At 61.1% G+C, this 55837-nt stretch carries 53 protein-coding genes, 1 tRNA gene and 1 pseudogene (1 of these 55 running past the window's edge); 34 read left to right on the forward strand and 21 right to left on the reverse strand.

Annotated elements, in window-relative coordinates; translation table 11 throughout:
* Nucleotides 1-482, forward strand: a 482-nt coding sequence (locus ACYVOC_RS00935) for a DUF6806 family protein (RefSeq protein ID WP_461160568.1), incomplete at its 5' end; no start/stop codon positions are given.
* A 54-nt stretch (nt 483-536) separates the two neighbouring features.
* On the forward strand, nt 537-1067 hold the full coding sequence (locus tag ACYVOC_RS00940; protein WP_461160569.1) for a M48 metallopeptidase family protein: 531 nt from the start codon (nt 537-539) through the stop codon (nt 1065-1067).
* Between the two features lie 92 nt (nt 1068-1159).
* Here ACYVOC_RS00940 and murI read toward each other — a convergent pair whose 3' ends face one another.
* Entirely contained in the window at nt 1160-2041 is an 882-nt protein-coding gene (gene murI / locus ACYVOC_RS00945; RefSeq protein ID WP_461160570.1) for a glutamate racemase, read from the reverse strand.
* A gap of 47 nt (nt 2042-2088) precedes the next feature.
* Complete coding sequence (locus ACYVOC_RS00950; protein ID WP_461160571.1) at nt 2089-3639, reverse strand: fumarate hydratase; 1551 nt, start codon at nt 3637-3639, stop codon at nt 2089-2091.
* A 120-nt stretch (nt 3640-3759) separates the two neighbouring features.
* Here ACYVOC_RS00950 and fumC point away from each other — a divergent pair, with 120 nt between their 5' ends.
* Nucleotides 3760-5163, forward strand: coding sequence for a class II fumarate hydratase (gene fumC, locus ACYVOC_RS00955; protein ID WP_461160572.1), 1404 nt, complete (start codon nt 3760-3762; stop codon nt 5161-5163).
* Nucleotides 5164-5289: 126 nt separating this feature from the next.
* Complete coding sequence (locus ACYVOC_RS00960) at nt 5290-5541, forward strand: DUF2249 domain-containing protein (RefSeq protein WP_461160573.1); 252 nt, start codon at nt 5290-5292, stop codon at nt 5539-5541.
* Nucleotides 5542-5641: 100 nt separating this feature from the next.
* On the opposite strand, the gene mnmH is transcribed toward ACYVOC_RS00960, so the two are convergent.
* Nucleotides 5642-6703, reverse strand: coding sequence for a tRNA 2-selenouridine(34) synthase MnmH (gene mnmH / locus ACYVOC_RS00965; RefSeq protein WP_461160574.1), 1062 nt, complete (start codon nt 6701-6703; stop codon nt 5642-5644).
* Between the two features lie 59 nt (nt 6704-6762).
* On the opposite strand from mnmH, the gene selD reads away from it, so the two are divergent.
* A complete protein-coding gene (gene selD, locus ACYVOC_RS00970; RefSeq protein WP_461160575.1) occupies nt 6763-7839 on the forward strand; it encodes a selenide, water dikinase SelD in 1077 nt (358 codons plus the stop codon).
* Nucleotides 7840-7848: 9 nt separating this feature from the next.
* Here the strand turns inward: selD and ACYVOC_RS00975 are convergent, their stop codons facing one another.
* From ACYVOC_RS00975 to ACYVOC_RS01020, 10 genes are all read right to left on the reverse strand, one after another.
* Entirely contained in the window at nt 7849-8478 is a 630-nt protein-coding gene (locus ACYVOC_RS00975) for a riboflavin synthase (RefSeq protein ID WP_461160576.1), read from the reverse strand.
* A 49-nt stretch (nt 8479-8527) separates the two neighbouring features.
* Nucleotides 8528-9649, reverse strand: coding sequence for a bifunctional diaminohydroxyphosphoribosylaminopyrimidine deaminase/5-amino-6-(5-phosphoribosylamino)uracil reductase RibD (gene ribD, locus ACYVOC_RS00980; RefSeq protein WP_461160577.1), 1122 nt, complete (start codon nt 9647-9649; stop codon nt 8528-8530).
* 25 nt (nt 9650-9674) lie between these two features.
* Nucleotides 9675-10100, reverse strand: coding sequence for a type IV pilin protein (locus ACYVOC_RS00985; protein WP_461160578.1), 426 nt, complete (start codon nt 10098-10100; stop codon nt 9675-9677).
* Between the two features lie 25 nt (nt 10101-10125).
* Complete coding sequence (locus ACYVOC_RS00990; RefSeq protein WP_461160579.1) at nt 10126-13710, reverse strand: pilus assembly protein; 3585 nt, start codon at nt 13708-13710, stop codon at nt 10126-10128.
* 87 nt (nt 13711-13797) lie between these two features.
* On the reverse strand, nt 13798-14598 hold the full coding sequence (locus ACYVOC_RS00995) for a pilus assembly PilX family protein (RefSeq protein WP_461160580.1): 801 nt from the start codon (nt 14596-14598) through the stop codon (nt 13798-13800).
* A gap of 21 nt (nt 14599-14619) precedes the next feature.
* Nucleotides 14620-15468, reverse strand: a complete 849-nt coding sequence (locus ACYVOC_RS01000; protein ID WP_461160581.1) for a PilW family protein — start codon at nt 15466-15468, stop codon at nt 14620-14622.
* Between the two features lie 70 nt (nt 15469-15538).
* Nucleotides 15539-16183 (reverse strand): type IV pilus modification protein PilV, encoded by a 645-nt coding sequence (gene pilV / locus ACYVOC_RS01005; RefSeq protein WP_461160601.1) that lies wholly within the window; start codon nt 16181-16183, stop codon nt 15539-15541.
* A 5-nt stretch (nt 16184-16188) separates the two neighbouring features.
* Nucleotides 16189-16773 (reverse strand): GspH/FimT family pseudopilin, encoded by a 585-nt coding sequence (locus ACYVOC_RS01010; protein ID WP_461160582.1) that lies wholly within the window; start codon nt 16771-16773, stop codon nt 16189-16191.
* 29 nt (nt 16774-16802) lie between these two features.
* Nucleotides 16803-17441, reverse strand: coding sequence for a GspH/FimT family pseudopilin (locus ACYVOC_RS01015; protein ID WP_461160583.1), 639 nt, complete (start codon nt 17439-17441; stop codon nt 16803-16805).
* Nucleotides 17442-17511: 70 nt separating this feature from the next.
* On the reverse strand, nt 17512-17790 hold the full coding sequence (locus ACYVOC_RS01020) for a hypothetical protein (protein WP_116006072.1): 279 nt from the start codon (nt 17788-17790) through the stop codon (nt 17512-17514).
* A gap of 212 nt (nt 17791-18002) precedes the next feature.
* Between ACYVOC_RS01020 and rpsO the strand changes: the two genes are divergently transcribed.
* The 22 genes from rpsO (at nt 18003) to ACYVOC_RS01130 (ending at nt 38640) form a co-directional block, all read left to right on the forward strand.
* Nucleotides 18003-18269 carry a 30S ribosomal protein S15 gene (gene rpsO / locus ACYVOC_RS01025; RefSeq protein ID WP_116004224.1) on the forward strand — a complete coding sequence of 89 codons (267 nt, stop codon included), beginning with the start codon at nt 18003-18005 and terminating at the stop codon, nt 18267-18269.
* Nucleotides 18270-18465: 196 nt separating this feature from the next.
* Nucleotides 18466-20691 carry a polyribonucleotide nucleotidyltransferase gene (gene pnp, locus ACYVOC_RS01030; RefSeq protein ID WP_116004223.1) on the forward strand — a complete coding sequence of 742 codons (2226 nt, stop codon included), beginning with the start codon at nt 18466-18468 and terminating at the stop codon, nt 20689-20691.
* A 97-nt stretch (nt 20692-20788) separates the two neighbouring features.
* A complete protein-coding gene (locus tag ACYVOC_RS01035) occupies nt 20789-21775 on the forward strand; it encodes an NAD(P)H-quinone oxidoreductase (protein WP_461160584.1) in 987 nt (328 codons plus the stop codon).
* Between the two features lie 2 nt (nt 21776-21777).
* On the forward strand, nt 21778-22524 hold the full coding sequence (tpiA, locus tag ACYVOC_RS01040; RefSeq protein WP_461160585.1) for a triose-phosphate isomerase: 747 nt from the start codon (nt 21778-21780) through the stop codon (nt 22522-22524).
* A gap of 41 nt (nt 22525-22565) precedes the next feature.
* Nucleotides 22566-22979 carry a preprotein translocase subunit SecG gene (gene secG, locus ACYVOC_RS01045; protein ID WP_461160586.1) on the forward strand — a complete coding sequence of 138 codons (414 nt, stop codon included), beginning with the start codon at nt 22566-22568 and terminating at the stop codon, nt 22977-22979.
* Nucleotides 22980-23228: 249 nt separating this feature from the next.
* Nucleotides 23229-23313: transfer RNA gene (locus ACYVOC_RS01050), tRNA-Leu, on the forward strand.
* Nucleotides 23314-23389: 76 nt separating this feature from the next.
* A complete protein-coding gene (locus tag ACYVOC_RS01055; protein WP_116004219.1) occupies nt 23390-23749 on the forward strand; it encodes an NADH-quinone oxidoreductase subunit A in 360 nt (119 codons plus the stop codon).
* Nucleotides 23750-23773: 24 nt separating this feature from the next.
* Nucleotides 23774-24253 carry a NuoB/complex I 20 kDa subunit family protein gene (locus ACYVOC_RS01060; RefSeq protein WP_005793239.1) on the forward strand — a complete coding sequence of 160 codons (480 nt, stop codon included), beginning with the start codon at nt 23774-23776 and terminating at the stop codon, nt 24251-24253.
* Between the two features lie 10 nt (nt 24254-24263).
* A complete protein-coding gene (locus ACYVOC_RS01065; RefSeq protein ID WP_461160587.1) occupies nt 24264-24872 on the forward strand; it encodes an NADH-quinone oxidoreductase subunit C in 609 nt (202 codons plus the stop codon).
* Nucleotides 24873-24898: 26 nt separating this feature from the next.
* The gene (locus tag ACYVOC_RS01070) at nt 24899-26152 is read left to right on the forward strand and encodes an NADH-quinone oxidoreductase subunit D (protein WP_116004217.1); all 1254 of its coding nucleotides are present in this window, start codon (nt 24899-24901) and stop codon (nt 26150-26152) included.
* Entirely contained in the window at nt 26149-26637 is a 489-nt protein-coding gene (gene nuoE / locus ACYVOC_RS01075; protein ID WP_461160588.1) for an NADH-quinone oxidoreductase subunit NuoE, read from the forward strand. Before ACYVOC_RS01070 ends, nuoE begins: the two co-directional genes overlap by 4 nt.
* Entirely contained in the window at nt 26637-27992 is a 1356-nt protein-coding gene (nuoF, locus tag ACYVOC_RS01080) for an NADH-quinone oxidoreductase subunit NuoF (RefSeq protein ID WP_116004215.1), read from the forward strand. The genes nuoE and nuoF overlap by 1 nt, the downstream gene beginning before the upstream one ends.
* A gap of 15 nt (nt 27993-28007) precedes the next feature.
* The gene (gene nuoG, locus ACYVOC_RS01085; protein ID WP_116004214.1) at nt 28008-30146 is read left to right on the forward strand and encodes an NADH-quinone oxidoreductase subunit NuoG; all 2139 of its coding nucleotides are present in this window, start codon (nt 28008-28010) and stop codon (nt 30144-30146) included.
* Nucleotides 30143-31219: an NADH-quinone oxidoreductase subunit NuoH gene (gene nuoH, locus ACYVOC_RS01090; RefSeq protein WP_116004213.1), complete on the forward strand. Its 1077-nt coding sequence runs from the start codon at nt 30143-30145 to the stop codon at nt 31217-31219. Before nuoG ends, nuoH begins: the two co-directional genes overlap by 4 nt.
* A 15-nt stretch (nt 31220-31234) precedes the next feature.
* The gene (gene nuoI / locus ACYVOC_RS01095; protein WP_116004212.1) at nt 31235-31744 is read left to right on the forward strand and encodes an NADH-quinone oxidoreductase subunit NuoI; all 510 of its coding nucleotides are present in this window, start codon (nt 31235-31237) and stop codon (nt 31742-31744) included.
* 44 nt (nt 31745-31788) lie between these two features.
* Nucleotides 31789-32457 (forward strand): NADH-quinone oxidoreductase subunit J, encoded by a 669-nt coding sequence (locus tag ACYVOC_RS01100; RefSeq protein WP_116004211.1) that lies wholly within the window; start codon nt 31789-31791, stop codon nt 32455-32457.
* Nucleotides 32454-32762 carry an NADH-quinone oxidoreductase subunit NuoK gene (nuoK, locus tag ACYVOC_RS01105; RefSeq protein WP_116004210.1) on the forward strand — a complete coding sequence of 103 codons (309 nt, stop codon included), beginning with the start codon at nt 32454-32456 and terminating at the stop codon, nt 32760-32762. The genes ACYVOC_RS01100 and nuoK overlap by 4 nt, the downstream gene beginning before the upstream one ends.
* A 27-nt stretch (nt 32763-32789) precedes the next feature.
* On the forward strand, nt 32790-34811 hold the full coding sequence (gene nuoL, locus ACYVOC_RS01110; protein ID WP_461160589.1) for an NADH-quinone oxidoreductase subunit L: 2022 nt from the start codon (nt 32790-32792) through the stop codon (nt 34809-34811).
* A 13-nt stretch (nt 34812-34824) separates the two neighbouring features.
* Nucleotides 34825-36300, forward strand: a complete 1476-nt coding sequence (locus ACYVOC_RS01115; protein ID WP_116004208.1) for an NADH-quinone oxidoreductase subunit M — start codon at nt 34825-34827, stop codon at nt 36298-36300.
* A gap of 24 nt (nt 36301-36324) precedes the next feature.
* Nucleotides 36325-37818: an NADH-quinone oxidoreductase subunit NuoN gene (gene nuoN / locus ACYVOC_RS01120; protein WP_116004207.1), complete on the forward strand. Its 1494-nt coding sequence runs from the start codon at nt 36325-36327 to the stop codon at nt 37816-37818.
* Between the two features lie 13 nt (nt 37819-37831).
* The gene (locus tag ACYVOC_RS01125) at nt 37832-38137 is read left to right on the forward strand and encodes a DUF2818 family protein (protein WP_116004206.1); all 306 of its coding nucleotides are present in this window, start codon (nt 37832-37834) and stop codon (nt 38135-38137) included.
* Nucleotides 38138-38172: 35 nt separating this feature from the next.
* Nucleotides 38173-38640: a DUF1178 family protein gene (locus ACYVOC_RS01130; RefSeq protein ID WP_461160590.1), complete on the forward strand. Its 468-nt coding sequence runs from the start codon at nt 38173-38175 to the stop codon at nt 38638-38640.
* 166 nt (nt 38641-38806) lie between these two features.
* Here ACYVOC_RS01130 and ACYVOC_RS01135 read toward each other — a convergent pair whose 3' ends face one another.
* Nucleotides 38807-40618 carry an ABC transporter transmembrane domain-containing protein gene (locus ACYVOC_RS01135; protein ID WP_461160591.1) on the reverse strand — a complete coding sequence of 604 codons (1812 nt, stop codon included), beginning with the start codon at nt 40616-40618 and terminating at the stop codon, nt 38807-38809.
* Nucleotides 40619-40947: 329 nt separating this feature from the next.
* Here ACYVOC_RS01135 and ACYVOC_RS01140 point away from each other — a divergent pair, with 329 nt between their 5' ends.
* From ACYVOC_RS01140 to ACYVOC_RS01160, 5 genes are all read left to right on the forward strand, one after another.
* Nucleotides 40948-41718: an ABC transporter ATP-binding protein gene (locus ACYVOC_RS01140; protein ID WP_116004204.1), complete on the forward strand. Its 771-nt coding sequence runs from the start codon at nt 40948-40950 to the stop codon at nt 41716-41718.
* A gap of 1 nt (nt 41719) precedes the next feature.
* On the forward strand, nt 41720-42445 hold the full coding sequence (locus tag ACYVOC_RS01145; protein ID WP_116004203.1) for an ABC transporter ATP-binding protein: 726 nt from the start codon (nt 41720-41722) through the stop codon (nt 42443-42445).
* A 54-nt stretch (nt 42446-42499) separates the two neighbouring features.
* On the forward strand, nt 42500-43696 hold the full coding sequence (locus tag ACYVOC_RS01150) for an ABC transporter substrate-binding protein (protein ID WP_116004202.1): 1197 nt from the start codon (nt 42500-42502) through the stop codon (nt 43694-43696).
* A gap of 130 nt (nt 43697-43826) precedes the next feature.
* Nucleotides 43827-44711 (forward strand): branched-chain amino acid ABC transporter permease, encoded by an 885-nt coding sequence (locus ACYVOC_RS01155; protein ID WP_116004201.1) that lies wholly within the window; start codon nt 43827-43829, stop codon nt 44709-44711.
* Nucleotides 44712-44723: 12 nt separating this feature from the next.
* Entirely contained in the window at nt 44724-45722 is a 999-nt protein-coding gene (locus tag ACYVOC_RS01160) for a branched-chain amino acid ABC transporter permease (protein ID WP_116004200.1), read from the forward strand.
* 62 nt (nt 45723-45784) lie between these two features.
* On the opposite strand, the gene ACYVOC_RS01165 is transcribed toward ACYVOC_RS01160, so the two are convergent.
* The 4 genes from ACYVOC_RS01165 to ACYVOC_RS01180 form a co-directional block, all read right to left on the reverse strand.
* Nucleotides 45785-46903 (reverse strand): lipocalin-like domain-containing protein, encoded by a 1119-nt coding sequence (locus tag ACYVOC_RS01165; RefSeq protein WP_461160592.1) that lies wholly within the window; start codon nt 46901-46903, stop codon nt 45785-45787.
* A 7-nt stretch (nt 46904-46910) separates the two neighbouring features.
* On the reverse strand, nt 46911-47966 hold the full coding sequence (locus ACYVOC_RS01170; RefSeq protein ID WP_461160593.1) for a PLP-dependent cysteine synthase family protein: 1056 nt from the start codon (nt 47964-47966) through the stop codon (nt 46911-46913).
* A 187-nt stretch (nt 47967-48153) separates the two neighbouring features.
* Nucleotides 48154-48717: a restriction endonuclease gene (locus ACYVOC_RS01175; RefSeq protein WP_461160594.1), complete on the reverse strand. Its 564-nt coding sequence runs from the start codon at nt 48715-48717 to the stop codon at nt 48154-48156.
* 375 nt (nt 48718-49092) lie between these two features.
* Nucleotides 49093-51699, reverse strand: a complete 2607-nt coding sequence (locus ACYVOC_RS01180; protein WP_461160595.1) for an FtsX-like permease family protein — start codon at nt 51697-51699, stop codon at nt 49093-49095.
* 115 nt (nt 51700-51814) lie between these two features.
* On the opposite strand from ACYVOC_RS01180, the gene ACYVOC_RS01185 reads away from it, so the two are divergent.
* On the forward strand, nt 51815-52243 hold the full coding sequence (locus tag ACYVOC_RS01185; RefSeq protein WP_116004195.1) for an Hsp20/alpha crystallin family protein: 429 nt from the start codon (nt 51815-51817) through the stop codon (nt 52241-52243).
* A gap of 4 nt (nt 52244-52247) precedes the next feature.
* On the opposite strand, the gene ACYVOC_RS01190 is transcribed toward ACYVOC_RS01185, so the two are convergent.
* From ACYVOC_RS01190 to ACYVOC_RS01200, 3 genes are read right to left on the reverse strand one after another with little or no spacing between them, the layout of a single operon-like run.
* Nucleotides 52248-52895 (reverse strand): ABC transporter ATP-binding protein, encoded by a 648-nt coding sequence (locus ACYVOC_RS01190; protein WP_461160596.1) that lies wholly within the window; start codon nt 52893-52895, stop codon nt 52248-52250.
* A complete protein-coding gene (gene miaA, locus ACYVOC_RS01195; RefSeq protein ID WP_461160597.1) occupies nt 52892-53890 on the reverse strand; it encodes a tRNA (adenosine(37)-N6)-dimethylallyltransferase MiaA in 999 nt (332 codons plus the stop codon). Before miaA ends, ACYVOC_RS01190 begins: the two co-directional genes overlap by 4 nt.
* Complete coding sequence (locus ACYVOC_RS01200; RefSeq protein WP_461160598.1) at nt 53877-55121, reverse strand: multidrug effflux MFS transporter; 1245 nt, start codon at nt 55119-55121, stop codon at nt 53877-53879. Before ACYVOC_RS01200 ends, miaA begins: the two co-directional genes overlap by 14 nt.
* 515 nt (nt 55122-55636) lie before the next feature.
* Here ACYVOC_RS01200 and ACYVOC_RS01205 point away from each other — a divergent pair.
* Nucleotides 55637-55837: pseudogene (locus ACYVOC_RS01205) on the forward strand (mechanosensitive ion channel family protein); its annotated part runs 552 nt beyond the window's last position; the annotation flags it as partial.

Raw genomic sequence — 55837 nt, forward strand, 5'->3', positions numbered from 1 at the left:
ACGAGGAAGAGCCAGGCATCCAATTCGACGCAAAGGGCCACATGCTTCAGATGTGCTGGACGGTGCGCGGGGATGAGGATTTTCGCCAGTCTCTGGATGAAATGTGCATGAACCTGAACGACCTCGCTGAGCAAGGTGCGGCCGTTGAGGTTACTTTTTACGATGTGGACTTTGACGAAGATGAGGCCGATGAGGGCTCGGAATCACGCGATGATTTCATCATGCTGTTTGTGGGGCCGACGCCTGCGGCCATCATGCAGGTACAGCGCGATCTGTTGGTGCAAGATGTGATTAACATGATGGAGCGTCATTTTGATGGCTCCGAACTGGGTGGTGTGGTGGCTGAGATCGACAAGCTGTTCAGCCAGCGCTTTGATGCCTTGGTGAATTCACTGGAGATCGGCAAGCCTCCGCGTGGCCCTGGTGGTTTCGGTGGCGGGCATGGCAGTGGAGGCGGCCGCCGTCCACGCCATCTGCATTAATGGTCGTTTGAACGAATCGCTCTGGCGCCACAGCCAGGGCGCGCAGCACACGCCATGCAGACTGAATTGATCTATTTGGGTGCATACCCTTCCTCGCTACAGGAGCAAGTTCGCGACTTGTTGCACGGGGATCGTGGTGCACTGACACCGCTGCTGATGCGCAAGTACCCGCAGCCGCACGCTGTGCGAACCGATAAGGCCTTGTACCAGTACGCCACTGAGATCAAGAACCGGCATTTGCGCAATGCCGATGTGGTGAACAAGGTGCTGTTTGACAGCAAGATCCATGTTGTGCGGCATGCGCTGGGTCTGCATACCAGTCTGTCCCGAGTGCAAGGGAGTCGGCTAGCGGCCAAACACGAAATTCGAATTGCCTCGATGTTCAAGCAGGTGCCGGACGAATTTTTACGGATGATCGTGGTGCACGAATTGGCCCACCTGCGCGAAAAGCAACACAACAAGGCGTTCTACCAGTTGTGCGAGCATATGGAGCCCGGCTACCACCAGTATGAGTTGGATGTGCGGCTGTACCTGACGCACCTGGAGTTGGATGGAGAGCGCTTATGGGACAGCACAAGCTTCTAAAAGACTTGGATTTGGTGCGAATCGCTCAATTGCAGCCATAGCGAATAGCTGCTTGCACCTACCAATGGGCGACGGAAGTGCATTTCAACTAGCTATTGGGCAGGCCCAGTTTTGTCCATTGGTAAATCGACAGTTGCACAGCAGCGTGGGGGGAGCTGTAGCCAGCGCTGTGCCGCGTTTTGCAATGGCGCGAGCGTGCCCGTAGTTAAAAGAATAATGGCATCAGCGGAGTCGGGCGTTTCGGCCGCCCGGGCCAGCATATCGGCTGCATCTAGCAAGTGTCGCGTGTGCCGTGCCACCGGCTCGCCGGTTGCAATCAGCTGGACTGATGGGCCGAGCAGGCTGCGCAAGTCGTCCTGCACGAAAACATAATGGGTGCAGCCCAGCACCAAGGTGTCTATTTCTCCAGGCTGGACCCCAAATTTGCCCATGGCATCTGTATAGCGCGCGCACAGTGCCAGGGTTTCCGTGGTGGTGAGTGTCTCGGGGATGGCCAAAGTGGTGCTGCGCTCAATGGCATGGGCCAGTCCGTCACAGGGTTGCACGATGAACTCAGCTTGGCCGTGCAACGACGCCAGCAATTTGGCAAATTTGGCACTGGTCAGTGTGCCGCGCGTGCCGATGACGCCGATGCGCCCGGTTTTGCTGGCCGCGACAGCAGGTTTGAGTGCAGGCTCTACGCCCACCACGGGTAGTGTGGGGTGGCGCGTGCGGGCCTCGTGGATGGCTGCGGCCGTGGCCGTGTTACAGGCCACCACCAGTGCCTTGATGTGGTGGTGCTGGAGCAAGTAGTCGGTGATGGTATGGGTGCGCGCGGCCACAAAGGCGTCGCCCCGCTCGCCGTAAGGGGCATTGCCGCTGTCGGCCAGGTACACAAAACGTTCGTGGGGGAGTTCTGCACGCAGCGCCTGGAGCACGCTCAGCCCACCGACGCCGCTGTCGAAAACACCGATAGGCTGCTGGGATGTGGGCATGTGCGTGTGCCTGCCAGCCGGCGTGGCTGGCAGGAGGGGAGTCGCCTTCAGGTGGCGGAAACTCCGATACCTTTGAATTCGCCCGTGGCGATGCGTTTTTGCCACTCGGCCGGGCCAGTGATGTGGGCACTGGTGCCACCCGCGTCCACGGCCACGGTGACGGGCATGTCCACCACATCAAATTCGTAGATGGCTTCCATGCCCAGGTCGGCAAAGCCCACGACCTTGGCGGTCTTGATGGCCTTGGAGACCAGGTAGGCCGCTCCTCCAACGGCCATCAGGTAGGCAGATTTGTGTTTCTTTATGGCTTCTATGGCCACCGGGCCGCGCTCGGCCTTGCCGATCATGGCGATCAGGCCGGTTGCGCTGAGCATCATTTCGGTGAAGCCGTCCATGCGTGTGGCGGTGGTGGGGCCGGCGGGGCCTACGGCCTCGTCATTGACGGGATCGACCGGGCCGACGTAATAGATGACGCGGTTGGTGAAGTCCACCGGCAGCTTTTCTCCCTTGGCCAGCATGTCCTGGATGCGCTTGTGCGCGGCATCGCGGCCGGTGAGCATTTTGCCGTTGAGCAGCAAGGTGTCTCCGGGCTTCCAGCTGGCCACCTCGGCGGGCGTGAGGGTGTCAAGCTGAACGCGCTTGCTCTTTTGCGTGTCGGGCGCCCAGTTCACGTTGGGCCACAGGTCCAGGCTCGGTGGGTCCATATAGACCGGGCCGCTGCCGTCCATCACGAAATGCGCGTGGCGCGTGGCGGCGCAGTTGGGGATCATGGCGACAGGCTTGCTGGCAGCGTGCGTGGGGTACATCTTGATCTTCACGTCCAGCACCGTGGTCAGGCCGCCCAGGCCTTGCGCGCCAATGCCTAGGGCGTTGACCTTGTTGAACAGTTCCAGGCGCAGCTCTTCTGTTTGGGTGAGTTTCTCGCCCTTGGCAGCCTTGGCCTGCAGTTCATACATGTCCAGGTCGTCCATCAGGCTTTCCTTGGCCATGAGGACGGCCTTCTCTGCGGTGCCGCCGATGCCGATGCCCAGCATGCCCGGCGGGCACCAGCCAGCGCCCATGGTGGGCACGGTCTTGAGCACCCAGTCCACCACGCTATCGGAGGGGTTGAGCATGACCATCTTGCTCTTGTTCTCCGAACCGCCGCCCTTGGCGGCCACGGTCACATCGACCGTGTTGCCCGGCACGATCTCAGTGAAGATCACTGCGGGGGTGTTGTCCTTGGTGTTCTTGCGGGCAAACAGCGGGTCGGCCACCACGCTGGCGCGCAGCGTATTGCCTTCGTGGTTGTAGCCGCGGCGCACGCCTTCGTTGATGGCATCGTCCAGGCTGCCGGTAAAGCCTTCCCAGCGCACGTCCATGCCGACCTTGAGGAACACGTTGACGATGCCGGTGTCCTGGCAGATGGGGCGGTGGCCCGTGGCGCTCATCTTGCTGTTGGTCAAAATCTGGGCCATTGCATCCTTGGCGGCGGGGCTTTGCTCGCGCTCGTAGGCACGGGCCAGATGCTGGATGTAGTCGGCCGGGTGGTAGTAGCTGATGTACTGCAGTGCGGCGGCAATGGATTCGATCAGGTCGGCTTGGCGGATAGTCGTCATGGCGTGGGGAAGAGCAGGTTACGCGAAGCCTCGAATTATCCTCTGCTGGGCTTGCGCGGATCTGTCACCGGGTATTCGGAAGGCGTATCCTGCGGGGGCCGCCACTGCACAGGAGATGCCATGTCTGACCCCAAGATGCCCCAAGCCGCCTTGCGTACCGAGTTCGACAGCTTTGGCCCCATCGAGGTGCCAACCGGGCGCCTATGGGGCGCGCAGACGCAGCGCTCTCTGGAGCATTTCGCCATTTCGGGCGAGCGCATGGCGCCTGAACTGCTGCGTGCGCTGGCCCAGGTCAAGCGCGCCTGTGCCTACGTGAACCACACATTGGGTTTGCTGGATGCTGCCAAAACCACGGCCATCGTGGCGGCGGCGGACGAGGTGATCGATGGGGGACTGGGCGACGAGTTTCCCTTGGTCGTTTGGCAGACCGGCTCAGGCACCCAGACGAACATGAACATGAACGAGGTGCTGGCCAACCGCGCCAGCGAGATGCTGGGTGGCGCCAGAGGCCCGGCGCGGCTCGTGCACCCTAACGACGAGGTGAACCGGAGCCAGTCGAGCAACGACGTTTTTCCTACGGCCATGCATGTGGCAGCGGTCGATGCGCTCACGCGCCAACTGCTGCCGACCCTGCATATGTTGCGCGCCACCCTGACTGGCAAAGCCGAGGCTTTCGCCGACGTAGTGAAAATTGGCCGCACGCATTTACAGGACGCCACGCCGCTGACCCTGGGGCAAGAGATTTCGGGCTGGGCCGCGCAGCTGCAGCATGCCGAGCAGCATGTGCGGGCTGTGTTGCCGCATTTGTACGAACTGGCGCTCGGGGGCACAGCCGTCGGCACGGGCCTGAATGCCCCGCCGGGCTATGCGCAGGCTGTGGCGCAGGACCTGGCCGACCTGACGGGCCTGCCTTTTGTCACCGCCCCCAACAAGTTCGAGGCCCTGGCCAGCTGCGACGCCCTGGTCCATGCCCACGGTGCACTCAAGGGGCTGGCTGCCAGCCTGATGAAGATCGCCAACGATGTGCGCTGGCTGGCCAGCGGGCCACGCAGCGGCCTGGGCGAGATTGCCATCCCCGAGAACGAACCGGGCTCCTCCATCATGCCTGGCAAGGTCAACCCTACGCAATGCGAGGCGTTGACCATGCTGTGCTGCCAGGTGATGGGCAACGACGTGGCCATCAACATGGGAGGGGCAGCTGGCAACTTTGAGCTGAACGTGTTCCGCCCCATGATTGCGCACAACTTTCTGCAAAGCGTGCGCCTGCTGGCCGATGGCATGCGCAGCTTCAACGCCCACTGTGCTGTGGGCATCGTACCGAACCGTGCGCGTATCACAGAACTGGTGGAACGCTCACTCATGCTGGTGACGGCGCTCAACCCGCATATTGGCTATGACAAGGCCGCGCAGATCGCCAAGGCAGCGCACCAGCAGGGGTTGAGCCTGCGCGAGGCCGCCATTGCCAGCGGCCATGTCACTGCCGAGCAGTTCGACGCCTGGGTGCAACCGGCCCGCATGGTGTAGCCCGCGCTTTGCGTGCCGCGTGTCGCCCTTGTGGCGACAGGGGCGATGGTGTGGATGGCAGGGCCGCGCTGTATACTTTAAATTCATTCAATATGAATCTTTAGCGCAAACCACCGCTTCATCACCATGAACCACGTCCATACCTCGCCCGACGCTATCTATCCCTTTGACGCACGCGGCGTTGCCAAACGATTCCGCCATGCGGCCATTTTTGGCGCGCTTGATTCCCTCAACCCCGGCGAGACCATGCGCTTCGTGAATGACCACGACCCGCTGCCTTTGTTGCAGCAACTGCAGATGCGCTATGGCGAGGCGGTGCACATTGAATACCGCCAGCGCGAGCTGGGCGCCATCGTCATTGACTTTGTGCGGCAGTAAGGCATGGCACAGGTGTGTGGGCCCTGTCTGAGCCCTCCCACTTGCATACTATAAAAAATATAGCTTATAGCGCTTTACAGATAAGCGCTAGAGCCACTTTTTATTCAATTTTTGCAGGCAAGGCCAGCACCTGCTCTGCCAGCGTGTCAATGCCGCTGGGCGACAAATCCGCCGCCTGCACGGTCTGCCGCTGCGGCCACTGGAACAAATGTGCGTTTTGCGACCGTGCGTAGAGTGGGTCGTAATGCAAGGCCATCAGTTCGGAAAACAGGGGTGCCAGTGCGCCCTCCATGGCCCAGGCTTGCCAGCGGTCGATGGTCTGCCTGCCATGCAACTCGCGCAGGGTACCCAGCTGTGTTGCCAGGGCCGCCGGGTCGTCGCCCAGGTTGGCATAGTCGCGCAGCAAAAACTCCAGGCGCACCGAGGGCGTCGCCTGGATTTCAATGCAGGGGCTAGCGCGCAGGCGCTGTACCAGCGCTTGCGGTACCGACACACGGCCGATGCGGCTGCTTTCGGCTTCCACAAAGATCGGGCGTTGCATGTCTAGCGGCTCCAGGGCCTGCGCGAGCAAGGTCTCGAACGCCGTTTGCGATGGTTGCGCCACGCCGGGCCATGCGCCCAGCACCGAGCCGCGGTGCCGGGCATAGGCCTCCAGGTCCAACATCTGCGCGCCGCGTGCGGCCAGGGCCTGCAGCACCCGCGTCTTGGCGCTGCCGGTGGGACCGCACAGCACGCGCAGTGGCAGTTGGGGTGCCAGGGCGTCAATGCGGTCGATCACATGGCGCCGCCAGGATTTGTAGCCCCCGGCCAGTTGCTGCGCATCCCAGCCCACCATGCGCAGCCAGGTCACCATCGAGCCGCTGCGCATGCCGCCGCGCCAGCAGTACACCAACGGCTTCCAGGCAGCGGACTTGTCGGCAAACTGCTCGCGCAGGTGGCGCGCCAGGTTGGCCGCAACCATAGCACCGCCCACACGCCGTGCCTCGAAGGCGCCTTGCTGTTTGTACAGCGTGCCCACGATGCGCCGCTCCTCGTCATCGAGCACCGGGCAATTGATGGCGCCGGGCAAGTGGTCCAGCGCGTATTCGGCCGGAGAGCGGGCGTCAATCAGTGCGTCGAACGCATGTCGGTCTTGCACGCGCGCAGGGCTGCGGTGGCTCATGGGAAAACTCCAGTGGAGAAGGGCAAGACCGTGGCATGGCTGGCACAATGACCATTACCATGAATGACTTCTCACCCGTGATCGAGGAAACCGTCAAGCTCACCCAGTTCGCCCACGGCGGAGGGTGTGGCTGCAAAATTGCGCCGGGCTTGCTGCGTGAGATTTTGGCACGCGCACCGCAGGGCCTGGTGCCGCCCGAACTGCTGGTAGGCACCGAGACCAGTGACGACGCCGCTGTATACCGCCTGAACGACCAGCAAGCACTGGTGGCAACCACGGATTTTTTTACACCCATTGTTGATGACCCGTATGACTTTGGCCGCATTGCCGCGACCAATGCGCTGTCCGACATCTACGCCATGGGTGCCACGCCCATCCTCGCACTGGCGCTTGTGGGCATGCCCATCGCCAAGCTGGCGCCCGAGATCATAGGCCGCGTACTCGAAGGCGGCGCCGCCGTATGCCGCGAGGCCGGTATCCCCATCGCAGGGGGACACAGCATCGACGTGCTTGAACCCATCTACGGCCTGGTCGCCCTGGGCCTGGTGCACCCGCAGCGCGTACTCCGCAATGCCGCTGCACGGGATGGCGATGTGCTGGTGCTGGGCAAGCCCCTGGGGGTGGGCGTGCTTTCTGCTGCCTTGAAAAAAGGAGTGCTGGACGCTGAGGGCTATGCCGAAATGCTGTGCCACACCACCCAGCTCAACCGTGTGGGCGTGGTACTGGCGCAGATTGACGGTGTGCATGCCATGACCGATGTGACCGGCTTTGGCCTGGCGGGGCATCTGCTGGAGATCTGCCGAGGTTCGCAGTTGTCTGCTCACATCGATTTGGCGAGCCTGCCGCTGATTGCCAGTGCTGTGGCTTGGGCCAAAGACGGCCTTGCCACGGGTGCATCGGGCCGCAACTGGGCCGCCTACGGTGCCGAGGTGCATTGGCCTGAGACTGCGCACGAATGGCAGCGCACCCTGCTCACCGATCCGCAAACCAGCGGCGGCCTGTTAGTGGGCTGCGCGCCGGGCGCTGTGGATGCAGTGCTGCGCGCTTTTCATGGCGATGGTTTCGCGCAAGCGGCCATCGTGGGGCGCATGCAGTTTGATATGGCGGGGCAGGGGCCACGGCTGCATTGCACCTAAAGCTGCAGGTTATTGTGCTGGGGCTGGCACATCCATCATGCGCGCCACGTAGCGTGCGATCAGATCGATTTCCAGGTTCACCTTGGAGCCAGTGCGCAGGTGGCCCAGCGCCGTGTTCTGCACGGTGTGCGGGATCAGGTTGATGCTGGCCTCGCAGCCACCGGCAAGGTCGGCGATGCGGTTCACGGTCAGGCTTACGCCGTTGATGGTGATCGAACCCTTGTAGGCCAGGTAGCGTGCAAGGTCACGCGGGGCCAGCACGCGCAGTTCCCAGCTCTCGCCCACCTGGGCGAAGTGCGTGACCTTGCCGATGCCGTCCACATGGCCCGAGACCATGTGCCCGCCCAGCCGGTCGTTGGCGCGCAGGGCCTTTTCCAGGTTGATGGGGCCGGGGGTGTCTAGCCCGGTGGTCTTGAGCAGAGACTCGGCCGAGATGTCGATGGTGAACTGCGGCGCGGCCGCGTCCATGCTGGTGACCGTCATGCAGGCGCCATTGAGCGCAATGCTGTCGCCCAAACCGACATCGTCCAGATAGCCCGCAGGAGGGGTGATGACCAGGCGTTTGCCATGCGCGGCCGTATCGCCAAGGGGTTGCACGGCAGCAATCTGCCCCATGCCGGTGATGATTCCTGTAAACATGGCGTGGATTGTGGCAGGGTTTGGGCCCAGGCCGCGTCGCACGCGGGCCTTAGAATTGGTCGTGCCCTTGCACCCGGGCGAGCACGCGCAGATCGGGGCCCACCTGTTCGATGCTATGAAAATCCAGTGCCAGCCCCTGCGCAAGGTCATTGAGCGGCGCTAGGTCGGCCATGCCCCGGCCCGGGCCCAGTAGGCGGGGGGCCAGATAGAGCAGCAACTCATCCACCAGCCCCGCACGCAGCAAGGCACCGTTCAGGCGGTGCCCCGCCTCGACATGCAGCTCGTTGATGCCGCGCTGGGCCAGGCTGTGCAGCAGGGCGGGCAAGTCCACCTGGCCGCCTGCACCGGGCAATTGCACTACTGTGGCGTCACGGGCCTCCAAAGCCGCTTTGCGGGTTGCAAAGTAAGTATCAAAATTGCCTGCAGCGTATATGGTGCAAGCGCGACCAGCTATGAAAAGTGAAGCATCTAGCGGCGTTTGTAAACGGCTGTCCACCACCACCACCTGGGGCTGGCGCGGTGTGGCAAGTTCGCGCACGTCCATGCGCGGGTTGTCTGCCAGCACGGTGCCAATGCCCGTCAGCACCGCACAGGCGCGCGCTCGCCAGGCATGGCCGTCGGCCCGGGCCGCGGGCGATGTAATCCACTGGCTGGCACCGTTGTGCAGCGCCGTGGTCCCATCGAGCGAAGCTGCCACCTTGAGCCGCACCCAGGGCGTGCCACGCACCATGCGGCTGAAAAATCCAATGTTCAGCTCCCGTGATGCAGTAGCACCCGGCCCCACCTCCACGGTCACTCCGGCTGCGCGCAGCCGGGCAAAGCCCTGGCCTGCGACCAGGGGGTTAGGGTCTTCAAGCGATGCCACCACCTTGCCAATGCCAGCAGCGACAAGCGCGTCGCAACACGGTCCCGTGCGCCCCTGGTGGGCGCAGGGCTCAAGCGTCACATAAGCGATGGCGCCACGCACATCCTGTCCGGCCGCCGCAGCGTCGCGCAGTGCCATCACTTCGGCATGCGGCCCCCCCGCTTGCTGCGTGAACCCTTGGCCCAGCACCCGGCCATCAGGCGCGGTGATGACGCATCCCACGCGGGGATTGGGGCTGGAAAGAAAAAGCGCCTGGGCGGCGAGCCCAAGCGCTTGGTCGATAGGGTGGGGCGCAGTGGTTGTCATGGCGCCCGGGATGGTAACGCAGACTTTACTTGCCCCAGCAATCAGCGACGGTCGCTCCTTGAGTGAGCGGTGATGCATCGCGTACGCCAGCCTGGGTAAGCGTGTAATTGCCGCATTTGTCGCCCACTTGCGCACCCTTGGGGGTCGCGGTGAGAATGAATGTGCTGCCATTTGCCGAGACAATGGTGATGTCGTAACGGTCTGATGGAATCTTTTTCAGCGCTGCAGGAAAAGCTGCTGCGAGGGGGTACGTGCCCGTGGCCGTCGCAGCACGCTCCAGCCACTGCGCTGCTTGCAGCAATCCTGCACGCGCCTCTGCACGATGTCCGCGTCGGATGTACTCGTTGTAACTGGGCACGGCAATGGCGGTGAGGATACCGATGATGGCCACCACGATCATCACCTCGATCAGGGTGAAGCCCTTTTGTCGCTTAGAGATATTTTTGTTCATTTCTTGTCCCTGATGGTCTTACATATCACTGGATCTGGCGCCAGCTGGGGCGCAAGGATTCTTCGGGCATGGCGGCAAGATTCTCTTTATTGTTTTTTGCATCAATGTCTACATTCTCGAACCTGTCTTTCTTGATGATGCTGTGTGGGCCCTTGGCTACCTTCGTGCGGGAGACGCCCTTGTCGCCGACCGAGTTGTAAGAGCCGTCACCATCCATGTCCACGATTTGTACGGTGGGTTTTTTGCCGTCCATGATGTTGACAAAAGTACGGTATTGGCGCTCTCCATCCACCGAGCTCGAATCGCAGCTTTCCACATTAGGGTCAACGTTGGAGCCCTTGGCGGGTACCTGAGACCACACCGTCAGTAGATTGCTGGCATCGTAGAACTCCATAGGTTTGAGCAGGCGCTCGCCCACGGCAGGCAGATCAAGGTACCAACCGTTGAAGTCTTTCCAGTTTGTCAGCTCCAGGTTGGTCACGGTATCGACGGTTGCGTAGTCGCCGCCGCTGAGTTCGGTGAATTTTTGCTGCGCCAGCTTGGCAGTTAACACTCCCGTGCCCAAGGCTGCGGGTGCGGGTACGCAATCGGCGCCACTGGGGCAAGTTCCGCCACCGGGGTGTACCTCCAGGCGCTTGCCCAGTGCCGATGTGACCTCGCGGTAGCGTGTATTGTCCAGCACCGAATACAGCGTCTGTACATCCAGGCTGGTGGGGTCGTCCTTGGTCACGTTACGGCCGGTACCAAAGGCCACCATCATGCCGCCCACCTGCACGGTTTTGGCCGTTGGCCCGCTGCCCACTTCCATCTTGCGATCGTTGGCCCGCACGGTGGGGGGCACTGAAATGGGCTGGATTTTGGGTCGTGTGACCCCATTGAGCGCCACCGGGCCCCGGGTTGTGAACAGCGCATTGCCACCAAAGGCGACCTTCCAGTCGCCCGGGGTGGCGCTGGTGAGGTCGAACTTCCACAGGTTGCCCAGGTTGTCGCCCGCATACACCACGTCGGCGCTGCCGTCGCCGTTAAGGTCGACCAGGCGCGGGGCTGCCAGCCCGTTGTCATTGGCGTTGCCTGTGCCGGCCGCTTCATTGGTGACGGGGATGCGCAGCAACTCCTTGGCGCCGTCCAGGTACTGAACGAGCAGCACCGGGCGCTGGTTGGTGCTGTTGTATCCATTGCCCAGCACAACTGCCCAGCGGTTGTTGTTCATGCGTGCAATTTGGGTGCTGCGCATGGCGTCGTTGTCGTCGCGCACGGGCTTGGCGATGATGTAGCCAATATCCTTGTCTTCTTCCACCACCTTGAGGCAGTTTGTTTTTTCCGTGCCGGTCATTGCGCCGCAGTTGGGTGCAGGTTCCGAGGTGCCCCGGGTGCGGTCGAACTTGACCAGTTGCGATGCATTGGCTTCTGCAAAACCAAGGGTGCCATCCAGAAGTGTGGCCGCAGTGGGGTTGGTCACATCCAGCGCAAAATAACCCTTACCCCCCAGGCCTAGCGTGCCCACCAGCATGGTACGCCAAAGGGGGCTATAAGTACCGTAGTTGGGGTCGGCGGGGTCTTGCATGCCACCATTCATGTCCACATCGCCGGTCATGGGCGAGCCATCAACAAAGTATTTGTGCTTGTTGTTGTATAGCGGATCAGTCAGCAGTGTGAGTCTGGGGATCATGCCCTGGGGGACATAGGCGATTTTTTCTTCGCCATCGGCCGCGCCAAAACCGTGCAACATGCCGTCGTTTCCGCCCACATAAAGCATGGCCGGACGCGATTTTCTGTCGCGTACAAAGTTTGCATAGCCCTTGAGCAACGAGTTGCCGGCCGGTGCGCCAGTGTACCACACGTCGGAGTTGATGATGTCGCCCTGGCGGCTCTGGCGTTCACGGTAGGGTTTGGCCAGTGTGTAGCCGGTTGCCTCAGATCCTTCCAGGCTGCGGTCGCCGCGAATGAAGTTCAGCCGCTGCTGGCCTTTGGTGGCACCTTCATCGGTACCGCCTACATTCTTTTGCAGCCAGAGCTTTTGTGCCGTGCTAAGGTTGCTTTCGTCCGACGCCCACTTGAAGGTCACGCCGCCCTGGTCTTTGGTGCCGTCCCATTTGTTGCTCCAGCCCAGCACCAGGCGCCCGGTCACACTGCCGAGGGCGTCTAGCTTGTCAGCGGTGTTTTTGCCGGCCCATCCCGGGTCAGGCATCGTTGTACCGTCGGATTTCACCTTATCAGCCGTGATGGACCCCTTCCAGGCCTTGTTGGGCTCATAGGACGCGGTGTATTTGCCTACATCGCTGCGTGATACGTTGGAGCCACTGGTGGCACTAGCGCTCAAGTCCGGGTCAGTGGCGGTGCTGATTTGCCCCACGATTTCGCGGAAAGCCTTTTCGAGGTCTTGACCCTGGGTGACCGCATAAAAACGTCCACGCCCATTGAGGGCGGCGTGCCACAGATCCAGAGCACGGACGTCTTCTCCTCCTCCAGTAGGTGGATTGGCCATGTTGGGCCAAGCACGGTTTCCAGTGACGAGATCTGGAAAACTACCCTTGTAGCTGAACGGCACACGCTCGGCAGCCGGTGGCGCGATGATGGTAGGCGCACCTGGCCAGGTGGTGGCATCGTTGCTGAAGCCAATGGTGTAAGTCACCATGTGCGCCCAGGTGGCGGGGTTGTAGCGGGGGTTCCAGTAGCGATCGAGAATAGCTGGTGTGGTGGGCGTTCCGAAATCCTCGGTCGCTGGGGCCTTGATGTAGTCGGCTGCTGGCAGCATGGTGCCAGTCAAACCGGTGGTCTGCATCGGTTCTGCCCAGCTTTTGAAGGCCCAATCCGCCAAGGTGTTACTCCAGGCATCCCGGTAAAGCGCGGTCTTCTTTCGTTCAGCAGCGGTGGTGCCGCCGTACACCATACCGTCAGGCAAGGCTTTGTTGGTGGCGTTGTCCTGTGCGCCGCCGGTGAAAGGAGTGCCGTTCCAGCGCCCGTCAGACATGGCGATATGGTAGGTGCGCCTGCAACCCAGGTAGGGTGCGCCAGTAGTGCCGGGGTCGCTGGCCCAGGCGCTGCTCGTGCCCAGGGGTTGGCGCATGTAGGCATCGGCCTGGCTGAACATCAGGTGCGAGGGGGTGCCGTTGCTGGCCTTCAGACTGGTGACGAAATTCAAGAAGTTCGTGCGATGGGTACCTTCCAGCACACGCATCGAGTTGGTCTTCATGCTTGCGTTGTTGACACTTTTGGCGTCGGGCGCGCCGCCGTTGTTCCACATGGTCTGCCATGAGAGGCGAATTTTTTTGTCGGGCACCAGGCTGGCGTCGTATTTCGGATGGGTCGGGTCAAAAATCGACTTGAGCGCGTATTTCAGGATATTGATGCGCTTGGCGTTGTTGGGCCAGGAGCCATCAGCGTTGGGGGCGACGATTGTGGAGCTGCCAGTGCTTGAGTTCGTCACTTGCCAATCCATACTGCCCGAATCGTCCACCGAGATGATGACGTTAGGCCGTACATAAGGCTCTACCGTGCCCGGTGGCGACTCGGCCAGATCCAGCGCCCAGGCGCTGTAGGGGGCGAGCGCGGCGCTGGCGGCCAGCGCGATCAGGTGTTTGCGAAAACGGGGTGCAGCGGTGCGGGGCATGGCGTGCTCCTTGGGTCAAAGAGTTATGGGGTAATACGGTATGAAGGCTTATGCAATAAGCGCTGAATGCTATGGTTTTGTGTTTTTTCAGTCTTTGCGCATCTGGCGAGCATAAGTTTGCTGCAGCACGGCCATGGTGCCGGGCTTGCGGCCAAAGGCCAGGGCGGTGATGCGGTACACCACATTGGGTGCGAGGTTCAAGCGCAGCAGATTGTCATTGCCGACTCCTGCGGGTTTAACGATCACGCCACTGTTCTTGCTGCTCTCGTCATAAGGTAAGACCTCGATCCAGTACCAGCCGCCCTGGTTGTCGGGTGTGGTGTTATCCCATTGCAGCAGGGGGTTGGCGGGGCTGCTGGCGTCGCCTCGGGCGGCCCCGGAATATTGGCCGTAACGCGCCCCGATGCCGGGTTTGGTCATGTCTTCAAGTTTGACTTCTCCGGGCTGCAGGTTAGTAGGCGCCGGGTTGGTGGTGCTGGTGTATTTCCAGAAGTCTTGCCGACCCGTGCGCTTGGCGCACAGGCCGGTGCGGCACTTGGTGGGTTGAGTGTCCAGATCGGCCAGCAGGGGGGTGACCTCTGAGGTGCTCAGAGGAATCAAGGCGGCACCGCTCACCTTGTCACGGCAAGCGGCAGCGGCGCAGATGCTGCCATCGGGGTTTTCCCGCCGGATGTCGAGCTCGGCGTCCTGCAGCAGGGTTTGGGCCGCTTCAAAGGCGCGCTGGTAGTCAGCATCGTTGCCCACCACCATTTCGTTGAAGAGCGAGGTGCGCGAAGCCCACAGTGCCAGCAGCATGGACAGCATGACGAACACGATCACGACAAATAGCGCCACACCCTGCTGCCGTGGGCGCAGGCGCTGGTGGAGGGGAAGGGGCATGCTTTGCATGGTAGATTTTCTCGTCAAGGGTTAGAGGACAGCGCTCAATCCCTGGCTGCGCAGTTGAAAGACGTTGCGGAACGGGACATGCATGCGCTTGGCGCGCGTGCCGGTGAGGCTGCTCATGTCTACTTTAGTGACGCCGTCGCAGTCGGTGTAGTTGCTACCTGTAGGTAAATCAATGGCTTCGTTGCCGTAAAGCACCAGGCAAACCTCAACACCTTGTACCCGTGCCCAGTTCTTGAGGTCTGCGTTGACGGCGTCTGCATCCACGGATTTGATGGTCGGTATGCCTGGAGTCGTGGTGTTGTCCTGCAACAGGTAGCGCACCTGAAAGTTGGCCACGTTTTGCAGGATGGGTTGTGCCCCCGCACTGTTGCCATTGCATTGCAGCGTGTTGGTGGCGGTGTCCAAGGAAAAAATGCTGTCTGCCCGAGTATCGGGACTGGTATCAGCAGGCCCCCCCAGGCAGTTGCGTGAAAATGCTTGTTCAGAGGCGCTGGTGAACACAGGCTCGGTATAGCGGCTGTAGCCCACGGTAAAAGTCACCGGTGAGGCTGTGCCCCCAATATCCGTTACAACCGCAGTGGGTGGATTGGCTTCGAATGCTACGGGCACCATGTAAAGCGCTTCGGTGACGGTGGTTCCGGGATCAAGGTTGAGGCGCAGCGCACCAGCCTGGCGCAGTTGTTGGCCGATGACGCGCATGGCATAGGCGGCTTGTTGCTGGATGGCGCTGGCGTCGCTGACCGTTCCCGAGACACCGCGCGAGACCATGAGTGCACCCATGGCTACGGCGACGACGAGTAGGCCAATGGCGATGCCTACCATCAGTTCGATCAGAGTGACACCTCGTTGAGTGCGTGGATGTACTCCCATGGATGGTTGCTGTTTTTGGCCTCTAATATTTGATGGGTAAGCGCGAGCAGCTATGATTTTTGAGAGCATGTCAGACCCCTGGGCAGTAGTACGTGGCGGTGCCGCCGCCGGGGGCGTAAGGCGCGCATCGACCGGCGACGGGTATGTATTGCAGGTGGCAAATGTGATCTGCAGGGCAGGCGAGGGCGGCGCCTGCGCTCAAGGTGCCGTCGTTGGCGCGAACCTTGGTGGCATCGATGTCGTTTTTATAGGCTGCACTGTTATCTTTTTCGTTTTCGCGCCAGGCGATCATCACACCTAGCTGGCGACCTTGACCTGCTGGGACAGCGCCTTCGGCTGGAGGAATAAAAATGCTGGCTTGGCTCAGAGGGAGGGTGTCCTTGACGGTTTTTTTCCAGACAGCCAGGTCATAGGTAGCCAATTGCGTGTGGTCACAGCCGGTGGCGCAACTGCCGACTGTCGGCTCGGCGCTGAATGCGGTGACGTAGGTGTTGAGATCGGCCAATGCATTGGGGTTGACCTTCATGCGCTCGCCCAAGTCTTCAATCAGGCGGATTGCTTGCGCACGACGCACTGTCGTCGATGTGTCGGCTAGCGTACGCATCTGTACACCCAGGATGCCGAGGATGCCCAGGGCGGTGATGACAATCGCCACCAGGGATTCGATCAATGCGATGCCGCGCTGGTGCTTGTTTTTGGGAAGTGTCGTAGTCATGGGTTTCAGCCGGTACATGGGATGGCCTCTGGGAGAATGATGCGAATGCGCCCGCCCGAGCTCATGCAGACGCCGCGTGCGCCGGGGTGGGTGGTGGGTTTTTCTAAAGGCACCAGGCTGAAGCCCAGCCAGTCGCCGTCGACCAGGCCCCAGCGGTTGAGTTTGATGCTCTTTCCGCCGCTGGTGCGGGTGACCTGCACTCTGGCGGGGGCGTCAATGCGCTGCAATACCGGCTCGGTGGCGTTGCACGCACCGTTGCCATTGGTGTCTTGGCAGACGATCCAGCCGCAGTCCCAGTCGCTGTTGTCGGTAGCGCTGGTGCAGCCGTTGGTGTTGTTGGGGATTTTTTGAATGGCGACCCGTCCGCCGAGTTTGATGGCCTCTGAGCGGGCGTAGTGAAGGGTGGATTGCAATTGTTCGGTGGCCTGGCGCACACGCCAGCTTTCGATCAGGGGGGTGAAACTGGGGGCGGCCAAAGCCATGAGCAGGGCCACGATGGATACCGTCACCATCAGTTCGATGGCGGTAAAGCCCTGCTGTGCCGGCAGCAGGGCCGGTAGCATGGATGAAGGGCGAAACGGGTGGGCCATGGTGGTCAGGCGTGTGTGGTGGCTGTGTTTCAGGGGCAGGTATCGCTGCCCTTGATGCGAACGATGCGCCCCCCCATGCCTGTGCATAGCTTGGCAGCACTGGAGTCGGCAAGGGTTTTGTCCTTGGGCATCAATTCAAACAGCATTGGGGTGGGTGTGGTGGCGCCGCCGGTATGGGACAACATGCCCCAGCGGTCCACGGTGATGCTTGCGGTGCTGCTGGGCAGGTTGATTTGCAGGCGCGTGGGGGCGGGGGTGGTCTGCAGGTCGCACTCGTTGGGGGTGTTGGCTACCACGCAGGCGTCCTGGCTGCCATTGCCGTTGACGTCGAAGAAGATGCGCCAGCCGCAGCCCCATTGCGTATCGGCGGTGGCGGTGGTGCAGTCCGCAGTGTTTGGGTTTTTAGCAATGATGACGTTACCGCCACGCTTGATCGCTTCGGAGCGGGCGTAGTACAGGCTAGATGTGAGGGTTTCGGCGGTATCGCGCACACGCCAGCGTTCAATCAGCGGGGTGAAACTGGGGGCGGCCAGGGCAATCAAAATAGCCATGATGGCCACCACGATCATCAGTTCGATCATGGTGAAGCCCTGATTCGCCTGTCGCATGCCCGGCTCGCTGCGGGCGAGGGGCGCGCAGAATGGTGTCGTTGTTTGCATGCTAGCCATGCTAGAGGCCTGGGTTGGGCCGCGCCATGTCCTTTGGGACGAATGGCAGCAATGCAGGGATGAGCGGTGGCTATTTCCGCGTATATCCCCGGCAGGCGCCCGCGTTGTGCATGCCTTTGCATTCGCGGTACATGCGGCGGTCGCGCTCTGCAGTGGTTTCTTCGGAGCTGCTGCGCTGGTAGGTGATTTTGGTCACGCCTTTCTTTTTGGCGCTGTCGTGGGTGCTGGATGCCGATCGCTTGGCGTTGGCGAGGTCCGGGCTGGCGAGCAGGGTCAATGCCAGGCAGGCGGCCAGCAGTGTCGTGATGGGTGTCCTGGCGCGGTGGTGGACGGAGGGGGAACGTTGCATGGTGCGGTCTTTCTGGTTTTGCGCGTTGATCCTGCCATGCCCAGGGGCGGCTTTGTATGCGCGAAATCCCGCAGAACCGGGGCCATGTACAATTGAGGGGTTTTGCATGGTGCAAGACGCACGCCGGTGGCCCTTCCAGCTTCCGGCGCAAGTAAAACCAGTGCCCGCAGTGCTTCATGAGCGGCTGTAGGCCATATTCAGGAAAAATTCGAATGATCGCATCTTCAATCAAGGCCGAAGTTGTCAAGGCCAACGCCCGTGCTGCCAACGATACCGGTAGCCCGGAAGTGCAGGTGGCTTTGCTCACGGCACGCATCAATGAACTGATGCCCCACTTCAAACAGCACGCCAAGGATCACCATGGTCGCCGCGGTTTGCTGCGCATGGTGAGCCGCCGCCGCAAGCTGCTGGACTACCTCAAGGCCAAGGATGGCGAGCGTTACACCGCGCTGATTGCCAAGCTGGGTCTGCGCAAATAAACGCTGTTTGCATGCAAAAACGCCTGGGTTAGCGCGCTAGCTCAGGCGTTTTTTACTTTGCCGGTGTGCCAAACAGATCGAAGCTGTGTCATTCCACTGAACTCCGCGTGCGGTTTCAATGGAATGGCATCGACATCTAAATCGGCCTCTGGCGCTTTCTGGTAGTGCGCTGCCAGCTATTAAAATAGGAGCAATTATGAGCATTTTCAATAAAGTGACCAAGTCTTTCCAGTGGGGCGACAAGACTGTCGTCATGGAAACGGGCGAATTCGCACGCCAGGCCTCGGGCGCTGTGCTGGTGAACATTGACGATACCGTGGTGCTGGCCACCGTGGTGGCGTCCAAGGGCGCCAAGCCCGGCCAGGATTTCTTCCCGCTGACGGTGGACTACATTGAGAAGACGTACGCTGCGGGCAAGATCCCCGGCAGCTTCTTCAAGCGCGAAGCCAAGCCCAGCGAGCATGAAACGCTGACCAGCCGCCTGATCGACCGCCCGATCCGTCCGCTGTTCCCCGAAGGTTTCTTCAACGAAGTGCATGTGGTGATCCACACCGTTTCTTTGAATCCTGAAGTAGACGCCGACATCGCAGCGCTGATTGCATCGAGCGCCGCGCTGGCCATCTCGGGTATCCCGTTCAGTGGCCCCATTGGTGCAGCGCGCGTGGGCTACATCAACGGCGAATACGTGCTCAATCCCGGTCAGACGGCGCGTAAGAACAGCCAGATGGACCTGGTGGTGGCGGGTACCGAAGCGGCCGTGCTGATGGTTGAGTCCGAAGCGCAGCAACTGTCCGAAGACGTGATGCTGGGCGCCGTGGTGTTTGGTCACGAAGCAGGCAAGGTCGCGATCAACGCCATCCATGAACTGGTGCGCGATGCCGGCAAGCCCGTGTGGGACTGGCAGGCTCCTGCCAAGGACGAAGGTCTGATTGCCAAAGTGGGTGCATTGGCCGAAGAAAAGCTGCGCGCTGCTTACCAGATCCGCAACAAGCAGGCCCGTACGCACGCTTGCCGCGAAGCCTATGCCGTGGTGATGGCCGACCTGAAAGAGGCCGGTGTCGTGTTCGACGCGGTCAAGGTCGAAGGCATGCTGTTCGACATTGAAGCGCGTATCGTGCGCAGCCAGATTCTGGCGGGCGAGCCCCGCATTGATGGCCGTGACACGCGCACTGTGCGTCCCATTGAGATCCGCAATTCGGTTCTGCCCCGCACCCATGGCTCCGCCTTGTTCACGCGCGGCGAAACGCAGGCGCTGGTCGTGACCACGCTGGGCACCGAGCGCGATGCACAGCGCATCGACGCGCTGGCGGGCGAGTATGAAGACCGCTTCATGATGCACTACAACATGCCTCCCTTTGCCACCGGCGAAGTGGGCCGCATGGGTTCGACCAAGCGCCGCGAAATCGGCCACGGTCGCTTGGCCAAGCGTGCGTTGATTGCCGTTTTGCCCAGCAAGGAAGAGTTTCCCTACACCATGCGTGTGGTGTCCGAGATCACTGAATCGAACGGTTCGTCGTCGATGGCTTCGGTCTGCGGTGGCTGCCTGTCGATGATGGACGCTGGCGTGCCCATGAAGGCACACGTGGCCGGTATTGCCATGGGCCTGATCAAGGAAGACAACCGTTTTGCCGTGCTGACCGATATCCTGGGCGATGAAGACCACCTGGGTGACATGGACTTCAAGGTGGCAGGCACCACCAACGGCATCACCGCGCTGCAGATGGATATCAAGATCCAGGGCATCACCAAGGAAATCATGCAGGTCGCATTGGCCCAGGCCAAGGAAGCCCGCATGCACATTCTGGGCAAGATGCAGGAGGCCATGGGCGAAGCCAAGACCGAAGTGTCGAACTTCGCTCCCAAGCTGTACACCATGAAGATCAATCCCGAAAAGATCCGCGATGTGATCGGCAAGGGTGGCGCGGTCATTCGTGCGCTCACTGAAGAAACCGGCTGCCAGATCAATATCGAGGAAGACGGCACCATCACCATTGCGGCAACCGACAACGCCAAGGCTGACGAAGCCAAGCGCCGCATTGAGCAGATCACGGCGGAAGTCGAAATCGGCAAGGTGTACGAAGGCCCGGTCACCAAGATCCTGGACTTCGGCGCGCTGATCAACCTGTTGCCCGGCAAGGATGGTTTGCTGCATATCAGCCAGATCGCCCATGAGCGCGTGGAGAAGGTCAGCGACTACCTGCAGGAGGGCCAGATCGTGAAGGTCAAGGTCTTGGAGACCGACGAAAAGGGCCGCATCAAGCTGTCCATGAAGGCTCTGTCTGATCGTCCTGCCCATGGTGGAAGCGATCGTCCTGCACCCGCCGAGCGCCGCGAACCCCGTGAGCACCGCGAAACGGCGGCCGGTGAACAGCAGCAACAGCAGGCCTTGCCCCTGGATGGGCAGGTGCAGGCCAACGGCTGATCTTTGAATGCTATTTGTTTTGTAGCTTCTCACGCCCTATTGACGGGCGTTAGAGGCAAAAACAATGCTAATTCAACCCGCCTTATCCGAGACTGCCATGCAAGCCATTGAAATCACCGAATTTGGTGCACCTGAAGTGTTGCGCCTGGGTGAGCGTGCGCAGCCCGTGGCGGGCGTGGGTGAGGTGCTGATCCGCGTGAGCGCCAGTGGTATCAACCGCCCCGATGTCTTGCAGCGCAAAGGCCACTACGCACCGCCTCCGGGCGCCAGTGATGTGCCCGGGCTGGAGGTGGCCGGGGTCGTACAGGGGGGGGATGCGGCTGCCATGGCGCAGGTGGGCCTGCGTGTGGGTGACAGGGTGTGCGCCTTGCTGGCCGGTGGTGGATATGCGCAGTGGTGCGTGGCTCCGGTGGAGCAGTGTCTGCCGGTACCCGCAGGGCTGAGCGACATCGAGGCGGCCTCTCTTCCCGAAACCTTTTTTACGGTGTGGAGCAATGTGTTTGACCGGGCGCGGCTGCAGCCCGGGGAAGCCTTGCTCGTGCAAGGTGGTGGTAGCGGCATTGGTGTCACGGCCATCCAGCTGGGGCGGGCTTTTGGTGCGACGGTCATCGTCACGGCGGGCAGTGACGAGAAGTGCGCGGCCTGTCTGGCGCTGGGTGCCCATCATGCCATCAACTATCAAACGCAGGATTTTGTGGCCGAGGTGCAGCGCATCACGGCGGGCAAGGGCGTTGATGTGGTGCTGGACATGGTGGCTGGCAGTTATGTGGCGCGTGAGGTGGAGTGCCTTGCCGAAGATGGGCGCCTGGTCATCATTGCGGTGCAGGGTGGCGTGCAGGCTGCATTCAACGCGGGTCTGGTGCTGCGTAAGCGTCTGACCATCACGGGTTCGACGCTGCGGGCCAGGCCGGTCGCCTTCAAGGGGGCCATCGCCCGGGCTTTGCGTGAACGGGTGTGGCCGCTGCTGGCATCGGGTGCGGTGCGTCCGGTGGTGCACAGCAGCTTTGCGGCCGCCGATGCGGCGCAGGCCCACGCTTTGATGGAATCGAATCAGCATACGGGCAAAATTGTTTTGACGTGGTGAACATGAACAAGAAACTCATTGCAGGCAACTGGAAAATGAATGGCAGCCTGGCTGCCAACGAGGCTTTGGTGCAGGCGTTGGTTGCTGGTCTGGGGGCGCAGCCGGGTTGCGACGTTGCCGTCGCTGTGCCCGCGCCGTATCTCGCGCAGGTGCAGGCGCTGGCGGCAGGCTCGCCTTTAGCGCTGGCGGCGCAGGATGTGTCGCAGCACGAAGCAGGGGCCTACACCGGAGAAAACTCTGCGGCCATGTTGCGTGAATTTGGTGTGCGCTATGTGTTGGTGGGACATTCGGAGCGGCGCCAGTACCACGGCGAGACCGATGTGCAGGTGGCGGTCAAGGCGCAGCGTGCGCTTGCGGCGGGCATCACTCCCATCGTTTGTGTGGGCGAGACGTTGGCGGAGCGTGAAGCGGGTGACACCGAGATGGTGGTGCGGCGCCAGTTGGCGGCTGTCATTCACCTCAATGGCCACTGCATTAGCGAGGTGGTGGTGGCCTACGAACCCGTCTGGGCTATTGGTACAGGCAAGACCGCTTCACCCGAACAGGCGCAGCAGGTACATGCCGTGCTGCGTGCGCAACTGGCAGCGGCCAGTCCGCGTGCGGGCAGCATTCGCTTGCTGTATGGCGGCAGCATGAATGCTGCGAATGCCGCGCAATTGCTGGGCCAGCCCGACATTGACGGCGGTCTGGTGGGTGGTGCATCGCTTAAGGCGGCAGAATTTCAACAAATTATCGCGGCAGCCCAATAAATACGGGCGCTACTAGCTATTAAATCAGGAGTATCAAAAGAATGGGAATGCTTGTAAACGTAATCTTGACGGTGCAGATAATGACCGCTCTGGGCATGATTGGACTGATCTTGATCCAGCACGGAAAAGGTGCCGACATGGGGGCTGCATTTGGCAGCGGTAGTTCCGGCAGTCTGTTTGGTGCTAGCGGCAGCGCCAATTTTCTCTCGCGCACGACCGCCGTGCTGGCGGTGATTTTCTTTGTCAGCACCCTGGCGCTGGCTTACTTTGGTAACGCACGCCCTGCCAGCACCGGTAGTGTGCTGGAAGGCCCTGCGGCCACGACTGCGCCAGTGGCTCCGGCACCTGAAGCGGGTTCGGCTGCCACCATTCCCGGCAATGCAGCGCCCGCTGCGGCTGAGAGCCCAGCCCCAGCGGTTGCGGCCTCTGGTGCAGGGCAGATTCCTGCGAAGTGAGTGACTGCGGCAGCGTGGCGTTGGGGTCGAAAACACCGCGTTGCTGCTCCTTTGGATTCCAGTCTTTCGTGGGTCTGACAAAGAGCAGGGAGAGTCGCCCCAGTCAACGCCAGCAATGTGCGTGCCAAGCGACGAAATGATCAATAAATCCTCTGCAGAGCCCGGTAACAGGGTTTTTCCGGAGTAGAATCTTGGATTGTCTGGGAAGCCAAAACCAAATGGTTCCTCATGCCACCCAGACATGACAAAGCCGTCGTGGTGAAATTGGTAGACACGCTATCTTGAGGGGGTAGTGGCGAAAGCTGTGCGAGTTCGAGTCTCGCCGACGGCACCAGACAAAAACAGGCCAGCCCGCATGTTCCGCTTGCGGTCATGATGGGCGAGGCCTCAGCGATGAGCGCATCCTAAAGATGAACCTCGATCAATATCTCCCCGTCCTCCTGTTCATCTTGGTCGGTATTGGGGTCGGTATCGTTCCCATAGCGCTGGGATACATCCTGGGCCCCAATCGGCCTGATCCCGCAAAAAATTCCCCCTACGAATGTGGCTTCGAAGCCTTCGAGGATGCGCGCATGAAGTTCGACGTGCGCTATTACCTCATTGCGATCCTGTTTATTCTTTTCGATCTGGAGATCGCCTTTCTGTTTCCCTGGGCTGTGACGTTGCAGGACGTGGGACTGACGGGTTTCGTCGCCGTCGTCATTTTCCTGACGGTTCTGCTTGTGGGCTTTGTCTACGAGTGGAAAAAGGGCGCCCTGGAGTGGGAATAAGCGGCTTGAACAAGGATTGACGCAATGATTGAAGGCGTAATGAAGGAAGGCTTTATCACCACGAGTTACGACTCGGTGGTGAACTGGGCCAAGACAGGTTCGCTTTGGCCCATGACCTTTGGTTTGGCCTGTTGTGCGGTCGAGATGATGCATGCGGCGGCTGCGCGCTATGACATTGGCCGTTTTGGCGCTGAAGTGTTTCGTGCCAGTCCCCGCCAGTCCGACCTGATGATTGTGGCCGGTACCCTGTGCAACAAGATGGCGCCTGCGCTGCGCAAGGTGTACGACCAGATGAGCGAGCCACGGTGGGTGCTCTCCATGGGTTCATGCGCTAATGGTGGTGGCTACTACCACTACAGCTATTCGGTGGTGCGCGGTTGTGATCGTATTGTTCCGGTGGATGTGTATGTGCCGGGCTGCCCGCCTACGGCAGAGGCGCTGATTTACGGCATCATCCAGCTGCAGCAGAAGATTCGCCGCACCAATACTATTGCGCGTGCCTGAAGGGGGTTCCATGACAACTTTTGCCATTCGCCCCGAAGAGCTCAAAGACACCATCATGGCGGTGCTGGGTGACAGAATCCGCGAAGCGCACATTGCGCTGGGCGAGCTCACGGTGGTGGTTCCTGCTGCCAATTACCTCGAAGCCATGCAGTTGCTGCGCGATGCGCCCGGTTGTCATTTTGAGCAACTGGTGGATTTGTGCGGTTTGGATTATTCAGCCTATGGCGACCGTGAGGCCGAAGGCGCGCGCTATTGTGTTGTAAACCATTTGTTGTCGGTCAGCCTGAACCAGCGCGTGCGCGTCAAGGTGTTCTGCCCTGAGGATGATTTCCCCGTGGTGCCTTCGGTGACCGGGCTGTGGGCATCGGCCAACTGGTATGAGCGCGAGGCGTTCGACTTGTACGGCATCGTGTTCGACGGTCACAATGATCTGCGCCGTATCTTGACCGACTACGGCTTTATCGGCCATCCGTTCCGCAAGGATTTCCCTCTCTCGGGCCATGTCGAGATGCGTTACGACGCAGACCAGCGCCGAGTGGTCTATGAGCCGGTCAGCATCGAGCCGCGCGAAATCACTCCGCGCATCATTCGCGAAGATAAATACGGAGGACTGCACTGAGACCTGACGGTCTTCTGCGGTGAACCATGGCCGAAATCAAGAACTATTCCCTGAATCTGGGGCCGCAACACCCTGCAGCCCACGGTGTATTGCGCCTTGTGTTGGAGCTCGATGGCGAGGTTGTGCAGCGCGCCGATCCGCACATTGGATTGCTGCACCGCGCCACTGAAAAGTTGGCCGAGCACAAAACCTACATTCAGTCGCTTCCGTATATGGATCGACTGGATTACGTGTCCATGATGTCCAACGAGCATGCGTACTGCCTGGCCATCGAAAAGCTTTTGGGTCTTGAAGTGCCTATTCGGGCGCAGTACATCCGGGTGATGTTTTCCGAAATCACGCGCCTGCTGAACCACCTGATGTGGCTGGGTTCGCACGGTAATGACTGTGGTAGCTCGACCATTCTGATCTACACCTTTCGCGAACGTGAAGACCTGTTCGATATGTACGAGGCTGTGTCGGGTGCGCGCATGCACGCGGCGTATTTCCGTCCGGGCGGCGTGTACCGCGACCTGCCCGAGAGCATGCCGCAGTACAAGGCGAGCAAGGTGCGCAATGCCAAGTCGTTGGAGCAACGCAACCAGAACCGCCAGGGCTCCCTGCTTGATTTCATTGAGGACTTCACCCGCCGTTTTCCCGGCTACGTGGATGAATATGAAACGCTGCTGACAGACAACCGGATCTGGAAACAGCGTACCGTGGGGGTGGGTGTGGTTACGCCAGAGCGCGCACTCAATCTCGGTATGACCGGCCCCATGCTGCGTGGCTCCGGTATTGCTTGGGATCTGCGCAAAACCCAGCCTTACGAAGTGTACGACCGGGTCGATTTCGATGTGCCTGTGGGCAAGACGGGTGATTGCTACGACCGGTATTTGGTGCGCGTGCAGGAAATGCGCGAGTCCAATCGCATTATTCAGCAATGTATTGCCTGGCTGCGTGCCAACCCCGGCCCGGTGATTACTGATAACCACAAGGTCGCACCACCGAGCCGCGAGATGATGAAGACAGGCATGGAAGACCTGATCCACCATTTCAAGCTGTTCTCGGAGGGGATGCATGTGCCTGAAGGTGAGGCTTATGCCGCCGTGGAGCACCCCAAGGGAGAATTTGGTATTTACCTTGTGAGCGACGGTGCCAACAAGCCATACCGCCTGAAGATCCGCGCACCAGGGTTTGCACACCTGGCAACCATGGATGAAATGGCCCGAGGCCACATGCTGGCCGACGTGGTTGCCATCATTGGCACCATGGATATCGTGTTCGGAGAAATTGACCGATGATTTCTGAAGCGACCAAGGCGCGTTTTGCGCGTGAAGTGGCCAAATACCCGGCCGACCAGAAGCAGTCCGCCGTCATGGCCTGCCTTGCCATTGTCCAGCAGGAGCAGGGCTATGTCAGCGAGGCCAGCGAGGCGGTAATTGCCGACTACCTGGGTATGCCGCAGATTGCCGTCCACGAAGTGACGACCTTCTACAACATGTACAACCAGCATGCAGTGGGCAAGTACAAACTCAACGTCTGCACCAATCTGCCATGCCTGCTGCGCGAAGGCGGCAAGGCGCTGGAGCATCTGGAGCACAAGCTGGGGATCTCGATGGGTGAGACCACACAGGACGGCTTGTTCACCCTGCAACAATGCGAATGCCTTGGCGCCTGTGCCGATGCGCCTGTGATGCTGGTGAACGACCGCCACATGTGTAGCTTCATGGGCAACGATAAGCTCGATCAGTTGGTCGATAGCCTGCGCGCAGCGGAGGGCAAGTGATGACCACGGCAACCCAGGTGCTTTTGCAATTTCAGGCCGCCGGTATTGAGACCTGTTTTCATGACCGCCATATCGAGCCCCAGATCTATGCGGGCCTCAATGGCTCGAACTGGAGTATCAAGGACTACGAGGCACGCGGTGGCTATCAAGCCCTGCGCACGATGCTCGGCAAAAACGGCGGCGAAGCGCTGACGCAGGACCAGGTCATTGCGACCGTCAAGGAATCAGGCCTGCGCGGTCGCGGCGGTGCCGGTTTCCCCACGGGTTTGAAGTGGAGCTTCATGCCCCGCCAGTTTCCTGGTCAGAAGTACCTGGTGTGCAATTCCGATGAGGGAGAGCCGGGCACCTGCAAGGATCGCGACATCCTGATGTACAACCCGCACTCCGTCATCGAGGGCATGATCATTGCGGCCTACGCGATGGGCATCACGGTGGGGTACAACTACATCCACGGAGAAATTTTCCAGGTATACGAGCGCTTCGAGGCGGCCCTGGAAGAGGCCCGTGCGGCCGGTTATCTGGGTGACAACATTCTCGGCAGCAGCTTTACCTTCCAACTGCATGCACACCATGGTTTTGGTGCCTACATTTGCGGCGAGGAAACAGCTTTGCTGGAGTCGCTGGAAGGCAAGAAGGGTCAACCCCGCTTCAAGCCGCCGTTTCCGGCCAGTTTTGGCCTCTACGGCAAGCCGACCACGATCAACAACACCGAAACCTTTGCGGCCGTGCCGTGGATCATTCGCAATGGTGGCGCTGCCTACCTTGCCTGTGGCAAGCCCAATAACGGTGGAACCAAGATTTTCTCGGTGAGCGGTGATGTGGAGTGCCCAGGCAACTACGAGGTTCCGATGGGTACGCCGTTTTCTCGGTTGCTGGAGCTCGCTGGTGGCGTGCGTAAAGGTAGGCAGCTCAAGGCGGTGATCCCTGGCGGTTCTTCTTCGCCCGTGCTGCCCGCGTCGATCATCATGGAATGCACCATGGACTACGACTCGATCGCCAAGGCTGGCTCGATGCTTGGTTCAGGCGCGGTCATTGTCATGGACGACAGCCGTTGCATGGTCGAGTCGCTCAAGCGTCTTTCCTATTTTTACATGCACGAGTCCTGCGGTCAGTGCACGCCCTGCCGTGAGGGTACAGGGTGGCTGTGGCGCCTCGTGGATCGCATTCACCGTGGCGACGGACGACCCGCCGACATGGACGTGCTCGACTCCGTGGCGAGCAACATCATGGGACGCACCATCTGCGCCCTGGGGGATGCGGCAGCGATGCCTGTACGAGCCATGCTCAAGCATTACCGGCCGGAGTTCGCTGCAATGATCCGGAAACCGAATCCTCAGGCCGCAACTTCTGCCTGATCGCGAGAAAAGCATATGGTTGAAATTGAACTTGACGGTCAGAAAGTGGAAATTGCCGAAGGCAGCATGGTGATGCATGCAGCCGAGAAGGCAGGCACTTATATTCCCCACTTCTGCTACCACAAGAAACTGTCCATCGCCGCCAACTGCCGTATGTGCCTGGTGGATGTGGAGAAGGCGCCCAAGCCCATGCCAGCATGCGCGACCCCTGTCACCCAGGGCATGATCGTGCGTACCAAGAGCGACAAGGCCATCCAGGCCCAGAAGTCGGTCATGGAGTTTTTGCTGATCAACCATCCCTTGGATTGCCCCATCTGCGATCAAGGTGGCGAGTGCCAGCTGCAGGATCTGGCCGTGGGCTACGGCGCATCTTCTACGCGCTACGAAGAAGAAAAGCGCGTAGTGCACTTCAAGGATGTCGGTCCGCTCATTTCCATGCAGGAAATGACCCGTTGCATCCATTGCACACGTTGCGTACGTTTTGGCCAGGAAGTCGCCGGCGTCATGGAACTGGGCATGATTCATCGGGGTGAGCACTCCGAGATCACCACGGTGGCGGGCGACACCATTGATTCAGAGTTGTCGGGCAACATGATCGATATTTGCCCGGTCGGTGCGCTGACCAGCAAGCCTTTCCGCTACAGCGCCCGCACCTGGGAGCTTTCGCGCCGGAAGTCTGTCAGTCCGCACGACTCCACAGGCGCCAATCTGATCGTTCAGGTCAAGAACCATAAGGTCATGCGTGTCCTGCCGTTCGAGAATGAAGACGTCAACGAATGCTGGATCGCCGATCGGGACCGTTTTTCGTACGAGGCTCTTGCCAGCGAAGAACGCCTGATGCACCCCATGCTCAAGCAGGGTGGCGAATGGGCCGAGGTGGATTGGCAGACGGCCCTGGAATATGTGGCCAATGGCCTGCGGTGCATACAGAAAGAGCAGGGCGCCCAGAGCATCGGTGCACTGGTGAGTCCGCACAGCACGCTGGAAGAGTTGTACCTGGCCGGTGCGCTGGTGCGCGGCCTGGGAAGCAGCAATATCGACCACCGTCTTCGCCATGCCGACTTCACCGCGCCCGAGGGTGTGCGCTGGTTGGGCCGGTCGATTGCGTCGCTGTCCACACTTCAATCGGTGCTGGTCGTGGGTTCTTCTCTGCGCAAAGACCATCCTTTATTTGCGCAGCGCATTCGCCAGGCAGCCCGCAAGGGTTGTACGGTCATGGCTATTGATGCAGTAGCGCGTGACTGGGCTATGCCCGTTGCGCAGACACTGTTGGCCGCGCCCGGCGCTTGGGCGCATGCCCTGGCCGACGTTGCTGCGGTCGTGGCCCAGGAAAAAGGCGTTACTGCTCCCGTGAATGAGGGGCGCTCGGACAACGAAACCGCACGTGCGATTGCCTTGGCGTTGCTGTCTGGAGAGCACAAGGCTGTGCTGTTGGGCAACGCCGCTGCGCACCATGCGCAGGCGACAAGTCTGCTGGCACTGGCCAACTGGATTGGCGCGCAAACAGGCGCTACGGTGGGTTATCTCACCGAAGCCGCCAACACGGTTGGTGCGCAGTGGGTTGATGCCATGCCCGGAAAGGGAGGCTTGAACGCCGCCCAGATGTTGGAGGGTGGGCTCAAGGGCTTGTTCTTGCTGAACAATGAACCCGTATATGACAGCGCTGCTGGCGCTCAGGCGGTTGCTGCTTTGTCCAAGGTGGACATGGTGGTCACCCTGAGCCCCTTCAAGACCAATATGGAATTCAGCGACGTACTGTTGCCCATTGCCCCCTTCACGGAAACTTCTGGCAGCTTTGTCAATGCCGAGGGGCTCTTGCAGAGTTTCCATGCAGTTGTTCGCCCCCTGGGCGAAACACGCCCGGCATGGAAAGTGTTGCGCGTGCTGGCCAATTTGATGGATCTGCCGGGCTTTGACTTTGAGACATCCCAGGATGTGCTGTCCAAAGCCACTGGAGCGAGTGCAGGGCTGGTTAATGCAGTGCCTGCCGAGCGGTTGGGCAATGCAACGCAGGTCACCCCGCACGTGGCAACGGGCGCCGTGGCCGAGCCCGTGGTGGCATCCATTTACCAGCTCGACGGGCTGGTGCGGCGTGCAAGTTCCCTGCAGCTGACGGCAGATGCCCGTCTGGGCCGTGAAGGAGCGCCAGCATGATTGATGCCATCTACAACTTTGGTCTGAACCTTCTTGCGCAGGGTTGGTGGACGGGGACTGCATGGCCCGTGCTCTGGATTCTGATCAAGATCGTTGTTCTGCTGCTGCCTTTGATGGGCGCTGTCGCCTATCTCACGCTGTGGGAGCGCAAGCTGCTGGGATTCATGCAGGTGCGCCATGGCCCCAACCGCGTAGGGCCGTTGGGATTGCTGCAGCCCATTGCCGATGCGGTGAAGCTTCTGACCAAGGAAATCATCCAGCCATCTGCAGCTTCCAAAGGATTGTTTGTGCTGGGGCCCATCATGGCCATCATGCCGGCACTCGCTGCCTGGGTCGTGATTCCTTTTGGCCCCGAAACAGCCCTCACGAACGTCAATGCAGGTTTGCTGCTGGTGATGGCCATCACTTCCATTGAGGTGTATGGCGTGATCATTGCAGGTTGGGCGTCCAATTCGAAATACGCCTTCCTCGGCGCCATGCGTGCTTCGGCGCAGATGGTGAGTTACGAAATTGCGATGGGTTTCTGTTTCCTGGTCATCATCATGGTGTCGGGCAGCATGAATCTCACCGAAATCGTCATGGGCCAGAACAAGGGAACATTTGCCAGCATGGGCGTTTCTTTCCTGTCCTGGAATTGGTTGCCGCTGCTGCCCATTTTCATCGTCTACCTGATCTCCTGCGTGGCTGAGACCAACCGCCACCCGTTCGACGTTGTTGAAGGCGAAGCCGAGATTGTGGCGGGCCACATGGTCGAGTATTCGGGCATGGGCTTTGCCATCTTCTTTCTGGCTGAATATGCCAGCATGTGGCTGGTGTCGATTCTGGCGGTGCTGATGTTCCTGGGAGGCTGGCTTTCGCCGGTGGCCGCACTGGACTTCATCCCCGGCTGGATCTGGCTCGGTATTAAAACCTTTGTGGTGGTATCCATGTTCATCTGGATTCGCGCCACCTTCCCCCGGTTCCGCTATGACCAGATCATGCGTTTGGGTTGGAAGATCTTCATACCAGTCACCCTGGTGTGGCTGCTTATCGTCGGGGGCTGGTTGCTCTCGCCGTGGAACATCTGGAAATAAAGCGGGGACACACGAATGGCTGCCGTTGCTGCTGCATCTTTTTCCATCCGGGACTTTTTCAAAAGTTTTCTGCTGGTTGAACTCGTCAAGGGCATGTCCCTGACAGGTCGCTACGCTTTTCGCCGCAAGGTGACAGTGCAGTTCCCAGAAGAAAAGACACCCGTTTCTCCGCGCTTTCGTGGCCTGCATGCCTTGCGCCGTTATGACAATGGCGAGGAGCGCTGTATTGCCTGCAAGCTGTGCGAAGCGGTTTGCCCGGCCATGGCGATCACCATCGAGTCGGATGTCCGCGACGACGGCTCACGCCGGACGACCCGTTATGACATCGACCTGACCAAGTGCATTTTCTGCGGTTTCTGCGAAGAGAGTTGCCCGGTCGATTCCATCGTCGAAACGCATATTTTTGAGTACCACGGCGAAAAGCGTGGCGACCTGTATTTCACCAAAGACATGTTGCTGGCCGTGGGTGACCGCTATGAAGGCGAAATTGCTGCCGCCAAGGCCGCAGACGCCAAGTACCGCTGAAGCGGCGCGCATCCCTACGCCAGACCTCTACAAAGAACCGATTCATGGACGCCAAGACTGGTTTTTTCTATCTGTTCTCGGTCGTGCTGCTTTATGCAGCCTTCCGGGTTATTTCTGCACGCAATCCGGTGCACGCCGTGTTGCACCTGATCCTCGCGTTTTCGCAAGCATCCGGCTTGTGGCTGCTGCTCAAGGCTGAATTCCTGGCAATTGCCCTGGTGCTGGTGTACCTGGGAGCCGTGATGGTGTTGTTCCTGTTCGTCGTGATGATGCTCGATATTGATGTCGAGGGTCTGCGCGAAGGGTTCTGGAAACACTTTCCCTTGGCCGCCGCCGTGGGTGCGCTCATCGCCTTGGAAATGGCCGCAGTTCTCATGGGCGGTTTCCGTGGCATTGAAGAACCCAAGGCGATGGCGGCGGCGGTCGATGCGGCAGGCAATGCGGTTGCGTTTTCCAATGCCAAGGCATTGGGTCAACTCATGTATACGCGCTATCTGTATCCGGTGGAAATTGCATCCGTGATTCTGTTGGTGGCCATGATTTCTGCCATCGCGCTGACCCTGCGCAACCGCAAGGAGAGCAAGGCCATCAATCCGGCAATGCAAGTCCGGGTGCGCGCAGCCGATCGGTTGCAGGTGGTCAAGATGGCGGTCACACAAAAGGCACCAGAAAGTGCGCCAGTCGTGCCTGCTGCCGAGGAGAAAAAAGCATGACACCGACGCTGGGACATTTCTTGACCGTGGGAGCCATGCTGTTCGCAATGGCTGTCATTGGTATCTTTCTGAATCGCAAGAACCTCATTGTTTTACTGATGGCCATTGAGCTAATGCTGTTGGCGGTCAACATGAACTTTGTGGCCTTCTCACATTACCTTGGCGATATGCACGGGCAGGTGTTCGTTTTCTTCATCCTGACCGTGGCTGCAGCCGAGTCGGCCATCGGCTTGGCCATCTTGGTTCTGTTGTTCCGCAACAAGTCCAACATCAATGCGGACGCTCTCGACACCCTGCAGGGTTGAGACGCCAGACACGCAAGGTTCTCCACAATGAGTCAAACCCTTTCTGCTTCAACGCTACTGGCCGTTCCACTGGCACCGCTGGCGGGCGCCGTGCTGGCCGGTGTTTTCGGTACGACCTTCGGGGGCAACTGGATCGGCCGTCGGCTGAGCCATACGCTTACCATTCTGGGCGTGCTGGCGGCATTCATCCTCTCTGCCATGACCCTCAAGAGCGTGGCGCTGGATGGTGCCCGCTTCAATGAAACTATCTATACCTGGATGGTGGTGGGTGGCCTGAAAATGGAAGTCGGCTTTCTGGTCGATGGGCTGACAGCCATGATGATGTGTGTGGTGACCTTTGTGTCGCTGATGGTGCACATCTACACCATCGGCTACATGGAAGAAGACGACGGTTACAACCGCTTCTTCGCCTACATCTCGCTGTTCACCTTCTCCATGCTCATGCTGGTGATGAGCAACAACCTGCTCCAGCTGTTCTTTGGCTGGGAAGCCGTTGGCTTGGTGTCCTACCTGCTGATTGGCTTCTGGTTCAACAAGCCCTCGGCCATCTTTGCCAATATGAAGGCTTTCCTGGTCAACCGTGTGGGTGACTTCGGCTTCATTCTGGGCATTGGGTTGATTGCGGCTTATGCTGGAACCCTCAATTACGCTGAGGTGTTTGGCAAGGCAGGTGAGTTGGGTGCGCTGTCGTTCCCGGGCACCGACTGGATGCTGATCACCGTGGTCTGTATCTGCCTGTTCATTGGTGCCATGGGCAAGAGCGCGCAGTTTCCGCTGCATGTCTGGCTGCCCGACTCGATGGAAGGCCCGACCCCCATTTCTGCGTTGATCCACGCGGCTACCATGGTGACGGCGGGCATCTTTATGGTGGCGCGCATGTCGCCCCTGTTTGAGTTGTCCGATACGGCGCTCAATTTCATTCTGATCATTGGCTCCATCACGGCGCTGTTCATGGGTTTTCTGGGCATCATCCAGAATGACATCAAGCGGGTGGTGGCCTATTCGACGCTATCGCAGCTCGGCTACATGACCGTGGCCTTGGGTGCTTCCGCCTACTCGGTTGCCGTGTTCCACCTGATGACGCACGCATTCTTCAAGGCGTTGTTGTTCCTTGCTGCGGGCTCGGTCATCATCGGTATGCACCACAACCAGGACATCCGCTGGATGGGCGGCGTACGCAAGTACATGCCCATTACCTGGATCACCTCGCTGCTGGGATCGCTGGCGCTGATCGGCACCCCGTTGTTCGCTGGCTTCTACTCCAAGGACAGCATCATCGAGGCTGTGCATTTCAGCCATTTACCGGCAGCAGGTTTTGCACACCTTGCGGTGTTGGCCGGGGTTTTTATTACCGCGTTCTATTCGTTCCGCCTGTATTTCCTGGTGTTCCACGGCAAGGAACGCTTTGACCAAAACCCGGATGCGCACCACCATGGAGGTCATGGTCACGACGACCATCACCATGAAGAGCCGCACGAATCCCCCTGGGTGGTGACGGTGCCTCTGGTGCTGCTGGCCATTCCGTCGGTCGTGATCGGCTTCATGACGATCCAGCCGATGTTGTTCGGTGAATTTTTCAAGGATGCAATTTTCGTCAACACGGCGTTGCATCCTGCCATGGCCAAGCTGGCAGAGATTTTCCATGGCCCCGTGGGCATGGCGCTGCATGGTTTGCAGACGGCGCCGTTCTGGCTGGCGGTGGCAGGTGTTGCCCTGTCGTACTACATGTACATGGTCAACCCGGCTTTGCCTGCTGTCATCAAGCGCGCTTTCCAGCCGATCTACACCTTGCTGGAAAACAAATACTACCTTGACTGGATCAATGAGAACATCCTCGCTCGTGGCGCCCGTGCACTGGGCGTTGGACTGTGGAAGGGTGGCGACCAGGCCTTGATCGATGGTGTGCTGGTGAATGGTTCCTGGAAGGTTGTGGGTTGGGTGGCCGGCATCGTGCGCAAGGTGCAGACCGGTTTTGTCTACCACTACGCTCTGGTAATGATTTTGGGCATCTTCGTGCTCATGACGTATTTCGTCTTGCTCAACAAGTAGGAGAAGAACAAAAATGGGTTTGTTGAGTCTTGCTATCTGGACGCCCATCGCGTTCGGCGCGCTGTTGCTGGCTTTTGGCAGCGACAAGCATGCGGGGGCCGTGCGTTGGTTGGCCCTGATTGGTGCTTTGGCGGGGTTTGCAGTGACCTTGCCGCTCTATGAGGGTTTCAAGCTCGGCACTGCAGCGATGCAGTTTGTTGAGAAAACCCCCTGGATCGAAGGTTTCAACATCTTCTACCACCTTGGTGTAGATGGCATTTCGTTCTGGTTTGTGCCCCTGACGGCGTTCATTACCGTCATCGTGGTGATTGCCTCCTGGGAGTCGATCACGGTGCGGGTGAACCAGTACATGGGGGCCTTCCTGATTTTATCGGGCCTGATGATCGGTGTTTTTGCGGCTCTCGATGGAATGCTGTTCTATGTGTTCTTCGAAGCCACGCTGATTCCGATGTATCTCATCATCGGTATCTGGGGTGGGCCGAACAAGATCTATGCTGCGTTCAAGTTTTTCTTGTACACGCTGCTGGGCTCTTTGCTGATGCTGATCGCGCTGATCTACCTGTACAACCAGTCGGCAGGCAGCTTCGATATCGCCACCTGGCATACGCTCCCCCTGGATGGGCGCACGCAAACATTGTTGTTCTTTGCTTTCCTCGCGGCCTTTGCCGTGAAGGTGCCAATGTGGCCGGTGCACACATGGCTGCCTGACGTGCACGTCGAGGCGCCCACTGGTGGTTCTGCTGTGCTGGCCGCCATCATGCTCAAGCTCGGCGCCTATGGTTTCCTGCGCTTCTCGTTACCCATTGCCCCCGATGCCTCACGCGAGTGGGCCTGGTTGATGATCGCGTTGTCGCTCATTGCCGTGGTCTACGTGGGTCTGGTGGCCATGGTGCAAAAGGACATGAAAAAACTCGTGGCCTACTCGTCTGTGGCGCACATGGGTTTTGTGACCCTGGGCTTCTTCGTCTTCAATGACCTGGGGGTGTCGGGAGGCATCGTGCAGATGATCGCGCATGGTTTTGTCTCGGCTGCCATGTTCCTTTCGATTGGTGTGCTGTACGACCGCATGCATTCGCGTGAAATTGCCGACTATGGCGGTGTGGTCAACACCATGCCAAATTTTGCTGCCTTTGCCTTGTTGTTCACCATGGCCAACTGCGGTTTGCCGGGTACTGCGGGTTTTGTGGGTGAGTGGATGGTGATTCTGGCTGCCGTGAAAGCCAATTTCTGGATCGGCCTGGCTGCGGCCTCGGCGCTGATCTGGGGTGCTGCCTACAGTCTGTGGATGTTCAAGCGGGTGTATCTGGGGCCGGTCGGGAACAGCAATGTCAAAGCCCTGCTGGACATCAGCAGCCGCGAATTTTTCGTGCTGGCCCTGCTGGGCTTCGCCGTGCTGTATATGGGTCTGTACCCACGCCCCTTCACCGACGTGATGGATGCTTCCGTGGCCGAGCTGCTTAAGCATGTGGCCTTGTCCAAGCTGAACTGACCAGACTGAACTGAGAGACACGAGATGATAGACAACATCAGTTGGCTTGCGATTTATCCGGAGATCCTGCTTCTGGTCATGGCCTGCGTGATTGCGCTGGTGGATCTGGGCGTCTCCAGCCCACGGCGCACCGGCACTTATGTGCTGACCATGCTCACGTTGGCAGTGGTCGCCGTTTTGCAGGGTGTGTATGCCAGTAGCGGCAACACCTTCTATGGTTTTGGCAACATGGTTGTCAGCGACGCCATGGGTAACTGGCTCAAATGCTTTGCCACCCTGGCGATGATGGTGACCCTGGTGTACGGCAGGCCCTATGCAGGTGATCGCGGCATGCTGCGTGGCGGCGAATTGTTCACCCTGGGCATGTTCTCACTGCTGGGCATGTTCATCATGATTGGTGGCAACAATTTCCTGGTGATTTATCTGGGCCTGGAGTTGCTGACCCTGTCGAGCTATGCCCTGGTGGCGCTGCGCCGGGACCATGCGACTGCGACCGAAGCCGCCATGAAGTACTTTGTGCTTGGTGCCATGGCCAGCGGTTTCTTGCTGTATGGCCTGTCCATGCTGTACGGTGCCACTGGATCGCTGGACATCGGCGAAGTTTTCAAGGCTGTCAACTCAGGCCAGATTCGCCACCAGGTATTGGTGTTCGGCGTGGTCTTCGTGGTCGCAGGCCTCGCGTTCAAGCTGGGGGCTGTGCCATTCCACATGTGGGTGCCTGATGTCTACCACGGTGCGCCGACGGTAGTCACTTTGATGATCGGTGGTGCGCCCAAGCTGGCCGCCTTCGCCATCGTGATGCGCTTGTTGGTTGATGGTCTCTTGCCCCTGGCGATTGACTGGCAGCAGATGCTGGCAGTGCTGGCGATTGGTTCGCTGCTGGTGGGTAACCTGGCGGCCATTGCACAGACCAATCTCAAGCGTATGCTGGCGTATTCCACCATCTCCCAGATGGGTTTTGTGCTGCTGGGTCTGATGTCCGGCGTCGTCCATGGCCATGTAGATGCTGCCACGGTCGAGGCTGCCTACAGCGCTTCCATGTTCTATGTGGTGACCTATGTGTTGACCACGTTAGCTGCTTTTGGCGTGATCCTGCTGTTGGCGCGCGAGGGCTTCGAGAGCGAGGAAATCGCTGACATGGCGGGCCTGAACCAGCGCAGTCCGCTTTACGCCGGTATCCTGGCCTTGTGTCTGTTCTCCATGGCGGGTATCCCTCCGATGGTGGGCTTCTATGCCAAGCTGTCGGTGCTGCAGGCTCTGCTGGCATCGGGCCAGACTCCGTACATCGTCATGGCGGTTTTTGCGGTGCTGATGTCCTTGGTAGGTGCGTTTTACTATCTGCGCGTTGTCAAGGTCATGTACTTTGATGCACCGCTCACGACGGGGGCCATTTCGGCGCCTCTGGACGTGCGCATGGTGCTGACGCTCAATGGTGCTTTGCTGCTGGTGTTGGGTTTGTTGCCTGGCGGTCTGATGACGCTGTGCGCGGACGCCATCATGCGCTCCTTGTCGTCCTGAGTCGTAGTCTGTCGTGTCGCAATCCGGTCTGGTATGGCTCGTGATTTTGGTCGCCTGCGTGGCGGCCAATCTTCCTTTTGTGAACCAGCGCGTTCTGGTCGTGGGGCCCGCCCTGGTGCCCCACAAGAAGCTGCTGTTACGGCTGATAGAGCTTGTCGTGCTGTACTTTTTAGTGGGCGGATTGGCACTGCTTCTGGAGAAGGGCGTCGGCCAGATTGCACCCCAGGGTTGGGAGTTTTACGCTGTTACCGGGGCCATGTTCATCGTGCTGGCCTTTCCGGGGTTTGTGTTCCGCTATCTGCTGCGCCGCCGCAGATAAGTCGCGTGTACTGAAGGCCGAAGCGGCAGTCCCCCATGAAAGTGCTCGATCTGCACTGTCAGAACGACCATGCCTTTGAAGGCTGGTTTGGGAGCGAGCAAGATTTTCAGAGCCAATTGCAGCGGGGCTTGCTGACCTGCCCGCTGTGTGGCGATGCACAAGTGCGCAAGGCGCTTAGCGCGCCGCGTATCAACCTGGGTGCGCGCGAGTCCCCTGCGACAACATCTCCGCGACCTGATGCCGCAGAGCCATCACGGGTCTCCGATCCTGCACAAGTGTCAATGCCGACCGCTGCCACCGTGCTGCAGTGGGCGCGCCAGGCTGCGGCACAGGCTGAAGATGTGGGTTCCCAGTTTGCCGAAGAAGCGCGGCGCATCCACCGAGGTGATGCGCCCGAGCGAGCAATCAAAGGCCAGGCCAGTGCGGACCAGACTTTGCAGTTGCTGGAAGAGGGCGTGCCGGTGTTGCCGCTCCCCCAGGCTGTGACCGAAACTTTGCACTAAGAGCGACCGACAAAACGTTTCTGGCGTTGTTGCCGCGTCTTGTCGTACGACTCGTACCGCCTGCGACGCAGCGCCTCGCCAGAACCGCTTCTCTGCGTTTTGTTATCCGCTCTAAGTTCCTCGCGTCTATCCGCCACGCCCTTGTCGGTGGGTAGACACTGCGCCGCTACACCGTAAATTGCAGTGCCGCAAGGCGTGCATACACCCCATTGCGCGCCAGTAACTCCACGTGCCGACCCTGTTCCACGATGCGCCCATGCTCCATCACCACGATGCGGTCGGCGTTCTGCACTGTGGCCAGGCGGTGGGCAATCACCAGAGTGGTGCGCTGACCTGCCTGGCTTTGCATGGCCGAGTCCAGTGCTGCCTGGACCATGCGCTCGCTTTCAGCATCCAGGGCGCTTGTGGCCTCGTCAAGCAGGAGCAGAGGTGGATTTTTGAGCATGGCGCGTGCAATGGCGATGCGCTGGCGCTGACCACCCGAAAGCCGCACTCCGCGCTCGCCCAAAAAAGTGGCGTAGCCTTCAGGTAAGGCTTGGAGAAAGTCATGGGCGAAGGCAACGCGGGCGGCTGCCATGACTTCATCGTCTGAAGCACTTGGCCGTCCATAGCGGATATTCTCCAACGCGCTGGCTGAAAAGATCACGGCATCCTGGGGGACGGTGCCGATGCTACCGCGCAGGGTGTCGAAAGACAGTGCGCGGATGTCCACGCCGTTCAAGCGAATGGCCCCTTGTCCTGGATGTACACAGTCAATGTCATAAAAGCGCTGCAGCAGCTGGAAAACGGTGGTCTTGCCAGCACCGCTGGCCCCTACCAAGGCGACTGTTTCACCGGGTTGCAGCGACAGCGTAAAGTCCTGCAAGGCAGCCTGGCCAGGCCGAGACGGATAGTGAAAACCCACATGATCAAACTCCACGGCCAGGCCTTGATTGGTTTTTGGTAAGGGTACGGGCTGAGCGGGGGAGGCCACGGGGGAGTCGCTGGCCAGCAATTCCATCAGGCGCTCGGTGGCGCCTGCGGCGCGCAGCAGGTCACCGTACACCTCGCCCAGCACCGTGGCAGCCCCGGCCAGCAGCATCACGTACACGACCGTCTGACCCAGATGGCCGTAGCTCATATTGCCATCCAGAACGGACTGTGTGCCCTGGTACAGGCCCCATAGCAGCAAGGCCGCGTTGGCGATGATGATGAAAGCCACCATGGCTGCGCCTGCTCTGGAGCGGCGCACGGCGGTCTCAAAAGCGTTCTGGGTGGCTTGGCTGAAGCGCTGGGATTCGCGTTCCTCTGCCACGTAGCTTTGCACCACGGGAACGGCGTTGAGGATTTCGGCGGCGATGGCGCTGGAGTCCGCTACGCGGTCCTGGCTGGCGCGCGAGAGGCGGCGCACCCGCCGCCCGATCCATAGCGCGGGCAGCACGACGACGACCAGCATCAGCAGTACGACGGCCATGACACGCGGGTTTGTCCATACCAGCATGATGATGGCGCCCGTGCCGACGACTGCGTTGCGCAACCCCATTGATAGCGACGAGCCCACTACGGTTTGCACCAGCGTGGTGTCGGTGGTCAAGCGTGACAACACTTCACCGCTTTGTGTGGTTTCAAAAAACTGCGGGCTTTGCCGCAATACATGGGCATACACGACATTGCGCAGGTCAGCTGTCACACGCTCGCCGAGCCAGCTCATCAGATAAAAACGTGCCGACGAAAAAATACCAAGCATCACCACCACACCAAACAGGGCGGTGAATTTGCCGCGCAAGGCCATGGCCTGTGTGCCTCGGTCCGAAGAGGCCAAACTGCTGTCGATCAGGCCGCTCAGGGCGAGAGGAATGGCAAGCGTGGCCGCTGCCGCCAAGAATAAAAAAACAAAGGACAGAGCAATGCGCGTGCGGTACGGGCGCAGAAACGGAAGCAGGCCCCCCAGCGCACGGGGTGCACTGGGGGCGGGAGGAGCAGTTTGCGTTGTAGCCATGGTGAGAGTGTAGGGGGCGCCTGCTGGCACCCGAGGTAGAGGGGGCACACAGTAAATTTACTTCAAAAAACATAGCTGCTACCGCTTGTTGAATAAGCGGTTTTGGCGGTTTTGCTTGGATTTTTATGTGTAGATACCACAGCCAGGGCCGGGCGGGGATAGGCGGTATTACATAGGGCTTACACCTTGTACGGACTACTACCTAGGAGAAAGCACCGGTAGGTAATTGCGTGGCATCAACTTAAAGTCCGCTCCAGCACAAACATTCATGCTGGTTGTGGCCGCCTCATAAACGACTGACCAGCCATCCACGGAGCATCCAAGGCGCAATGAGCGACGTCATTCTTGAAACCACCCACCTGACCAAGGAGTTCAAAGGCTTCACAGCGGTCAGTGATGTCAACCTGGCCGTGCGCCGGGGGTCCATCCACGCCCTGATCGGGCCGAACGGGGCCGGTAAGACCACATGCTTCAATCTGCTCACCAAGTTTCTGGTGCCGACCTCGGGCGTTATCCGTTTTAACGGGCAGGACATCACGCAGGAGCAGCCTGCACAGATTGCCCGCCGTGGTGTGATCCGTTCGTTCCAGATCTCTGCCGTGTTTCCACACCTCACCCTGTTGGAAAACGTTCGCTTGGGCCTGCAACGCAAGCTGGGTACGTCTTTTCATTTCTGGCGCAGCGAGCGCACCCTGCGCCAGCTGGACGACCGTGCCATGCAGTTGCTCACCGAAGTGGGCCTTGAAGACCTGGCCGACGAAGTCACTGTCAATCTCCCCTACGGACGCAAGCGCGCCCTGGAGATTGCCACCACGCTGTCGATGGAACCCGAGCTGATGCTGCTCGACGAGCCCACGCAGGGCATGGGCCACGAAGACGTGGACCGTGTCACCCAGCTGATCAAGAAAGTCTCTGCTGGTCGCACCATCCTGATGGTGGAACACAACATGAAGGTGGTCTCCACCATTGCCGACTGCATCACGGTGCTGCAGCGTGGCGCCGTTCTGGCCGAAGGGCCTTATGCCGAAGTTTCAAACAACCCGCAAGTGATGGAAGCCTACATGGGCACGACCGACGGCCAATTGCAGGGGGCGCACTGACATGGCTACCGCTGCTTCGAATACTCCCGCTCTCGAAATCCGCAACCTGGAAGCCTGGTACGGTGAATCGCATGTGCTGCATGGTGTGAACATCGCCGTGCAACCCGGCGAAGTGGTGACGCTGCTGGGGCGCAATGGCGCAGGCCGTACCTCCACCATGCGCGCCATCATGGGATTGACGGGTTCTCGCAAAGGCTCCATCAAGATCAACGGCGTGGAAACCGTGGGCATGGCCACGCACCGCATTGCGCACCTGGGCGTGGGCTACTGCCCTGAAGAGCGCGGCATTTTCTCCAGCCTGTCGTGCGAAGAAAACCTGCTGCTGCCGCCAGCCCTCAAGACAGGTTCTGCGGGCATGTCGGTGGAAGAAATCTATGACATGTTCCCCAACCTGGCCGAGCGCAAGAACAGCCAGGGTACCCGCCTGTCGGGCGGCGAGCAGCAGATGCTGGCCGTGGCCCGCATCCTGCGCACCGGCGCCAAGCTGCTGCTGCTCGATGAAATTTCCGAGGGCCTGGCCCCGGTCATCGTTCAGGCACTCGCACGGATGATCACCATGCTGCGCAAAAAGGGCTACACCGTCGTGATGGTGGAGCAGAACTTCCGCTTTGCAGCCCCCTTGGCCGATCGTTTTTATGTCATGGAGCACGGCTGCATCGTCGAGAGTTTTGGCTCTGGCGAACTGCAGGAAAAAATGCCGGTGCTCAACCAGTTGCTGGGCGTCTGACGCGCTTTTTCCGCACTATTTTCCCCCACCCTCCCTTTACTTCAGGAGACAAGCATGAAAAACAAACTAACCGTCCTCACCGTGATGCTGGGCGCCGCAGGCCTGGTCGCGCCCGTTGCGCACGCTCAAGACAAAGTCAAGATCGGTTTCATCACCGACATGTCCAGCCTGTATGCCGACGTGGAAGGTAAGAACGGCGCTCTGGCCATCCAGATGGCCATCGATGACTTCGGTGGAAAGGTTCTGGGCAAGCCCGTGGAACTGATCAGCGCTGACCACCAGAACAAGGCGGACATCGCTGCTTCCAAAGCACGCGAGTGGATCGATACCGAAGGCGTGACCATGCTGTTCGGCGGCACCAATTCGGGTACCGCTCTGGCAGCTGCCAAGGTGGCCGCCGAGAAGAAGCGCGTGTATGTCAACAGCGGCGCCGGTTCTTCGGCACTGACGAACGAACAGTGCACACCCTACACCGTGCATTACGCCTATGACACCGTGGCGCTGGCACGCGGTACCGGTTCGGCCATTGTGGATGCCGGCGGCAAAAGCTGGTTCTTCCTGACTGCCGACTATGCCTTTGGCCAAGCACTGGAAAGCGACACCGCTGCGGCTGTCAAAGCCAAGGGCGGCACGGTCGCCGGTTCGGTGCGCCACCCGCTCAACGCATCTGACTTCTCCTCGTTCCTGCTGCAGGCGCAAAACTCCAAGGCACAAATCCTGGGCCTGGCCAACGCCGGTGGCGACACCATCAATGCCATCAAGGCAGCCAAGGAGTTCGGCATCGACAAGACCATGAAGATGGCCGGTCTGCTGCTGTTCATCACCGACATCCACAGCCTGGGCCTGCGCAACACAGCGGGCCTGCAGTTCACCAGCAGCTGGTACTGGGACCTGAACGACGACACGCGCAAGTTTGCCAACCGTTTCTTCGAGAAGACCAAGCGCATGCCTACGTCGATCCAGGCCGCTGATTACTCTGCGACCACCAACTACCTCAAGGCCGTCGAAGCAGCCAAGAGCACGGATGCTGACAAGGTCATGACCGCATGGCGCGGCATGAAGATGAACGACTTCTACGCTTCGGGCGTTCTGCGTCCAGACGGTCGTTACGTGCACGACATGTATCTGCTCGAAGTGAAGAAGCCTGCTGAGTCCACCAAGCCTTGGGATTACTTCAAGGTGGTCAAGAAAATTCCTGGCGAGCAGATCTTCACCACCAAAGCCGAGAGCAAGTGCGCTCTCTGGAAGTAACTGACTCCTGTCCCGTATATGTGCTGTGGGCGTTGCTGGCCAAGCCAAGCAACGCCTTCGCATGCATGCGGGACCACTGACCAAAGCTCCAGCCCCTGATTTGCCCACTGACCTCTGCTAACCCATTCCCATGGAAATTTTTGGTGTCTCCCTGCCAGCCATGCTGAGCCAGCTCCTTTTGGGGTTGGTCAATGGCTCGTTTTACGCAATTCTCAGCCTGGGGTTGGCCGTGATTTTCGGCCTGCTCAACGTCATCAACTTCGCGCACGGTGCGCTGTTCATGATGGGGGCCGTGACCACCTGGATGGCCATGAATTACCTGGGCATCAACTACTGGCTGATGCTGGTGCTGGCGCCCTTGGTGGTGGGAATTTTCGGTGTGTTGATCGAGCGCCTGCTGCTGCGCTGGATCTACAAGCTCGACCACCTCTATGGCCTGCTGCTGACGCTGGGGCTGACGCTGGTGATCGAGGGCGTGTACCGCTCCGTCTATGGCGTTTCGGGCCTGGGCTACGACACGCCCGAGCTGCTGCAAGGCGCCACCAACCTGGGTTTCATGATTTTGCCCAACTACCGTGCCTGGGTCGTCGTGGCTTCGGTCGTGGTGTGCATCGCCACCTGGTTCGTGATTGAAAAGACCAAGCTGGGCGCCTACCTGCGCGCTGGCACTGAAAACCCGCGCCTGGTTGAAGCTTTTGGTGTCAACGTGCCCGTGATGATCACGCTCACCTATGCCTTTGGCGCCGCACTGGCGGCCTTTGCCGGGGTGCTGGCGGCTCCGATCTACCAGGTTTCGCCCCTGATGGGGCAGAACCTCATCATCGTGGTGTTTGCCGTGGTGGTGATTGGCGGCATGGGCTCCATCATGGGCTCCATCCTGACGGGTTTGGGCCTGGGCATTATTGAAGGTTTCACCAAAGTGTTTTACCCCGAGGCGTCCTCCACCGTGGTGTTTGTCATCATGGTCATCGTTCTCCTGATCCGCCCCGCCGGCCTGTTCGGCAAAGAGAAATAAGGGGCAGCACACATGAACTCCAAGAAAATCTCCGCCATTGGCTACGGCCTGCTGCTGGCCGGCCTGCTGCTGGCCCCGATGCTGGGTGCCTACCCGGTGTTTGTGATGAAGCTGATGTGCTTCGCACTGTTTGCCGCTGCTTTCAACCTGCTGCTGGGCTATACCGGCATGCTGTCTTTCGGTCATGCAGCCTTCCTGGGTGGCGCAGCCTACGTGGCGGGCCAGTCAATGAAAGTATGGGGCTTTACGCCTGAAGTCGGCCTGCTGCTGGGCACCCTCAGTGGCGGCTTTTTGGGCCTGATCGTCGGCTTCTTTGCCATTCGCCGCGAAGGCATCTACTCGACGATGATTACGCTGGCGCTGGCGCAGATGCTGTTCTTCGTCTGCTTGCAAGCCCCTTTCACCGGTGGTGAGGACGGCCTGCAGGGCGTACCACGCGGCAAGCTGCTGGGCCTGATCGACCTGAAAGACGATCTGGTGATGTACTACGTTGCCCTGACCGTGGTTGTGGCAGGTTTCCTGGTCATTGTGCGCACGGTGCATTCGCCCTATGGCCAGGTGCTCAAGGCCATCAAGGAAAACGAACAGCGGGCCATCTCGCTGGGCTATGACACCAACCGTTTCAAGCTGCTGGCCTTCGTGCTGTCTGCGGCCCTGTCGGGCCTGGCCGGTTCGCTCAAGACGCTGGTCCTGGGTTTTGCAACACTCAGCGATGCCCATTGGACCGCTTCTGGCCACGTGGTGCTGATGACCCTGGTCGGCGGTCTGGGAACGCTCTCAGGCCCTCTGGTCGGGTCTGCGGTCGTGGTGCTGCTGGAGAACAAGATCGGTGATTTGGGCGACATGCTGGCCCGCGTGTCTGGCATCGAATGGTTCCATACGCTGGGCGAGTCGGTCACCATCGTTACCGGCCTGATCTTCGTGGTATGCGTGCTGGCATTCCGCCGCGGCATCATGGGCGAGATCATCGCCTGGATGGACCGTCGCCGTGCCGGGAGCGCGGCCAAATAAGGTATTGACCTTGGGCGGCCCTCTCGGGCCGCCACTTGCATCGCATACAGCCGCTGCAGCCTTTACAGGCGCAGCGGCTTTTTGTATCCCGTCATTTCCAGGTACCCCCGGCCCACGGTTTGCCCGGTGCTGGCCTGCAGCTCTGACAGGCCTTCCCAGTAAATGGCGCCGGTAGATCCGCTGCTGTCCAGCTCCTGGTCGTCCAGCACCGCGTTCACCTGGAAACGCCCCGCCGGGGTGTGCACCTGCCACTGCACCGGGTAGCGCGCGCCGCTGTGCGGGCTGGTCCAAAAGCGCTGGGCCGTGAAGACCACAGCATCGGCACCAAACACCTGCACCGCCTGGCCGGGTGTGCGAAACGAACCGCCCGCCCACAGTGCAGAGCCATCGGCGCGCCGCAGGCGAAAGGCGGTGAGTGCGCTGCCATCGTCCAGGTTCATGCCGATCCAATCCCAGCCCACGGCCTCGGGGTGCATCAGGGCTTCGCTCCATTCGTGGTCCAGCCAGGCGCGGGCCTGGGCCGTGTCGATAGCCATGCGCTGGCCCTGCAGCACGATGCTGCCGCGCACGGCCAGTTGCGGCTGGCTGTAGTAGTAGCTGGCTTGTGCCGCCTCGGGGCCTTTGCGGGACAGCCCTGCCTGGCCTTGCGCCAGCGTGGGCTGGGTGGTGTCGCACTGCAGGTCCAGGCCAAAGCTACCGCTTTCGACACGGGCGGTGTAGCGGCTGCCCGCAGCGCCGCCTTCAGCGTGGTCGCTGCGTGCCAATGACCAGTGGTGCAGGCGCACCGCAGTGTCGGCCTCGCTGGCCTGCGCCACGCCAAAACCGGCGCGGGCGATGCGCTGGTCGTGGTGCAGGCGCTGGCCTTGCACATCGGTCAGGGCGGCATGGGCAAACAGCAGTTGCCGGGCAGCAAAGGCCGAGCGCAGCTGCTGCGTGCTGTCCACGCGCGAGCGGAAAAAAGTCACCTGAAAGCCCCACAGGCGCCCAGCCGCCTGCGCATGGCCTGTGATGTACCACCATTCGGTGCGTAAATCGGGATGGCTGCCGTGATCGCGAGGAAACTGCAGCGGCCGTGCGGGCAGCGCCGGTGCCGCCGCAGGCCACAGCCCCAGCGCGCCCGCACCCAGGTGCAGCGCCAGCCACTGGCGGCGGGTGGATCCGGGTGCGCGTGGCGCCAGCATGGTGGTCTTAGGCCAGCAGGGCGTCCACCTTCTGGCGCGCGTCCGTGCAGTCGCCCAACTGGCGCTGTACCCAGTCGGCATCGAAATAGGTGGGCAGGTAGCGCTCGCCCGCATCGCACAGCAGCGAAAGCACTGAGCCTTGCTCACCGCGCGCGCGCATCTCGCATGCCAGTGCCAGCATGGCCACAAAGTTGGTACCCGTGGACGGCCCCACGCGCCGCCCCAGCAGCTGCGACAGCGCGCGCATCGCCGCCACCGACTCCACATCGGGCACCTCGACCATGCGGTCCACCAGCGTGCGGATAAAGCTCGGCTCCACGCGCGGGCGGCCAATGCCCTCGATACGCGAACCCGGCGCCGTGAGCGTGGCGTCACCCGTGCGGTGGTACGCGCTGAACACCGAGCCCGCCGGGTCGGCCACGCACACCTGCGTGGCGTGGCGCTGGTAGCGCACATAGCGGCCGATGGTGGCGCTGGTGCCGCCCGTGCCCGCGCCCACCACGATCCAGCGCGGGACAGGGTGCCGCTCGCGCTGCATCTGCGTGAACATGCTCTCGGCAATGTTGTTGTTGCCGCGCCAGTCGGTGGCGCGCTCGGCGTAGGTGAACTGGTCCATGTAGTGGCCGCCGGTCTCCGCCGCGATGGCACGCGCCGCGTCGTACACCGCGCCCGCGCTGTCCACGAAATGGCAGCGCCCGCCATGGAACTCGATCTGCGCCACCTTCTCGGGCGAGGTGCTGCGCGGCATCACCGCCACGAAGGGCAGGCCCAGCAGGCGCGCAAAGTAAGCCTCGCTCACTGCCGTGGAGCCGCTCGACGCCTCGACGATGGTCGAGTCCTCGCGCACCCAGCCATTGCACAGCGCGTAAAGAAACAGCGAGCGCGCCAGCCGGTGCTTGAGGCTGCCCGTGGGGTGGGTGGATTCGTCCTTGAGGTACAGGTCGATTCCGCTGTGCTCAAAGGCGGGCAGGCGCAAGGGGATCAGGTGGGTGTCGGCGCTGCGCTGGTAATCGGCCTCGATGCGGGCGATGGCTTCGTGGAGCCAGGGGGTGGGGGATGTCATGGGGGGGGATTGTCGGCCAGAACCACGCGGTTGTCGGCGGCTGCTGACGGCCAAGAGCCGCCGCTGACGGTAACAAGAAGCAGGCACTCAACGTTTGACATGAGGGGCGGTATGACGGTGCAGTCGGCAATTCATCCCCCCGATGGAAGGGCTAGGTCTCGCCCTGATGCACTGCTCTGGTGTAACCTCAACCATGGAGATAGATGCCGAGTTCGTGGGTCATTTGTGAACTCAGCGCCTGGGGAAAAACTAGGTCCCTTTTGGGATTTGTTCCATAGAAAAACCCAATGAATGGATCTTCTTGTGCAACCTGTTGAACACGCTCAACCGGAGGGCCATCTCGGCGTTTGCTTGCCTTGATGAAAAGCGCCGAGCCAGAGACGATCTGTATGAGACCAACTCCGTTCTTTTCGGCGAACTCGATCGCTCCAGATTGAAAAGGTGCGGTTGCGACAAGTATGGCCTTATGCGCCCCGACAGACCTCTTCTTGTCATTGAGTATCTGAACCAGTTCTCGCTTGATTGGATGAGAGTACTTTTTGCATTCGACAACCACCTGAACCGTCGCCCCGCCGAAGATTCGAAACTTTGCAGTCACGTCAAATGTGAACTCTCCATCCTGGCCCTGCATCGGCTGAAGATGCGAGGCAGAAAAGTCGGTCAGCCCGTCCGCACCAGCTTCGAGCCACTCCTTGACGAGCAACTCGAACTCCCTCGGTGTGATGGATTCAACAAGAGGAAATTCGCTCATGCCGCCCTCCGAGGCCCAACGAATGAAAGGGACTTCCCCATCCCGATTGATCCGCGCAATTGCGAAGTACGGCATCCGGTGCCACGATGGGAAGTGCGAACTCTCATCAACTCACTAGTTTGTTGTAAGGGAAATTCCATGTCTGTCATTGTCACTATTGGCATCAATCTGGCAAAGAACGTCTTTGTCGTTCATGGCGTTGATGCCACACGCAAGCCCGTGCTGGCGCGTCAGCTTGGGCAATGATGGGCCGCTGTGCGGTGCGGTGGCGTCTGTCTGCTCAGGGTCGATCGCTGCCATAGGTGGTCGAAGAATATGTAGCTGAGCAGACAAAGGCGCCACTGGTAGCTGACGTGGGTGCCTGCGCGTTGCACCCTACCAATCTTCCTTCACCGCCAACACCGCATCCCGCCCCGCAGCCGCCCGTCCAGCCACCCAGGCCGTCACCGTGCCCGCCAGCACCACGGCGGCGCACAGTGCCAGCAGGCGCTCCACCGGTACCCGCAAATCCATCGTCCAGTGAAAGCTCTGCGGGTTGACCACATGCACCAGCACCACCGACACGGCCAGCCCCAGCAGCAGGCCGGCGGCGGCGCCCACGCCGGTCCAGGCGGCGCCTTCGCCAGCGACCACGGCCAGAATCTGGCGGCGCGTGAGGCCCAGGTGGGCGAGCAGGCCGAATTCCTTGCGCCGCGCCAGCACCTGCGCGCTGAAGCTGGCCGCCACGCCAAACAGCCCGATGCCGATGGCCACGGCCTGCAGCCAGTAGGTGACGGCGAAGCTGCGGTCGAAGATGTGCAGCGAGCGCGCGCGGATGGCGCTGGCGGAGACAAACTCCAGCCGGGGTGCGTCGCCCGCCGCCGCCTCGCGCGGCAGCAGCGCCTCGATGGCCTGGCGCAGCGCGGCCGGGTCTGTGCCCGCCTGGGGCCACAGCGCCAGGTCGCTGGGGCGCGCGTCGCCCGTCAGGCGCTCGTAGTCGGCCTGGTCCATCGCCACGGCACCGGCCTGGCGCGCATAGTCACGCCAAACGCCAGCTATGAAAAAAAGAGCTGATGGCGCTTGTCCCGATTGCCCTGGAGCATTAAAAGACTGTGAAAGTGCAGGCCAGCCCATGCCGGGCCGCAGGCCGTACAGGTCCACCACCGCCTCGCTGATGTAGATGCCGATGTGCCCCGGCGGCACGGGCAGGGCGGCATCCACCAGTGGCAGGCGCCGGGCCGGGTCGTTGCCCAGCGGGCGGGCCAGCAGCGTGAGGGCGGGGCGTGCCGCGTCCAGCTGCAGCGGACTGGCGCGCAGGGGCTCCACCTGCGCCACACCGGGCAGGCGGGCTACGTCGCGGGCCAGCGTGGCGGGCAGCAAAGCCGCATCGCCCCCTGCGGCGTACAGCGCCGAGCGCAGGTACAGCGGCGCAGGCAGCACGGCATCCAGCCATTGCAGCACCGAGCCGCGAAAGCTCGCCACCATCACCGTCAGCGCCACGGCCAGGCTCAGGCTGGCCACCACGCCGCCAATGGCGATGGCTGCGGCGCCGCGCATGCGGCGCGCGCGCTCCAGCGCTAGCAGCGGCAGCAGCCGCCGCACGGCCAGGGGCCGTAGAGCGCGCAGCAGCCCGGCCACGGCCCAGGGCAGCAGTGCCATGCCGCCCACCAGCAGCAAGCCCACCGACACATAGGCCGCCAGAGGTATGCCAAAAATGGGTGGAGCAACCGCCAATAAAGCGCCAGCAGCTATTAAAAAGATACCAATCCAGCCACGCCCGGCCCGGCTGCCCAGCGTGCCCAGGCCCTTGAGCGTCTGTGCGGGGGGCAGGGCCTGTGCGCTGCGTGCTGGCCACCAGCCCCCGGCCAGCGCTGCCGCCACGCCCAGGGTGCCGTACAGCAGCGCCGCCGTGCCGCTCCAGCGCAGTGGCGGCTCCACCCCTGCGAAGTAGCCGCCGCCCAGGTCGCCGCCCAGCAGGCGCAGCGCGGCGGCGGCCAGCAGCGTGCCCAGCGCGATACCGGTGGCGCTGCCCGCCAGCCCGAGCAGGCCCGCCTCGGCCAGCACCAGGCCCAGCCGCTGGCGCGGCGTGGCGCCCAGCACGGCCAGCAGCGCAAACTGGGGTGCGCGCTGGGCCACGCTCAGCGCCAGCACCGAAAACACCAGAAAGGCCCCGGTGAACAGCGCCACCAGCGCCAGCACCGTGAGGTTGACGCGGTAGGCGCGCGAGAGGTTGCTGATGCGCTCGGCCGCGTCGCCGGGTTCGGTCAGCAGGGTGTTGTCGGGCCAGTCGGGCTGCTGGCGCAGGGCCAGTGCAAACGCCTGCTGGTCAGTGCCAGGGCGCAGTTGCAGGTCGATGCGGCTGAGTTGCCCTGCGCGGCCGAACAGGTCTTGCGCTGCGCCAATGTCCATCACCGCCAGGGGCACGCCCGCCGCAGCCACCGTGCCTGCCACCGTGACTGGCAGGCGTTGCTGGCCCGCCAGCAGCGTGAGGGTGACCTGGGTGTCCGTACCCTGTGCAGGCAGCCCCAGTGCCTGCAGCGCAGCGCTGTTCAGAAACACCGTGGCCGGGGAAAAAATGGCCAGGCGGTCGGCGTCGCTGCCGGGGCGCGGCATGAGCGCGGGGGCCATGGCGGGCAGCAGCAGGGCGTCGGCCCCCAGCACGCGCAGGGGCACGCGTTCGGCCGGGTGGGCGCCGTCAGCCGCTGCCAGCACCGTCAGCTCCAGCAGCGGGCTGGCGCGTGCCACATCGGGGTGCGTGGCCAGGCGGCCGTAGAGCGCCTCGTCCAACGGGCCCTGCATGGCGCGCACTTCCAGGTCGGGCTGGCCGTTGACCGTGCGCACGGCCTGTGCAAATTCATCCAGCGCCGAGGTGTTGATGAGCTGCACCGCAAATGCCAGGGCTACGCCCAGCATCACGGCCGTCACCGCTGCCGCGCTGCGCCAGGGGTGGCGCAGCAGGTCTTGCCACGAGAAGGTGCGAAGCAGTGCCAGCATGGCCCGCATTGTGCGCGGGCGTGCACAAGCCCTTGAAGTTTTGCCGCCAGCACTTATCTGAAATACAGGGCTGGCGCTCCGTGGCTGGCCCGGTTTCAACACCCATTTCACAGGAGCCAAAACCATGAACTCTCTCGTATCGCGTGGCAGTTTGTTCGACGATTTCTTCAAGGACATCGCGCCCGGTTTCTATGTGCGGCCGCTGCATGGCGACAACCTGCCTGCGCCGTCGCAGATCAAGGTGGATGTGAAGGAAACCGATGGCGGCTACACCGTGCAGGCCGAGGTGCCGGGCGTGCCCAAGGAGGATATCCACGTCTCCATCGACGGCAACGTGGTGAGCCTGCGCGCCGAGGTGCGCCAGCTGGACCAGCAGACCGAGGGTGAGAAGGTGCTGCGCTCGGAGCGCTACTTCGGCTCGGTGGCGCGCAGCTTTCAGCTGCCCGCCGACATCGACGCCGGCCAGGCCAAAGCCAAGTACGACAACGGTGTGCTGACCTTGAACCTGCCCAAGAAGCTGAGCAATGCCGCCCAGCGCCTCAACATCGAATAAGCCGTTAGTCGATGCCGTCGCTGCGCAGGCGCAGCACCCGGTCGGCCCGGGCCGCGGCGGCGTCCGAGTGGGTGACCAGCACCAGCGAGGCGCCATGTGTGCGTGTTTGGGCGACCAGCAGTTCCATCACGCGCGCTGCGGTGCCGGGGTCGAGGTTGCCCGTGGGCTCATCGGCCAGCAGCAGGGTGGGGCGGTGCACCAGCGCTCGGGCAATGGCCACGCGCTGCAGTTGTCCGCCGCTCAGTTGCTGCGGCAGCCGCTCGCCCAGTCCGTCCAGGCCCACGGCACACAGCATGGCCGCTACGCGGGAGGGGTCGTGCTGCTCCAGCAGCATCAGCGGCAACGCCACGTTCTGCGCCACGTCCAGGTGCGGCAGCACGTGGAAGGCCTGGAACACAAAGCCCACGTTCGCACGGCGCCACAAGGCGCGCTGCGTGTCGTCGAGCGTGCCCAGGTCGGTATGGCCTTGTACGATGCGCCCGGCGTCCCAGTGGTCCAGCCCGGCCATGCAGTTGAGCAAGGTGGACTTGCCCACGCCCGAGTCCCCCACGATGGCGACAAACTCACCCGGCTGCACGCGCAGGTGCACTCCCTCAAACACCGTTGCATCGCCATAGCGCTTGGCCAGGCCATCCACGACCAGCGCGTTCATGGTGCGGGGCCGTTCAGCCGCTGCAGTACGGCCTGTATGAGTTTTTCCACGGCACCGGGTTGATCGCAAGCGATTGCGTGGCGCCGGGGCATGCTGCGCAGCCAGGTGATCTGGCGTTTGGCCAGTTGGCGCGTGGCGGCAATGCCGCGCTCGCGCAATGCAGCCAGGTTCAGCGGGGTGCCTGCGGGTTGCGAAGTCTGCCGGTCGAGTTCTTCCCACGCTTGGCGGTAACCCACGCAGCGCATTGCGGGCAGATCAGGGTGCAGGTCGCCGCGCGCACGCAGTTGCCGCACTTCGTCCACAAACCCGGCGGCCAGCATGGCGTCAAAGCGCTGCGCGATGCGCTCGTGCAGCCAGGCGCGGTTCTCGGGTTCTAAAGAAAAAAGGGCTCCAGCGCTCATGGGGCTTGCGCTGGTAGCTCCTTTTTTTGCAGTGTGAAAGCTCGATAGCGGGCGACCAGATACCTGCCATACCTCCAATGCGCGCTGAATGCGCTGGCTGTCGCCGGGGGCCAGCCGGGTGGCGGTGGCCGGGTCCACCAGGGCCAGCTCGGCGTGCAGTGCGGGCCAACCCTGCTCGACGGCCTGGGCTTCCAGGCGCGCGCGCACGGTGGGGTCGGCGGCGGGCATGTCGTCAATGCCGTCGAACAACGCCTTGAAGTACAGCATGGTGCCGCCCACCAGCAGCGGCAGCGCGCCGCGTGCGCGGATCTCGCCCACCAACCGCGTAGCATCCTGCACGAATTCGGCGGCGCTGTAGGCGTGTAGCGGGTCGCGGATGTCGATCAGGTGGTGCGGCACGAAGGCGCGCTCTTCCAGCGTGGGCTTGGCCGTGCCGATGTCCATACCCCGGTACACCAGGGCCGAATCCACGCTGATGATCTCCACCGGCATGCGCCGTCCCAGCACAGCGGCCAGCGCCAGCGCACCAGCGGTCTTGCCCGAGGCGGTGGGCCCGGCCAGGGCAATGAAAGGCAGGTGCTCAGGCGTGCTCACGCGGTTCCCCAAATTTTTGTACCAACGTCCAGGCAATAGCGGCGAGCAGCACCGACCAGAACAGCACGCCGTGCACCAGCGGCCAGACCGTGCCGTTGAGGTGCGTGCCCACCCAGCCTCCAATGGCAAAGGCTGCCAGCATCATCATGAAGCCATTGAGCGCCGAGGCTACGCCCGCCGCCTGCGGAAACGGCCCCACCGCACCCGTCTGCCCGCAGGGCTGGTGGATACCGTGGCCCAGCATGAACAGATAAAAAGGCAGCAGCAGCGCCCAGGGCTGGTGCCAGCCCATGGCGGCGACCAGGGCCATCAGCGAGCCACCGCTCAGGCTCAGCACCCCGGCCAGCGCTACGGTACGCCGCAGGCCGTGGCGTACCAGCAGATAACGGCAGACAAAGGTTCCCACAAAGTAAGCCAGTGCCGTGGACAGCAGCACCCAGCCGTACTGCGTGCGCGTCAAACCCAATACCTCGATGAATACGAACGAGGATGCCGCCAAAAAGGTAAACAGCCCGCCATAGGCCGCCGTGGTGAGCAACGAAAAAGCCCAGAACGTGGGGTGGCGCAGCACCAGGGCCCAGGTGCGCAGCAGCGTGCCGGGCTGCAGGGCGCGTGGATTGCGCTGCACCAGCGTTTCGGGCATGCGCAGCGCCACCAGGGCGAGCGTGCCCAGGGCGTAAGCGGTCAGCGCCATCAGCGCCGCACGCCAACCCAGCCACTCGGTCAGCAGACCGCCCAGTGGCGCGCACAGGCAGGCTACCAGGCCCAGCCCCGTCAGTGCCTTGGACATGGCGCGTGCCCCGGCCAGCGGGGTATATAAATCGCGCACGATGGCGCGGGCACACATGACCACCGCACCCATGGCGGCGCCCTGGGCGGTGCGCCAGGCGATCAACAGGGCCATGGAAGGCGCCAGGGCGCTGCCCAGGGAGGCCAAGACATAAATGAACAGCCCGGCCAGCAATACCGGGCGCCGGCCAAAGCGGTCCGCCAGCGGCCCCCACACCAGTTGCGAGCAGCCAAAGGCCAGCAGCAGCGCACTGAGGGTGAGCTGCCCCGCTGCCACGGGTGCGCCCAGGGCGCGCGTGAGCGCGGGTAGTGCGGGCAGGTAGAGGTCGGTGGTGACGGGCTGGATGCTCAGCAGCAGAGCCAGCACCACCACGGCCAGCCCCGGCGGCACAGGCGTGGCGCCGACGGATGCCACCGGTGCTGCAAGGGGAGAAGAAGACATGTTTTCGAGCGTACCAGACGACGGGCCTGTCGCTGCTCTGCGCGTCCGCGGCGATAGCGCCTGGCACCAGTATATGGGGCAAGATTATCTATTTAATATATTCTGAATATGGACATCGATACTCGAGTGTGTTATGGTGTGTCTCGTTGATTTGATCAGCGATCCCTTTTCTTGCTTCGTTTGCAAGCATTTGCGGCATTTTCCTGTGCGGAGAATGCGCGCTTCTGGTTATTTTCCTTCAATATTCACTGGCCGTATCCATTCGCTCTCATCGGGTGCTATGCGTGCTATTCCCTTTGGAGTATCCCTCGACGATGCAGCAAGTTCTTGATCTCTCTTTTGCCGGTAACGATGTACTGGCCTGGGCACGTGCCGCGCTATGGATTCTGGGCGCCGTCGCCCTGATGAAATTTTTGTTGCCGGTGGTCATTCGGCGCATTTCCCGGTGGGCGGTTGGCACCACGACGCACCTTGACGACGCCGTGGTCAAAGCCCTGGGTGCTGTGCGCTGGTGGATGGTGGCGCTGGTGGCGTTGTACCCGGCCAGCCATGAACTGGCGCTGCGCGCTGCGACGACGCGCTGGCTCTCCAGCTTGGCTACAGTGGCCTTCTTTTTGCAGCTGGCGCTGTGCGCCAGTGCCTTCATCAGCGCCTGGTTCATCAACCTGCGGCAGGACTCGTTGGAGAAGGATCCGTCCACCACCAGCGCACTGTCC

It is taken from the genome of Simplicispira piscis (assembly GCF_054783455.1).

Bases quoted from the DNA above. Each gene is read 5' to 3' on its own strand.
- ACYVOC_RS01185 (WP_116004195.1), top strand. From the start codon at position 51,815: ATGAACTCTCTCGTATCGCGTGGCAGTTTGTTCGACGATTTCTTCAAG.
- ACYVOC_RS01020 (WP_116006072.1), bottom strand. From the start codon at position 17,790: ATGCAACGTTCCCCCTCCGTCCACCACCGCGCCAGGACACCCATCACG.
- ACYVOC_RS01010 (WP_461160582.1), bottom strand. From the start codon at position 16,773: ATGGCCCACCCGTTTCGCCCTTCATCCATGCTACCGGCCCTGCTGCCG.
- ACYVOC_RS01070 (WP_116004217.1), top strand. From the start codon at position 24,899: ATGGCCGAAATCAAGAACTATTCCCTGAATCTGGGGCCGCAACACCCT.
- ACYVOC_RS01130 (WP_461160590.1), top strand. From the start codon at position 38,173: ATGAAAGTGCTCGATCTGCACTGTCAGAACGACCATGCCTTTGAAGGC.
- rpsO (WP_116004224.1), top strand. From the start codon at position 18,003: ATGATCGCATCTTCAATCAAGGCCGAAGTTGTCAAGGCCAACGCCCGT.
- ACYVOC_RS01165 (WP_461160592.1), bottom strand. From the start codon at position 46,903: ATGCTGGCGCCACGCGCACCCGGATCCACCCGCCGCCAGTGGCTGGCG.
- ACYVOC_RS01150 (WP_116004202.1), top strand. From the start codon at position 42,500: ATGAAAAACAAACTAACCGTCCTCACCGTGATGCTGGGCGCCGCAGGC.
- secG (WP_461160586.1), top strand. From the start codon at position 22,566: ATGGGAATGCTTGTAAACGTAATCTTGACGGTGCAGATAATGACCGCT.
- nuoN (WP_116004207.1), top strand. From the start codon at position 36,325: ATGATAGACAACATCAGTTGGCTTGCGATTTATCCGGAGATCCTGCTT.
- ACYVOC_RS01015 (WP_461160583.1), bottom strand. From the start codon at position 17,441: ATGGCTAGCATGCAAACAACGACACCATTCTGCGCGCCCCTCGCCCGC.
- ACYVOC_RS01160 (WP_116004200.1), top strand. From the start codon at position 44,724: ATGAACTCCAAGAAAATCTCCGCCATTGGCTACGGCCTGCTGCTGGCC.
- ribD (WP_461160577.1), bottom strand. From the start codon at position 9,649: ATGACAACCACTGCGCCCCACCCTATCGACCAAGCGCTTGGGCTCGCC.
- ACYVOC_RS00990 (WP_461160579.1), bottom strand. From the start codon at position 13,710: ATGCCCCGCACCGCTGCACCCCGTTTTCGCAAACACCTGATCGCGCTG.
- ACYVOC_RS01135 (WP_461160591.1), bottom strand. From the start codon at position 40,618: ATGGCTACAACGCAAACTGCTCCTCCCGCCCCCAGTGCACCCCGTGCG.
- ACYVOC_RS00940 (WP_461160569.1), top strand. From the start codon at position 537: ATGCAGACTGAATTGATCTATTTGGGTGCATACCCTTCCTCGCTACAG.
- tpiA (WP_461160585.1), top strand. From the start codon at position 21,778: ATGAACAAGAAACTCATTGCAGGCAACTGGAAAATGAATGGCAGCCTG.
- ACYVOC_RS01140 (WP_116004204.1), top strand. From the start codon at position 40,948: ATGAGCGACGTCATTCTTGAAACCACCCACCTGACCAAGGAGTTCAAA.
- ACYVOC_RS01145 (WP_116004203.1), top strand. From the start codon at position 41,720: ATGGCTACCGCTGCTTCGAATACTCCCGCTCTCGAAATCCGCAACCTG.
- ACYVOC_RS01115 (WP_116004208.1), top strand. From the start codon at position 34,825: ATGGGTTTGTTGAGTCTTGCTATCTGGACGCCCATCGCGTTCGGCGCG.
- ACYVOC_RS01175 (WP_461160594.1), bottom strand. From the start codon at position 48,717: ATGAGCGAATTTCCTCTTGTTGAATCCATCACACCGAGGGAGTTCGAG.
- ACYVOC_RS01190 (WP_461160596.1), bottom strand. From the start codon at position 52,895: ATGAACGCGCTGGTCGTGGATGGCCTGGCCAAGCGCTATGGCGATGCA.
- ACYVOC_RS00975 (WP_461160576.1), bottom strand. From the start codon at position 8,478: ATGTTTACAGGAATCATCACCGGCATGGGGCAGATTGCTGCCGTGCAA.
- nuoF (WP_116004215.1), top strand. From the start codon at position 26,637: ATGACCACGGCAACCCAGGTGCTTTTGCAATTTCAGGCCGCCGGTATT.
- murI (WP_461160570.1), bottom strand. From the start codon at position 2,041: ATGCCCACATCCCAGCAGCCTATCGGTGTTTTCGACAGCGGCGTCGGT.
- ACYVOC_RS01000 (WP_461160581.1), bottom strand. From the start codon at position 15,468: ATGGGAGTACATCCACGCACTCAACGAGGTGTCACTCTGATCGAACTG.
- ACYVOC_RS01100 (WP_116004211.1), top strand. From the start codon at position 31,789: ATGGACGCCAAGACTGGTTTTTTCTATCTGTTCTCGGTCGTGCTGCTT.
- nuoK (WP_116004210.1), top strand. From the start codon at position 32,454: ATGACACCGACGCTGGGACATTTCTTGACCGTGGGAGCCATGCTGTTC.
- ACYVOC_RS00985 (WP_461160578.1), bottom strand. From the start codon at position 10,100: ATGAACAAAAATATCTCTAAGCGACAAAAGGGCTTCACCCTGATCGAG.
- ACYVOC_RS01035 (WP_461160584.1), top strand. From the start codon at position 20,789: ATGCAAGCCATTGAAATCACCGAATTTGGTGCACCTGAAGTGTTGCGC.
- ACYVOC_RS01060 (WP_005793239.1), top strand. From the start codon at position 23,774: ATGATTGAAGGCGTAATGAAGGAAGGCTTTATCACCACGAGTTACGAC.
- ACYVOC_RS01170 (WP_461160593.1), bottom strand. From the start codon at position 47,966: ATGACATCCCCCACCCCCTGGCTCCACGAAGCCATCGCCCGCATCGAG.
- ACYVOC_RS00950 (WP_461160571.1), bottom strand. From the start codon at position 3,639: ATGACGACTATCCGCCAAGCCGACCTGATCGAATCCATTGCCGCCGCA.
- ACYVOC_RS00960 (WP_461160573.1), top strand. From the start codon at position 5,290: ATGAACCACGTCCATACCTCGCCCGACGCTATCTATCCCTTTGACGCA.
- nuoL (WP_461160589.1), top strand. From the start codon at position 32,790: ATGAGTCAAACCCTTTCTGCTTCAACGCTACTGGCCGTTCCACTGGCA.
- pnp (WP_116004223.1), top strand. From the start codon at position 18,466: ATGAGCATTTTCAATAAAGTGACCAAGTCTTTCCAGTGGGGCGACAAG.
- fumC (WP_461160572.1), top strand. From the start codon at position 3,760: ATGTCTGACCCCAAGATGCCCCAAGCCGCCTTGCGTACCGAGTTCGAC.
- nuoH (WP_116004213.1), top strand. From the start codon at position 30,143: ATGATTGATGCCATCTACAACTTTGGTCTGAACCTTCTTGCGCAGGGT.
- ACYVOC_RS01155 (WP_116004201.1), top strand. From the start codon at position 43,827: ATGGAAATTTTTGGTGTCTCCCTGCCAGCCATGCTGAGCCAGCTCCTT.
- nuoE (WP_461160588.1), top strand. From the start codon at position 26,149: ATGATTTCTGAAGCGACCAAGGCGCGTTTTGCGCGTGAAGTGGCCAAA.
- mnmH (WP_461160574.1), bottom strand. From the start codon at position 6,703: ATGAGCCACCGCAGCCCTGCGCGCGTGCAAGACCGACATGCGTTCGAC.
- ACYVOC_RS01180 (WP_461160595.1), bottom strand. From the start codon at position 51,699: ATGCGGGCCATGCTGGCACTGCTTCGCACCTTCTCGTGGCAAGACCTG.
- nuoI (WP_116004212.1), top strand. From the start codon at position 31,235: ATGGCTGCCGTTGCTGCTGCATCTTTTTCCATCCGGGACTTTTTCAAA.
- selD (WP_461160575.1), top strand. From the start codon at position 6,763: ATGAATGACTTCTCACCCGTGATCGAGGAAACCGTCAAGCTCACCCAG.
- ACYVOC_RS00995 (WP_461160580.1), bottom strand. From the start codon at position 14,598: ATGCAAAGCATGCCCCTTCCCCTCCACCAGCGCCTGCGCCCACGGCAG.
- nuoG (WP_116004214.1), top strand. From the start codon at position 28,008: ATGGTTGAAATTGAACTTGACGGTCAGAAAGTGGAAATTGCCGAAGGC.
- ACYVOC_RS01065 (WP_461160587.1), top strand. From the start codon at position 24,264: ATGACAACTTTTGCCATTCGCCCCGAAGAGCTCAAAGACACCATCATG.
- ACYVOC_RS01055 (WP_116004219.1), top strand. From the start codon at position 23,390: ATGAACCTCGATCAATATCTCCCCGTCCTCCTGTTCATCTTGGTCGGT.
- pilV (WP_461160601.1), bottom strand. From the start codon at position 16,183: ATGACTACGACACTTCCCAAAAACAAGCACCAGCGCGGCATCGCATTG.
- ACYVOC_RS01200 (WP_461160598.1), bottom strand. From the start codon at position 55,121: ATGTCTTCTTCTCCCCTTGCAGCACCGGTGGCATCCGTCGGCGCCACG.